General features: G+C 71.2%; 55 protein-coding genes and 1 riboswitch (2 of these 56 running past the window's edge). Of the genes, 36 read left to right on the top strand and 19 right to left on the bottom strand.

The features are described from left to right. A protein-coding gene (locus tag ACTMTI_RS15675) for an MMPL family transporter (RefSeq protein WP_441121047.1) crosses the window boundary here: on the top strand, positions 1–1,807 show its 3' portion. 398 nt of this gene lie to the left of the window's left edge; the window shows 1,807 of its 2,205 coding nt (coding positions 399–2,205); its start codon lies beyond the left edge, outside the window; the stop codon is at positions 1,805–1,807. Here the strand turns inward: ACTMTI_RS15675 and ACTMTI_RS15670 are convergent. Beyond that, the gene (locus ACTMTI_RS15670) at positions 1,776–2,684 is read right to left on the bottom strand and encodes a bifunctional helix-turn-helix transcriptional regulator/GNAT family N-acetyltransferase (RefSeq protein WP_441121046.1); all 909 of its coding nucleotides are present in this window, start codon (positions 2,682–2,684) and stop codon (positions 1,776–1,778) included. The genes ACTMTI_RS15675 and ACTMTI_RS15670 overlap by 32 nt on opposite strands. Positions 2,685–2,715: 31 nt before the next feature. Here ACTMTI_RS15670 and ACTMTI_RS15665 point away from each other — a divergent pair, with 31 nt between their 5' ends. Further along, entirely contained in the window at positions 2,716–3,618 is a 903-nt protein-coding gene (locus tag ACTMTI_RS15665) for a lactonase family protein (RefSeq protein ID WP_441121045.1), read from the top strand. Positions 3,619–3,746: 128 nt separating this feature from the next. Here ACTMTI_RS15665 and glpK read toward each other — a convergent pair whose 3' ends face one another. Continuing rightward, positions 3,747–5,216, bottom strand: coding sequence for a glycerol kinase GlpK (glpK, locus tag ACTMTI_RS15660; protein WP_441121044.1), 1,470 nt, complete (start codon positions 5,214–5,216; stop codon positions 3,747–3,749). A 159-nt stretch (positions 5,217–5,375) separates the two neighbouring features. Here glpK and ACTMTI_RS15655 point away from each other — a divergent pair, with 159 nt between their 5' ends. Next, positions 5,376–6,401, top strand: a complete 1,026-nt coding sequence (locus ACTMTI_RS15655; RefSeq protein ID WP_441121043.1) for a 6-phosphofructokinase — start codon at positions 5,376–5,378, stop codon at positions 6,399–6,401. A gap of 134 nt (positions 6,402–6,535) precedes the next feature. On the opposite strand, the gene ACTMTI_RS15650 is transcribed toward ACTMTI_RS15655, so the two are convergent. Together ACTMTI_RS15650 and ACTMTI_RS15645 are read right to left on the bottom strand one after the other, a co-directional pair. Then, on the bottom strand, positions 6,536–7,276 hold the full coding sequence (locus ACTMTI_RS15650) for an MHYT domain-containing protein (protein WP_441121042.1): 741 nt from the start codon (positions 7,274–7,276) through the stop codon (positions 6,536–6,538). Between the two features lie 138 nt (positions 7,277–7,414). Further along, positions 7,415–8,266, bottom strand: a complete 852-nt coding sequence (locus tag ACTMTI_RS15645; RefSeq protein WP_441121041.1) for an MHYT domain-containing protein — start codon at positions 8,264–8,266, stop codon at positions 7,415–7,417. A 265-nt stretch (positions 8,267–8,531) separates the two neighbouring features. Here ACTMTI_RS15645 and thiI point away from each other — a divergent pair, with 265 nt between their 5' ends. The 6 genes from thiI to ACTMTI_RS15615 all read left to right on the top strand — a co-directional run bounded on the left by thiI (position 8,532) and on the right by ACTMTI_RS15615 (position 14,439). After that, the gene (gene thiI, locus ACTMTI_RS15640) at positions 8,532–9,728 is read left to right on the top strand and encodes a tRNA uracil 4-sulfurtransferase ThiI (RefSeq protein WP_441121040.1); all 1,197 of its coding nucleotides are present in this window, start codon (positions 8,532–8,534) and stop codon (positions 9,726–9,728) included. A 244-nt stretch (positions 9,729–9,972) separates the two neighbouring features. After that, positions 9,973–10,569 (top strand): molybdopterin-dependent oxidoreductase, encoded by a 597-nt coding sequence (locus ACTMTI_RS15635; RefSeq protein ID WP_441121039.1) that lies wholly within the window; start codon positions 9,973–9,975, stop codon positions 10,567–10,569. A gap of 57 nt (positions 10,570–10,626) precedes the next feature. Further along, positions 10,627–11,766, top strand: a complete 1,140-nt coding sequence (locus ACTMTI_RS15630; RefSeq protein WP_441121038.1) for a sensor histidine kinase — start codon at positions 10,627–10,629, stop codon at positions 11,764–11,766. 67 nt (positions 11,767–11,833) lie between these two features. Continuing rightward, a complete protein-coding gene (locus tag ACTMTI_RS15625) occupies positions 11,834–12,574 on the top strand; it encodes a LytR/AlgR family response regulator transcription factor (protein WP_441121036.1) in 741 nt (246 codons plus the stop codon). Positions 12,575–12,626: 52 nt separating this feature from the next. Next, on the top strand, positions 12,627–12,917 hold the full coding sequence (locus tag ACTMTI_RS15620) for a hypothetical protein (RefSeq protein ID WP_441121035.1): 291 nt from the start codon (positions 12,627–12,629) through the stop codon (positions 12,915–12,917). Positions 12,918–12,945: 28 nt separating this feature from the next. Next, positions 12,946–14,439: a sodium:solute symporter family transporter gene (locus ACTMTI_RS15615; RefSeq protein WP_441121034.1), complete on the top strand. Its 1,494-nt coding sequence runs from the start codon at positions 12,946–12,948 to the stop codon at positions 14,437–14,439. 355 nt (positions 14,440–14,794) lie between these two features. On the opposite strand, the gene ACTMTI_RS15610 is transcribed toward ACTMTI_RS15615, so the two are convergent. Further along, positions 14,795–15,634 (bottom strand): deoxyribonuclease IV, encoded by an 840-nt coding sequence (locus ACTMTI_RS15610; protein WP_441121033.1) that lies wholly within the window; start codon positions 15,632–15,634, stop codon positions 14,795–14,797. A 182-nt stretch (positions 15,635–15,816) separates the two neighbouring features. On the opposite strand from ACTMTI_RS15610, the gene uraD reads away from it, so the two are divergent. From uraD to alc, 10 genes are all read left to right on the top strand, one after another. Next, the gene (gene uraD, locus ACTMTI_RS15605) at positions 15,817–16,326 is read left to right on the top strand and encodes a 2-oxo-4-hydroxy-4-carboxy-5-ureidoimidazoline decarboxylase (RefSeq protein WP_441121032.1); all 510 of its coding nucleotides are present in this window, start codon (positions 15,817–15,819) and stop codon (positions 16,324–16,326) included. Further along, entirely contained in the window at positions 16,323–16,622 is a 300-nt protein-coding gene (gene uraH, locus ACTMTI_RS15600) for a hydroxyisourate hydrolase (RefSeq protein ID WP_441121031.1), read from the top strand. Before uraD ends, uraH begins: the two co-directional genes overlap by 4 nt. Further along, complete coding sequence (pucL, locus tag ACTMTI_RS15595) at positions 16,623–17,483, top strand: factor-independent urate hydroxylase (protein ID WP_441121030.1); 861 nt, start codon at positions 16,623–16,625, stop codon at positions 17,481–17,483. Positions 17,484–17,487: 4 nt separating this feature from the next. Beyond that, entirely contained in the window at positions 17,488–18,348 is an 861-nt protein-coding gene (locus ACTMTI_RS15590; protein WP_441121029.1) for an FAD binding domain-containing protein, read from the top strand. Next, positions 18,348–18,821 (top strand): (2Fe-2S)-binding protein, encoded by a 474-nt coding sequence (locus ACTMTI_RS15585; RefSeq protein ID WP_441121028.1) that lies wholly within the window; start codon positions 18,348–18,350, stop codon positions 18,819–18,821. The genes ACTMTI_RS15590 and ACTMTI_RS15585 overlap by 1 nt, the downstream gene beginning before the upstream one ends. Beyond that, the gene (locus tag ACTMTI_RS15580) at positions 18,818–20,206 is read left to right on the top strand and encodes an 8-oxoguanine deaminase (RefSeq protein ID WP_441121026.1); all 1,389 of its coding nucleotides are present in this window, start codon (positions 18,818–18,820) and stop codon (positions 20,204–20,206) included. Before ACTMTI_RS15585 ends, ACTMTI_RS15580 begins: the two co-directional genes overlap by 4 nt. Before the next feature lie 119 nt (positions 20,207–20,325). Next, positions 20,326–20,538: an EF-hand domain-containing protein gene (locus ACTMTI_RS15575; RefSeq protein ID WP_441121024.1), complete on the top strand. Its 213-nt coding sequence runs from the start codon at positions 20,326–20,328 to the stop codon at positions 20,536–20,538. Between the two features lie 304 nt (positions 20,539–20,842). Next, on the top strand, positions 20,843–22,000 hold the full coding sequence (locus ACTMTI_RS15570; RefSeq protein ID WP_441121023.1) for a glycerate kinase: 1,158 nt from the start codon (positions 20,843–20,845) through the stop codon (positions 21,998–22,000). Next, positions 21,997–23,307, top strand: coding sequence for an allantoinase AllB (allB, locus tag ACTMTI_RS15565; RefSeq protein ID WP_441121021.1), 1,311 nt, complete (start codon positions 21,997–21,999; stop codon positions 23,305–23,307). The genes ACTMTI_RS15570 and allB overlap by 4 nt, the downstream gene beginning before the upstream one ends. Next, a complete protein-coding gene (alc, locus tag ACTMTI_RS15560; protein ID WP_441121020.1) occupies positions 23,308–24,252 on the top strand; it encodes an allantoicase in 945 nt (314 codons plus the stop codon). 206 nt (positions 24,253–24,458) lie between these two features. Here the strand turns inward: alc and pknB are convergent, their stop codons facing one another. From pknB to ACTMTI_RS15540, 4 genes are all read right to left on the bottom strand, one after another. Beyond that, on the bottom strand, positions 24,459–26,372 hold the full coding sequence (gene pknB, locus ACTMTI_RS15555) for a Stk1 family PASTA domain-containing Ser/Thr kinase (protein WP_441121019.1): 1,914 nt from the start codon (positions 26,370–26,372) through the stop codon (positions 24,459–24,461). A gap of 165 nt (positions 26,373–26,537) precedes the next feature. Further along, positions 26,538–27,293, bottom strand: a complete 756-nt coding sequence (locus ACTMTI_RS15550; protein ID WP_441121018.1) for a thiazole synthase — start codon at positions 27,291–27,293, stop codon at positions 26,538–26,540. Beyond that, entirely contained in the window at positions 27,286–27,486 is a 201-nt protein-coding gene (gene thiS, locus ACTMTI_RS15545) for a sulfur carrier protein ThiS (protein ID WP_441121017.1), read from the bottom strand. The genes ACTMTI_RS15550 and thiS overlap by 8 nt, the downstream gene beginning before the upstream one ends. Continuing rightward, positions 27,483–28,748 carry an FAD-dependent oxidoreductase gene (locus ACTMTI_RS15540; RefSeq protein WP_441121016.1) on the bottom strand — a complete coding sequence of 422 codons (1,266 nt, stop codon included), beginning with the start codon at positions 28,746–28,748 and terminating at the stop codon, positions 27,483–27,485. The genes thiS and ACTMTI_RS15540 overlap by 4 nt, the downstream gene beginning before the upstream one ends. Beyond that, a riboswitch (TPP riboswitch) is annotated at positions 28,738–28,854 on the bottom strand. Its footprint overlaps the gene before it by 11 nt. A gap of 57 nt (positions 28,855–28,911) precedes the next feature. On the opposite strand from ACTMTI_RS15540, the gene ACTMTI_RS15535 reads away from it, so the two are divergent. The 3 genes from ACTMTI_RS15535 to thiE are packed head-to-tail and all read left to right on the top strand — an operon-like array spanning position 28,912 to position 31,102. Next, positions 28,912–30,075: an NAD(P)/FAD-dependent oxidoreductase gene (locus ACTMTI_RS15535; protein WP_441121015.1), complete on the top strand. Its 1,164-nt coding sequence runs from the start codon at positions 28,912–28,914 to the stop codon at positions 30,073–30,075. Positions 30,076–30,105: 30 nt separating this feature from the next. Next, entirely contained in the window at positions 30,106–30,480 is a 375-nt protein-coding gene (locus ACTMTI_RS15530; protein WP_441121014.1) for an Rv2175c family DNA-binding protein, read from the top strand. Then, on the top strand, positions 30,458–31,102 hold the full coding sequence (gene thiE, locus ACTMTI_RS15525) for a thiamine phosphate synthase (RefSeq protein WP_441121013.1): 645 nt from the start codon (positions 30,458–30,460) through the stop codon (positions 31,100–31,102). The genes ACTMTI_RS15530 and thiE overlap by 23 nt, the downstream gene beginning before the upstream one ends. A 176-nt stretch (positions 31,103–31,278) precedes the next feature. Here thiE and ACTMTI_RS15520 read toward each other — a convergent pair whose 3' ends face one another. Beyond that, positions 31,279–32,346 carry a polyprenyl synthetase family protein gene (locus ACTMTI_RS15520; RefSeq protein WP_441121012.1) on the bottom strand — a complete coding sequence of 356 codons (1,068 nt, stop codon included), beginning with the start codon at positions 32,344–32,346 and terminating at the stop codon, positions 31,279–31,281. A 145-nt stretch (positions 32,347–32,491) separates the two neighbouring features. On the opposite strand from ACTMTI_RS15520, the gene metF reads away from it, so the two are divergent. Beyond that, entirely contained in the window at positions 32,492–33,355 is an 864-nt protein-coding gene (metF, locus tag ACTMTI_RS15515; protein WP_441121011.1) for a methylenetetrahydrofolate reductase [NAD(P)H], read from the top strand. 312 nt (positions 33,356–33,667) lie between these two features. On the opposite strand, the gene ACTMTI_RS15510 is transcribed toward metF, so the two are convergent. Next, positions 33,668–34,240, bottom strand: a complete 573-nt coding sequence (locus ACTMTI_RS15510) for a GNAT family N-acetyltransferase (RefSeq protein ID WP_441121010.1) — start codon at positions 34,238–34,240, stop codon at positions 33,668–33,670. A 10-nt stretch (positions 34,241–34,250) separates the two neighbouring features. Then, on the bottom strand, positions 34,251–34,727 hold the full coding sequence (locus ACTMTI_RS15505; protein WP_441121009.1) for a YbaK/EbsC family protein: 477 nt from the start codon (positions 34,725–34,727) through the stop codon (positions 34,251–34,253). Between the two features lie 207 nt (positions 34,728–34,934). Here ACTMTI_RS15505 and ACTMTI_RS15500 point away from each other — a divergent pair, with 207 nt between their 5' ends. Then, positions 34,935–35,651, top strand: coding sequence for a L,D-transpeptidase family protein (locus ACTMTI_RS15500; RefSeq protein ID WP_441121008.1), 717 nt, complete (start codon positions 34,935–34,937; stop codon positions 35,649–35,651). Between the two features lie 119 nt (positions 35,652–35,770). Beyond that, positions 35,771–37,426 (top strand): hypothetical protein, encoded by a 1,656-nt coding sequence (locus tag ACTMTI_RS15495; protein WP_441121007.1) that lies wholly within the window; start codon positions 35,771–35,773, stop codon positions 37,424–37,426. 3 nt (positions 37,427–37,429) lie between these two features. Here the strand turns inward: ACTMTI_RS15495 and ACTMTI_RS15490 are convergent, their stop codons facing one another. Both ACTMTI_RS15490 and ACTMTI_RS15485 read right to left on the bottom strand, forming a co-directional pair. Beyond that, a complete protein-coding gene (locus ACTMTI_RS15490) occupies positions 37,430–37,972 on the bottom strand; it encodes a hypothetical protein (RefSeq protein WP_441121006.1) in 543 nt (180 codons plus the stop codon). Positions 37,973–38,025: 53 nt separating this feature from the next. Continuing rightward, positions 38,026–38,631 (bottom strand): TetR/AcrR family transcriptional regulator, encoded by a 606-nt coding sequence (locus ACTMTI_RS15485; protein ID WP_441121005.1) that lies wholly within the window; start codon positions 38,629–38,631, stop codon positions 38,026–38,028. Between the two features lie 97 nt (positions 38,632–38,728). On the opposite strand from ACTMTI_RS15485, the gene ACTMTI_RS15480 reads away from it, so the two are divergent. The 3 genes from ACTMTI_RS15480 (at position 38,729) to ACTMTI_RS15470 (ending at position 41,187) form a co-directional block, all read left to right on the top strand. Beyond that, positions 38,729–39,916, top strand: coding sequence for a cytochrome P450 (locus tag ACTMTI_RS15480; RefSeq protein WP_441121004.1), 1,188 nt, complete (start codon positions 38,729–38,731; stop codon positions 39,914–39,916). A gap of 7 nt (positions 39,917–39,923) precedes the next feature. Beyond that, positions 39,924–40,115: a ferredoxin gene (locus ACTMTI_RS15475; RefSeq protein WP_441121003.1), complete on the top strand. Its 192-nt coding sequence runs from the start codon at positions 39,924–39,926 to the stop codon at positions 40,113–40,115. Between the two features lie 685 nt (positions 40,116–40,800). Further along, entirely contained in the window at positions 40,801–41,187 is a 387-nt protein-coding gene (locus ACTMTI_RS15470) for an SAV_6107 family HEPN domain-containing protein (RefSeq protein ID WP_441121002.1), read from the top strand. A 667-nt stretch (positions 41,188–41,854) separates the two neighbouring features. Here the strand turns inward: ACTMTI_RS15470 and bldD are convergent. From bldD to ACTMTI_RS15445, 5 genes are all read right to left on the bottom strand, one after another. Beyond that, entirely contained in the window at positions 41,855–42,349 is a 495-nt protein-coding gene (bldD, locus tag ACTMTI_RS15465; RefSeq protein WP_026214021.1) for a transcriptional regulator BldD, read from the bottom strand. 300 nt (positions 42,350–42,649) lie between these two features. Then, positions 42,650–43,516 carry a universal stress protein gene (locus ACTMTI_RS15460; RefSeq protein ID WP_441121001.1) on the bottom strand — a complete coding sequence of 289 codons (867 nt, stop codon included), beginning with the start codon at positions 43,514–43,516 and terminating at the stop codon, positions 42,650–42,652. After that, positions 43,517–44,938 (bottom strand): amino acid permease, encoded by a 1,422-nt coding sequence (locus ACTMTI_RS15455; protein ID WP_441120999.1) that lies wholly within the window; start codon positions 44,936–44,938, stop codon positions 43,517–43,519. It lies immediately after the preceding gene. Between the two features lie 9 nt (positions 44,939–44,947). After that, positions 44,948–45,883: a carbamate kinase gene (gene arcC, locus ACTMTI_RS15450; protein WP_441120998.1), complete on the bottom strand. Its 936-nt coding sequence runs from the start codon at positions 45,881–45,883 to the stop codon at positions 44,948–44,950. A gap of 1 nt (position 45,884) precedes the next feature. Beyond that, positions 45,885–47,129, bottom strand: a complete 1,245-nt coding sequence (locus ACTMTI_RS15445; RefSeq protein WP_441120997.1) for an arginine deiminase — start codon at positions 47,127–47,129, stop codon at positions 45,885–45,887. Between the two features lie 188 nt (positions 47,130–47,317). On the opposite strand from ACTMTI_RS15445, the gene pyrR reads away from it, so the two are divergent. From pyrR to pyrF, 8 genes are all read left to right on the top strand, one after another. Next, on the top strand, positions 47,318–47,863 hold the full coding sequence (pyrR, locus tag ACTMTI_RS15440) for a bifunctional pyr operon transcriptional regulator/uracil phosphoribosyltransferase PyrR (protein ID WP_441120996.1): 546 nt from the start codon (positions 47,318–47,320) through the stop codon (positions 47,861–47,863). Further along, a complete protein-coding gene (locus ACTMTI_RS15435; protein WP_441120995.1) occupies positions 47,860–48,777 on the top strand; it encodes an aspartate carbamoyltransferase catalytic subunit in 918 nt (305 codons plus the stop codon). The genes pyrR and ACTMTI_RS15435 overlap by 4 nt, the downstream gene beginning before the upstream one ends. Beyond that, positions 48,774–50,099, top strand: a complete 1,326-nt coding sequence (locus ACTMTI_RS15430; protein ID WP_441120994.1) for a dihydroorotase — start codon at positions 48,774–48,776, stop codon at positions 50,097–50,099. Before ACTMTI_RS15435 ends, ACTMTI_RS15430 begins: the two co-directional genes overlap by 4 nt. After that, positions 50,096–51,211: a glutamine-hydrolyzing carbamoyl-phosphate synthase small subunit gene (gene carA, locus ACTMTI_RS15425; protein ID WP_441120993.1), complete on the top strand. Its 1,116-nt coding sequence runs from the start codon at positions 50,096–50,098 to the stop codon at positions 51,209–51,211. The genes ACTMTI_RS15430 and carA overlap by 4 nt, the downstream gene beginning before the upstream one ends. Beyond that, positions 51,198–54,485 carry a carbamoyl-phosphate synthase large subunit gene (gene carB / locus ACTMTI_RS15420; protein ID WP_441120992.1) on the top strand — a complete coding sequence of 1,096 codons (3,288 nt, stop codon included), beginning with the start codon at positions 51,198–51,200 and terminating at the stop codon, positions 54,483–54,485. Before carA ends, carB begins: the two co-directional genes overlap by 14 nt. A gap of 24 nt (positions 54,486–54,509) precedes the next feature. Next, entirely contained in the window at positions 54,510–55,376 is an 867-nt protein-coding gene (locus tag ACTMTI_RS15415) for a dihydroorotate dehydrogenase electron transfer subunit (RefSeq protein ID WP_441121204.1), read from the top strand. Next, positions 55,366–56,343: a dihydroorotate dehydrogenase gene (locus ACTMTI_RS15410; protein ID WP_441120991.1), complete on the top strand. Its 978-nt coding sequence runs from the start codon at positions 55,366–55,368 to the stop codon at positions 56,341–56,343. The genes ACTMTI_RS15415 and ACTMTI_RS15410 overlap by 11 nt, the downstream gene beginning before the upstream one ends. Positions 56,344–56,482: 139 nt before the next feature. Then, positions 56,483–56,871: the 5' portion of an orotidine-5'-phosphate decarboxylase gene (gene pyrF, locus ACTMTI_RS15405; RefSeq protein ID WP_441120990.1), read on the top strand. The gene runs 304 nt beyond the window's last position; only the first 389 of its 693 coding nucleotides appear in the window; its start codon is at positions 56,483–56,485; its stop codon lies beyond the right edge, outside the window.

The raw sequence follows: 56,871 nt of genomic DNA, 5'->3' as shown, positions 1-56,871 counted from the left end.
GCGCAGCCAGGACGCCAGGCACGCCCTGATCGTGGTGCGCATCCCGGGGGACGCCGGCCACGTACGGGCACGGGTGCTGCCCAGGCTGGTCCCCGAGATCACCAAGGGCACGGACCTGCTCCAGGTGCGGGCCGGGGGAGGGGAGGAGGTCTTCCGGGAGACCGTGCCGCTGGCCAGGCAGGACTTCGTGCGGGCCGAACTGGTCATCTTCCCGCTGGCGTTCGTGCTGCTCTGGCTCTACCAGCGGCGCGCCATGGCGGCCCTGGTGCCGATCCTGGCCGGGGTGTTCGCGATGGTGATCGGGCTGGCGCTGCTGAGCGGCGTCCTGATATTCGCTGAAATTTCGACGTTCGCCCTGAATCTCACTCTCGCCATGGGGCTCGGCCTCGGCATCGACTACTGCCTGTTCGTGATCCAGCGCTTCCGCGAGGAGACGCAGGCAGGCAAGGACCGGGCGGCGGCCGTCGCCGGGGCGGTGGAGCACGCGGGCCGGACCGTGCTGTTCAGCGGCCTGACCGTGGCCACGTCCCTCGCCGTGCTGTTCGTGCTGCCGTTCGGCTTCCTGCGTTCCTTCGCGTACGCGGGCATCGCCGTCGTCGCCGGCGGCCTGGTCGCGGCGGTGCTGGTGCTGCCTGCCGTGCTCGCCTCGATCGGCGGCACGATGCTGCCCAAGCGGGTGCGGCCCGAGCGCGCGGCGGGTTTCTGGCACGCGCTGGCCACCGGCGTGATGCGCCGGCCGTTGGTGTCCGGCGGACTGGCCGCCGCGCTGCTGCTGGCGCTCGCCTCGCCGTTCCTGGGCCTGCGCTTCGGCGTGACCGACGACCGCATCCTGCCCCCGGAGGCGTCCTCGCGGCAGACCCAGGAGGTCATCCGCCAGTCGTTCCCCGCCGAGGAGACCGACGCCATCCAGCTGATCTCGAAGGATCCGGTGCGGGCCGACGTCGCGCCGTACGCCGCCAGTCTGTCCAGGCTGGCCGGCGTCGCCCAGGTCGATTCGGCGGCCGGCTCGTTCGCGGGCGGGCAGCGGGTCGGCGACGCCGATCCGGCCAGGTTCCAGGGGCAGGGCGCCTGGCTGTCGGTGGTCCCGTCCGCCGCGGCGCTGGCGGACGACCCGGTACGGCTCGTGGAGTCCGTACGCTCCGTCGAGCCGCCCTTCGAGGTCCTGGTCGGCGGCTACCCGGCCGAGCTGGCCGACTACCGCGCCTCCGTGGTGGACCGGCTGCCGCTGGTGCTCGCGCTCATGCTGGGGGTGACGTTCCTGGTCCTGTTCCTCATGACCAGGAGCCTGATCATCCCCCTCAAGGCGACCCTGCTGAACGTCCTCAGCCTCGGCGTCATGTTCGGCGCCATCGTCTGGATCTTCCAGGACGGCAACCTGTCCGGCCTGCTCGGCTTCACCCCGACCGGCACGCTCGACCCGAGCATCCCGATCCTCATGCTCTGCGTGGCCTACGGCCTGTCGATGGACTACGAGGTGTTCCTGCTGTCGCGCATCAGGGAGGAGTACGACAGGACCGGCGACACCGAGCAGGCCGTTGCCGCCGGGCTGCAGCGGGGCGCGCCGCTGATCACGGCGGCGGGCGGCATCCTGGCGCTCACGTTCGCCGCGTACGCCACCGCGCGGGTGACGTTCGTGCAGATGCTGGGCGTCGGCATGGCGGTGGCCGTGCTGGTGGACGCGACGGTGATCAGAGCGGTGCTGGTGCCGAGCTTGATGCGCCTGGCGGGCCCGCTCAACTGGTGGCCCGCCGGCCGCCGGAACGCGAAGGCCGCCATCAGAGATCGCGCGACCACCACTGCTCGGTGAGCTCGATCCCGTTCTCCGTCCCCTTCTCCTCGGACACCAGCTCGAACCCGGCTGCCTGGTAGATGCGCCGCGCGCTCACCAGGCAGCCGCGCGTCCACAGCGTGATCCGCGTGCAGCCGTCCGCTTTGGCGTGCCGCAGGCACTCCTCGACCAGCCGCCGCCCGATGCCGAGCCCGCGCGCGGCCGGCTCGACCAGCAGCATCCGCAACTTGGCGGTCGTGTCGTCCTGGCGCACGTAGAACACGCACCCGGCGCGCTCCCCATCGACCTCGGCGATCCATCCGGCGTCCTTGGTGAAGTCGAGGTCGCCGACGATCTTGGCGACGGTCCGCTCGAAGTCGGTGCCCCACCCGTACTCCTGGCTGTAGAGCGCGCCGTGCCGGTAGACGACCCAGCCGAGGTCGCCGGTGCGCGGTGGCCTGATCAGGTGCTGCCGCCGGGGCTCCGCGCCGAGCAGCCTCCTGATCGCCGCCATGCTCGCGACCAGCCGCTCCTGACCCTCGTCCGGCAGGGCGGACAGCAGCCGCTCGATCTCCTCGGCCGAGCGCCTGTCGAGGCCGGCGAAGGTGCGCTCGCCGGCGGGCGTGAGGCGTACGAGCTGTTTGCGCCCGTCGGAGGCGGAACGCTCGCGTCCGACCAGCCCGTCGCTCTCGAAGCGGGCCAGGACCCTGCTGAGGTAACCCGCGTCCAGGTCGAGCAGGGTGCGCAGCTCGCCGGTCTCCATCCGCCCGGCGTGCGCCAGCTCGAACAGCACCCGCACCTCGGTCAGCGAGTACGGCGAGTCCAGCATCCCCGCCTGGAGGACGCCGATGACCTTCGTATAGAACCGGTTGAAGGCTCTGACCTCAGCAACCTTTGCTTCTGTCAACGAACTCATTGCCATAGTCAACCATGAGAGGATCGCCACTGTGAAGTCCCTGCGTATCGGGGGATACGGCCCCGGCATCGTCACCATCGGCGGTGACCTCACCCGGGTCGCGGCGCCGTCGTTCCTGGCCGCGCACCCCGCACTGCCAGTGCTCTACGCGGTGGGCGAGCTCGAACGCGGCTGGCTCACCGCCTTCGACACGCGAGACGGGCTCGCGCCGCTGGACGAGCGGCCGAGCGAGGGCAGCCTCCCCTGCCACGTGGCCGTGGACCCTGCCGGGACCCTGCTCGCGGTGGCCAACTACGGCGACGGCACGGCGATCCTCCAGCGGCTCGACGCCCGCGGCGCGTTCGAGGGCGAGCCGATCGTGCTGCGCCACCAGGGCTCGGGGCCGAACCGCGAGCGCCAGGAGGGCCCCCACGCCCACCAGGTCGTCTTCCACGACGACATCCTGCACGTCTCCGACCTCGGCACCGACGAGATCCGCCGTTACCGCTACGACGGCACGCCGCTGGAGCCCATCAGGCTGCCCCCCGGCACGGGCCCGCGCCACTTCGCCTTCTCCGGCTCACGCCTGTACGTGGCGGGCGAGCTCGACGGCGCCGTCACCCTCATCGACGGCGAGCGGCGCACGACCGTCCCCGCCTCCCGCCGGGAAGGCCTCAACTACCCGTCCCACCTGCAGCTCGAGGGCGAGTTCGTCTATGTGGCCAACCGCGGCCCCGACACGATCACGGTGCTGCTGGCCGACGACCTGTCGCCGGTCGCCGAGGTGCCGTCCGGCGGCGCCTGGCCCCGGCACTTCGCCATCGACGGCGACCGCCTGTACGTGGCCGACCAGGAGTCCGCGGGCGTGGCCGTCTTCGCGCTGGTGGACGGCGTCCCCGAGCCCACCGGCGAGGTGTACGGGGTGGAGAGCCCGGCCTGCGTGCTGATCATGTGAGCGGCCGTGGAGGCAGCGCGGCAGGCGCTCGGTGCCGACGCCCCGAGCGCCACCACGGTCCTGGCCGTCGGCGCTCGCCGGGCTCGCCGGGCGTCACGGCCCCGGGCGCGTGCCGGGCTCGCCGGGCGTCACGGCGCCGGCGTGGGCCGGGACGCCAGTGCCACGGCCGCCCGCCAGCGCTCGTAGGCCGCGTCATCCCGTTCGCCCGGCTCGAAGCGCCGCTCCAGATGCCAGGTCTTGCGCAGTTCGGCTCGCGACCCCCACACCCCCGAACCCAGCCCCGCCAGGAACGCCGCCCCCAGCGCCGTCGTCTCCTGGATCACCGGCCGCTCCACGGCCGTGCCGAGCTGGTCGGCCTGGACCTGCATGAGCAGGTCGTTCGCGCTGGCCCCGCCGTCGGCCTTGAGCACCGGAGGCGAGCCCCCGGTCATCGCCTCGACCACGTCCCGCACCTCGAACGCGATCGCCTCCAGCGTGGCCCTGACCAGGTGCGCCCGCGTCGTGCCACGCGTGATGCCGGTGATCAGCCCACGCGCCTGCGGATCCCAGTACGGCGCCCCCAGCCCCGTCAACGCGGGTACGAAGACCACGCCCCCGCTGTCGGGCACGGTACGCGCCACGGCCTCCGACTCCGGCGCCGTGCCGATCAGCCCCAGCCCGTCGCGCAGCCACTGCACGGCCGCGCCGGTCACGAAGATCGACCCCTCCAGCGCGAACGTCCGCGCGCCTGAGGGCTCCTGCCAGGCCACCGTGGTCAGCAGCCCGGAGCCGGACCGCGCGATCTCGCCGCCGGTGTTGGTCAGCACGAAGGAGCCCGTGCCGTAGGTGCACTTCACGTCGCCCACGTCGAAGCACGTCTGCCCGAACAGCGCCGCCTGCTGGTCGCCCGCCACGCCGCTGATCGGCAGCTCCAGCCCCAGGAACGCCGCCGGGTCAGTGGTGCCCAAAGGCCCGTAGTTGGGCACGATCTCCGGCAACGCCTCCTCCGGCACGCCGAACAGTTCGCACAGCTCCGGTTCCCAGGAGCCGGAGTGCAGGCCGTACAGCAGGGTGCGCGAGGCGTTGGACGGGTCGGTCACGTGGCGCGCGCCCGCGGTGAGCCTGGCGATGAGGTAGGCGTCCACCGTCCCCACGGCCACGTTTCCGGACTCGACGCCCGCCCACGTACCCGGGTCGTGCTCGGCCAGCCACGTCAGCTTGGTCGCGGTGAAGTACGGGTCCAGGCGCAGGCCGGTCAGCTCCGCGACGCGTGGCTCGTGCCCGGCCGCACGCAGCCGCTCGCAGATCCCCGCGGTGCGGCGGTCCTGCCAGACGATGGCCCTGCGCGGCGCGGCCAGCGTGCGCCGGTCCCACAGCACCGCGGTCTCGCGCTGGTTGGTGATGCCCACGCAGGACGGCGTGGCGCCGGCCCCGCGCAGCGCCGCGGCGCAGGCGGACAGCGTGGCCTGCCAGATGTCCTCGGGATTGTGTTCGACCCAGCCGGGCTCGGGGAAATGCTGCGCGAACTCCCCATAACCCTTCGCAATGATCTGCCCGGTTTCTGTAACGACGAGAGCCGTGACCCCGGTCGTCCCGGCGTCGATGGCCAACACACTCACGAAATTCCCCTCATTTCCCTGGTAGAACGGGTTTAGGACACGGAGTCTGGCGTTTGGTCTAGACCACTGCCCGCCGTGACGGGCAGAATGCGAATCTGAATACTGAGGTCTTAACACTGAGGGTTCAGGCTCGTGAACCCCATCGTGGAGGAACCCGCCATGCGTATTGGAGTGCTCACCGGAGGCGGCGACTGCCCCGGTCTCAACGCCGTCATCAGGGCAGCGGTCCGTAAGGGGGTGAGCGTCTACGGCCACGAGTTCGTCGGCTTCCGCGATGGCTGGCGCGGCCCCCTCGAAGGCGACACGATGCCGCTCGACATCCAGGCCGTGCGCGGCATCCTGCCGCGCGGCGGCACCATACTCGGCTCCTCCCGCACGAACCCGATGAAGATCGAGGGCGGGGTCGACCGCATCAAGGACAACCTCGCGGCCACCGGCGTGGACGCGCTGATCGCCATCGGCGGCGAGGACACCCTCGGCGTCGCCAAGCAGCTCTACGACCGCGGCGTCAACGTCGTGGGCGTCCCCAAGACCATCGACAACGACCTGTCGGGCACCGACTACACCTTCGGCTTCGACACCGCCGTCAACATCGCGATGGAGGCCATCGACCGCCTCCACACCACCGCCGAGTCGCACCACCGGGCCCTCATCTGCGAGGTCATGGGGCGTCACGCCGGCTGGATCGCGCTGCACGCGGGCATGGCGGGCGGCGCCAACGTCATCCTCATCCCGGAGAAGCCCTTCGACATCGACCGGGTCTGCGAATACGTCGAGTCCCGCTTCCGCACCCGCTACTCGCCGATCATCGTGGTCGCCGAGGGCGCGCATCCGATCGAGGGCCAGATGGAGCTGCAGGCGGGCGAGCTCGACGCCTTCGGCCACGTCCGGCTCGGCGGCATCGGCGAGATGCTGGCCAAGGAGATCGAGAAGCGCACCGGCAAGGAGGCGCGCACCACGGTGCTCGGCCACATCCAGCGCGGCGGCACCCCGACCGCCTATGACCGGGTGCTGGCCACCAGGTTCGGCCTGCAGGCCATCGACGCGGCCCATGAGGGCGACTACGGCAAGATGGTCGCGCTGCGCGGCACCGACATCGTCCGCGTCGGCCTCGACGAGGCCACGGCCGAGCTGAAGACCGTGCCGGTGGAGCGCTACTCCGAGGCCGAGGTGTTCTTCGGTTAGTTGAAAGTGGGTTGCAAGCGGCGTCCGTACCTTTGAGTCAGCGGGGTTACCGCTACAACCCCCTCAAAGGTACGGCTTGCGCCGCAGCGAGTTGGCGGCCCACTACGCGGCGCAAGCCGTACCTTCGCCATAGCTCAGTGCCGGGGCGTGCCGAAGAGATCCACTTCTGGCGCGCCCTCGTCGCGCTCCCGCAGCCGCTGCCTGAACTCGGCCTCTCTGCGCAACTCCTTCTCCGACGGCGAGAGCACGACGGTGAGCAGCAGCCCCATGGTGATCACGCTGATGCCGACGATCAGCGGCAGCAGGAAGTCGATGGCCTTGGCGCCGGATGGCGGGACCATGTGGGTGTGCGTCTGCACCGACATCGAGGCCATCCCCGTGTAGTGCATGCCGGTGACCGCCACGCCCATGAGCAGCGCCGCGCCGCCGATCTTGAACGCACCCTTGACCCGCAGCGTGAACCACAGCGCCACCGTCGCCGCCGCGATCGCGATCAGGACGGAGAGCGAGACGATCACGGGATCGTAACTGACGTGGCCGGACATGTTCATCGCGGACATGCCGAGATAGTGCATGCTCGCGACCCCGCACCCGGTCAGGACGCCGCCTCCGAGCAGGAACGCCAGGCGCTCGCCGCCGTAGGAGGCCAGGAACAGCCCCATTCCCACGACGACGACCGCGATGAGCGCGGAGACGGCCGTGAGAGGCACGTCGTAGCGGATGATCGTGCCGCTCACCGAGAAGCCCAGCATGGCGATGAAGTGCATCGTCCAGATGCCCGTGCCGCCGATCGCGAACGCCGCGCCGATCAGCCAGAATCTGCCCTCCCGCCCGCCGGCCAAGCGGGCCCTGGAGGTCAGCAGGAGGCCCAGCATGGACCCCACGCTGGACATGACATATGCAAGTACGGGCGTTAAAAGCCCAAAAGAAAAATGGTCAATCGGCGACATTTCCCCCACCATCCCCCTACGCACCGATAAGGGAGTATGGACAGTGCGTCGCCGTTCGCGCAACTACCTTCGGCGAGCCTGCATCTGCCGCTGGCGCGGCATTGGCGCGGGATAAGTGAATTGTTGCTGCTGAGCGGTACGCCGGCGCAATTCGAGTTTGGCCACGAGTTCCGCGTCCTCGTGCAGTTCCTCTTCCGACGGCGACAGGATCACCATGAGCAGCATGGTCAGCGTGATCAGGCTGATCACGGTCATGAGCGGCACGAGGAAGTCCAGCGCGTCGGCCCCCGCCACCACGCCGGGCTCGGGGTCGACCGTGACGTGCATCGCGAACATGCCGGTGTAGTGCATGCCGGCGACCGCCACACCCATGACGAGCGCGGCGGCGGTGATCCAGATGGGCTTCTTGACACGGAGCGTGAACCAGAGCGCCACCGTCGCGGCGACGACGGCGATGCCCACGGAGGTGGCCACGACGACGCGGTCGTAGGAGACGTGGGCGGACATGTTCATCGCGTACATGCCCAAGTAGTGCATGGAGGCCACGCCGAGTCCCGTGAGGAGGCCGCCGCCGAGGAGCGCGGGGAGCCGGCCGCGGCCGTAGGAGACCAGGAACAGGCCGGTGCCCACGACGACGATCGCCACCACCGCCGAGGCCGCCGTGAGCGGCACGTCGTACTTGATCTGGGTGCCCTCTACGTCGAAGCCCATCATGGCGATGAAGTGCATGACCCAGATGCCCGTACCGCCGATGGACACGGCCGCGCCGAGCAGCCAGCGCGCCCGGGTGCCGCCACGGGAGGCGTGGGCCTGGGCGGTCAGCCGCAAGCCGAGCATCGAGCCCATGCACGACATCACGTAGGCGAGCACCGGCGTGAGCAGCCCATGGGTGAAGTGATTCACAGCGGAGGTCATAGAGGGAAGCTTCCTTGAAATTGGGGGTTACCGGATTGTGCCATCTGGCGTGTCCCTTTCGACATGGATACCCCAACTATCGGTCAACTCGCGAGTCGGAAACATGAGAGGGCCTCATGGACGTGCGGGGCGAGGGGGCGGTCGGAGGGCCGGGGCGGGCGGGCTGCGCGAGGGCGCCGTGGGGGACGGCGGGCGGACTAAACTCGATGGCGCGCGGCGTTGCCATCTAGGCGTGCCGCTTCCCCGTCTTCCCGGAGGTTCCACCATGACGATGTCGGCCCTGGGCGAGCCGTGCGTTCTGCTCAAGCTGGGCGAGATCGTCCTCAAGGGCAAGAACCGCGAGCTGTTCGAGCGCCGCCTGATCGCCAACATCCGCGACGCGCTCCAGAGCCTCGACATCCAGGTCGACGTGCGCAAGAGGCACGGCGTCATCGCGATCTTCCTGCCCGGCGGCGCGACCGCCGAACAGGCCGACGCCGTGGCCCAGCGGGTCGCCGACGTGCCGGGGCTGGTGTGGATCCACCGGGCCTGGCGGGTCGCCAAGGACCCCGACGCCGTGCTCAAGGCCGGCCTGGAGCTGGTCGGCGAGAGCGCGGAGGCCAAGCGCGGCGCGCGTTTCGCCGTCCGCTCGCGCCGCCGCGACAAGCGCTTCCCGCTGCGCTCCAACGAGCTCGACCGGCTCGTGGGCGGCGCGATCAACGACGAGTACGGCCTGCCCGTCGATCTGAAGAACCCGGAGCTGACCGTGTTCATCGAGGTCGACAGGGACGAGGTGTTCGTCTTCACCGGCGGCATCCCGGGTCAGGGCGGCCTGCCGGTCGGCAGCAGCGGCCGGGCCCTGGTGCTCATGTCGGGCGGCATCGACTCGCCGGTGGCGGCTTACCGCATGATGCGGCGCGGCCTGCACGTCGACTTCCTGCACTTCTCCGGCATCCCGTTCACCACGTCGGAGTCGATCTACAAGGCGTACGCGCTGGTCAAGAAGCTCGACAGGTTCCAGGGCAAGTCGCGGCTGTGGGTGGTGCCGTTCGGCAAGGCGCAGCAGTCGATCCGCACCTCCGGCCAGGACCGGCTGGCCGTGATCGCCCAGCGGCGGCTCATGCTCAAGACGGCCGAGGAGGTCGCCCACCGCATCCGCGCCGCCGCCCTGATCACCGGCGACGCGCTCGGGCAGGTCTCCTCGCAGACCCTGACCAACATCACCGCCCAGGACAACGCGGTGGACATGCCGATCCTGCGGCCGCTGGTGGGCTGGGACAAGACCGAGATCATGGCCGAGGCGCGGCGCATCGGCACGCTGGAGATCTCGGAGCTGCCCGACGAGGACTGCTGCACCCTGCTGGCGCCCAAGCGCGCCGAGACCCGGGCCAAGATCGAGGACCTCAAGCAGATCGAGAAGCGCCTCGACGCCGAGGAGCTGTGCGTCCAGCTCGCCGACTCGATCCAGGAATACACGCTCTAGGCGGTCTCGCGGCCGCCCCCGTCGGCGCGCACGGCCCCGCGATCAACGTCACAGTGCCGGAGCCGATGGGCACCGCCCATGCCGGAAGTGGCCTCCGGGGCCCATCACGATCACCAGGTCAACTTCTCCTTCGTCCGGAAACGCACGAAGGCCCCGGGTCCTGCGCGCATGACACCCGGCCGCGAGGCGACCGCGGGCCGATGGCAGGATGGCCCAAGACGCGAGACCGGTGAGGGGAGTGATCGTGGAGGAGTCGCGCCTGCCTCCAGGCCAGTACGTCCCGCGCGGCCGACCCGTGATCCACTACGGCAGGGTGCCGCAGTTCAAGCCGGAGAGCTGGGACTTCCGCGTCTTCGGCGCCACCGCGTCGGGGGAGGAGCACCAGTTCTCCTGGGAGGAGTTCGAGCAGCTGCCCCGCACGACGCGCATCGCCGACTTCCACTGCGTCACGAAGTTCTCGCTCATGGCCAACGAATGGCGCGGCGTCTCCCCGGAGACGATCATGAAGGCCGCCCCGCCCGACGCCGGCGTGCGCCACGTGATGATCTGGGCCGAATACGGCTACAGCGCCAACCTGCGGATGTCCGACTTCGCGGCGCCCGACACGCTGTTCGCCATGGAGCTGGACGAGAAGCCGCTGAGCCCCGACCGCGGCCACCCGCTGCGGATCGTGGTCCCGCACCTGTACGCGTGGAAGAGCGTCAAATGGGTGCGCGGCATCGAATACCTCCTCGAAGACCGCAGAGGCTTCTGGGAGGAGCGCGGCTACCACAACATCGCCGACCCCTGGCGCGAGCAGCGCTACTCCTACCAGGAGGACCCCGGCGAGGGACCCCCATGAACGGTTCACGCGCTGTTTCCGCCCGGACGCGGAGCGTACTTGGCTACGGTGGCCCGCATGCTGACCACCGCGTGCGTGGCGCTGTCCTGCCTGGCCTTCCTCGCCGGCTACGCCGTCGCCCGGGCCGGGTGGCGCCGCGAGGCGCTGCCTGAGGGCACGCGCGAGGCGACGTTCACCACGCTGCACATCGCCGGGATGGCGGCCCCGGCCCTGCGCGCGGGGCTCGACCGCGACTCCGCGCGCAAGGCCGTACGCCATCTGCGCGCGCTGCTCGGCACCCACGCCGTCGCCATCACCTCCACCGAGACCGTGCTGGCCTGGGACGGGCCGTGCGCCGACGACGTGCTCGGCTACGCCCGCGCCGCGCTGTCCGGAGGGCGGGCGCAGGTGTTCGCGGCCGAGCCGCACGGGGCCGTCGTGGTGCCGCTGACCGTGGACGGCACGGTCGTGGGGACGCTGGCGGCTTTCGACCACGAGATCAGCGCCGCGCTCGTGCGCACCATGACCGAGGTCGGCCGCTGGGTGTCCGGACAGCTCGAACTGGCCGGCCTCGACGCCGCCCGGCAGCGCGCGCTCCAGGCCGAGATGTGGGCGCTGCAGGCCCAGATCTCGCCGCACTTCGTCTACAACGCGCTCACGACGATCGCCTCGTTCGTCCGTACGAACCCCAAACGCGCCCGCGAGCTCCTCCTCGACTTCGCCGACTTCGCCCGGTACGCGCTGCGCAGGGCGCACGACTTCACCACCCTGGCCGACGAGCTGACCTGCGTCGACCGCTACCTGCTGCTGGAGCGCGCCCGCTTCGGCGACAAGCTGCGCTTCAGCATGCAGGTGGCGCCGGAGGTGCTGCCGGTGCCGGTGCCGTTCCTGTGCCTGCAGCCGCTGGTCGAGAACGCCATCAAGCACGGCATGCGGGACCGCGGCGGCGCCGGTGAGGTGCGGGTCGTGGTCTGCGACGCCGGCCCAGAGGCGCACATCACGGTCGAGGACGACGGCGCCGGCATGGACCCCGAGTGCGCCCGGCGGCTGCTGGACGAGGACCCGGCCCGCGAGGGCAGCGGCATCGGGCTGGCCAACGTGGACCTGCGGATGCGCCAGATCTACGGCGACGGCTACGGGCTCGTCGTGGAGACGGCGCTGGGCGCGGGGACCAAGGTGCGGTTGCGGGTGCCCAAGACGCAGCTTAGCTCATTGTAGTCAGCTCTTTACGCTATGCTAGCGAGCTGCTTGTGACCTTTCGCTTTCTAACGGCAGCGTGGTGAGCATGCTGAGAGTTCTGGCAGTCGACGACGAGGTGCCTGCTCTGGAGGAGCTCGCCTATCTGCTGCGCCAGGACGACAGGATCGAGCACGTCACGACCGCGGCCGACGGCGTCACGGCGCTGCAGGACATGGTGCAGATGATCGGCGGAGGCGAGCGGCTCGACGGGGTGTTCCTGGACATCCGGATGCCCGGGCTCGACGGGCTCGACCTCGCCAGGCTGGTCGGCGGCTTCCCCAGCCCACCCAGGCTGGTGTTCGTCACGGCGCACGAGGAGTGCGCGGTGCAGGCGTTCGAGCTGGAGGCGGTCGACTATCTGCTCAAGCCGGTCAGGGCCGAGCGCCTGTCCGAGGCCGTACGCAGGCTGGAGGCCGCCACCGCCCCCGCCCCCGAGCCGGGGCAGGACGAGGTGATCCCGGTCGAGCTCGGCGGGCGCACCAGGTTCGTGCCGCAGCAGGCGGTCTGGTACGCCGAGGCCAAGGGCGACTACGTGCGCCTGCACACCGTGGACGGCAGCTACCTGGTGCGCATGTCGCTGGCGGCGCTGGAGCGGCGCTGGTCCGAGGCCGGCTTCCTGCGCATCCACCGCAGCACGCTGGTCTCGGCGCGGCACGTCAGCGAGCTGCGCTTCGAGGGCGGGCGGGTGACGCTCACCGTCGGCACCGAGACGCTGCAGGTCAGCAGGCGGCACAGCCGCCAGGTGCGCGAGCAGCTCGTACGCCAGCACCGAGGCGTGATCTCGTGACCCCGGCCCTCGATCGCCGCCCCCGTACGGGCTCGCCCGGAGGAGGGGGTCGGTGACCGAGCGCCGGGTGGTCGTGTCACGCAGACCCGTCGCGCTGGGGCGCGCCCGGGACCGGCACGGGCCCGGCGAAGGAGCGCCGGACGTGCCCGCGATCGTGGGGCGGCAGTTACGGCAGGCGCTGCTGACCGTGGGCGCCGTCGCCGCACTGCTGGTGGGCGCCCCGGTGGCCGCCCTGTGGCTGCCCGCCCCCGGCGCCTGGGTGGCGCTGTCGCTGGCCGTGCAAGGAGCCTGGGTGGGTCTGGCGGTGTTCCAGCTGAGGCGGGCCGAGCGGCTGGAGCGATGAACATGCTGCGGCTGAGGCGGTAGTAGACATGACCGTCGCGGTGCTGACCGGGATCGCCTTCGTGCTGGTTCTGGGCGTCATGGTGGGCGCCGCGCGACCGCGCCGCAGCGGCGGCGGGTCCGGCCTCCGCGTCGCTGCCTGGGCCGTTCCCCCTTGGTGGAACGGCGCCGCGATCACCTCGGAGTTCACCTCGGCCGCGGCCTGCCTGGGCATCGCCGGGCTCATCGCCACCCGCGGCGGGCCGATGTTGTGGTATCCGGTGGGCGCCGCCGCCGGCTTCGTCGTCATGCTCGCCCTCGTCGTGGCACCGCTGCGCCGCTCCGGCGCGTACACGCTGGCCGACTTCGCGGAATGGCGGCTCAGATCGGCCGCGCTGCGCCGCCTCAGCACCTGCTTGATCCTCGTCATCGGGCTGACGCTCGTGGTCGCGCAGCTCCACGCGGCCGGGGTCGTGGTGCGCCTGCTGACCGGGCTGCCGCCGTGGCTGGGCTGGGCGGGCGTCGCCGCGGCGGCGCTGGGGGTGGCGTTCGCGGGCGGGCTGGGGAGCGTGACGAGCGTCCAGGCCTCGCAGTTCTGGCTGAAGCTGGTCGTCTTTCTCGGGGTCGGGGCGGTCTGCTGGGGGATGTCCGGCACGCGGCCGGTCGTCTCGTTCGAGGGCGCCTACCGGGCCGCCGAGCCCGGGCTGGCGGGGGCCGGCGATCCGTCGCTGTCCGGGGTGCTGGCGGTGCTGCTGGCGGGTGCGCTGGGCACCATGGGGCTGCCGCACGTGAGCGTCCGCCTCTACACCAGCAAGGATGGGCGGGGGGCCCGCAGGTCCATCGTCGCGGCGCAGGCGATGCTGGCCGCGTTCTGCCTCGTGCCGCCGCTGTACGGCGTTCTGGGGCACGCGCACGCGCCCGGCGCCGCGGCTGACGAGATCGTGCTGCTGCTGCCCGCCAGGATGCTTCCTGGGGCTTTGGGCGAGGTGCTGACCGGGTTGCTGGCCGCGGGGGCGTTCGCGGCCTTCCTGGCCACCACGGGCGGAGTGCTGGCGGCCGTCGGGGGCGCGGTGCCGGGCTGCCTGGCGCGGGCCGGCACGGTCTCCTTCCGCGCCACCGTGGGCGCGGTCCTGCTGGCCGCCCTCGCTCTGACGGCGGTCACCGGCCCGGGCGCCTCGGTGCCGCTCGTGCTGCTCGGCTTCAGCCTCTCCGCCGCGACGTTCTGCCCGCTGCTGGTGCTCGGCACCTGGTGGCGGCGGCTGACGGACGTGGGCGCGGCGGCCGGGTTGGCGCTGGGCGGGGGCGTGACGGCGGCGCTGGTGATCTGCGAGCAGGTGGGCGTGAAAATGAGCGTGCCCGCCGCCCACCCCGCACCGGTCGCCGTGCCCCTCGCCTTTGCCGCGATGATAGTGATGTCCCTGGTCACGCCGCGTCGGGTGCCGCGCGGAGTGGGGCCGATGATGGCCAGGATGCACGTGCCCGAGCACCTCGCGAGCCCCAGAACCTACCGCTCGTCGACTCCAGACGACCGTTCATCGTCGTAGCACTCTCCGTATAACGATGACTACGGACCGTTCAACGAGCTACCGGTGAACAGGGTTTCGCCCGCAAGATCGCGACCGTAGTGTTTCGGCATCGGAAAGCCACCCCGGCGCATTGGGGGGAACGAGCCGGAAGGCTCACTTCAGGTCTGATGCGCCGGCTTCACCGGCGATCGCGCAGGTCGCCGCGGCTGTCGGGCCCTTGACCGGGGGGTAGGGCCCGCCACGCCGGTCCGTGAAGGGGCGCCCGCTGAGGCCGTGACCTCCGGCCCCGCGATCCGGCCACTGGGGGGCGGTCGGATAGCGCGAGCGGGCGTCCCTGTCACGGCTGCGCCCCGCTCAGGGCGTTATCCGGTGCTCAGCTGTCGCGCAGCTTCTTCAGCAGGGCGATGTCCTCGGCGTTCTTGGGCGCCTTGCCCGGAGTCTCGATGCAGATCGGGACGCCCGCCACCGCCGGATGCCGCATCAGGTCGGCGAACGGCTGGGCGCCGATGTAGCCGGCCCCGATGTTCTCGTGCCGGTCCTTCTTGGCCCCGCACACGTCCTTCGAGTCGTTGGCGTGGATCAGCTTGAGCCGCCCGGGCGCGATCCGGTGCAGGGCGTCGAACGTCTCCGCGACCCCGCCCTCGGCGGTCAGGTCGTGACCGGCGGCGAAGGCGTGACAGGTGTCGAGGCACACGCCGGCCCGCGGATGCCACTCCAGCGCCGCCAGGTAGGGCTCCAGGTCCTGGACGGTGGCGCACAGCATGGCACCCTGGCCGGCCATCGGCTCCAGCAGCAGATCGGGCCCGCCGTCGGGGATCTCGTCCAGCAGCGGCAGCAGGTTCTCCCGCAACTGGCGCAGCGCGTCGTCGCGCGACTGCGTCACCGCCGACCCGGTGTGCACCACGACGCCCTTGGCGCCGGTCTCCACGCCGCGCCGCAGGGTGTGGCGGACGATCGCGATCGAGTTGGCGAGCGTCTCCGGGCTGGGCGAGCCGAAGTTGACCAGATAGGGCACGTGGATGAAGGCGTCGACGCCCGACTCGGCCAGCTTGGCGTCCTCATCGGGTTTGCCTTCGGTGAGCGCCCAGCCGCGCGGGTTGGTCACGAACACCTGGATCATCTCGGCGCCGATCTCGGCCATGTATTTGAGGCCGCCCGTCGCCAGGCCGCCCGTCACGGACACGTGTCCGCCGATCAGGGATGTTGGGGTCATGATGGCCCCAAGTGTAGGCGCACCGTCCGGCCCCGCGACTGGGCCGTGGCCGGGGACTCGTGCCTTCCCCCTGTGGCGCCGTACAAGTTGGAGCATGACACGAAAAGTTCTGCGCGCCGGGCCCGGTAGTTCGGAGTTCTTGCGGATGGACCGGGCACCAAGCGCATGTGTGTACTTCTGACATGCCCGACACGCTGACCGCCCTCGACGCCTTCAACGCCCGTTCGCCCGCCGAAGCCGAGCAGGAGCTGCTCGCCTGCTGCGCCTCCCGAGCCTTCGCCGCGGCCATGGCCGCCCGGCGTCCCTTCCCTGCCCTCGACCGGCTCGTCGCGGCCGCCGAGGAGACCGCCAGGGGACTGGAGTGGGCGGACGCGCTGGAGGCGCTCGACGCCCACCCGCGCATCGGGGACCGGGCGAGCGGGGGCGGCAGGGAGGCGGCGTGGTCGCGGCAGGAGCAGTCCGGGGTAGAGGACGAGGTGCGGGCCGCGCTCGCCGAGGGGAACCGGGCCTACGAGGAGCGCTTCGGGCACGTCTACCTGATCTGCGCCACCGGGCTCACCGGGGCCCAGATGCTCGCCAGGCTGCGCGAGCGGCTGGGCAACGACGAGGAGAGCGAGCGGGCGGTCGTGCGGGAGGAACTGGCGAAGATCACCCGGCTGCGGCTGGTCAAGCTCATGGAGGGGGAGCGGTGAGTTTCTCCACGCACGTGCTCGATTCGGTCACCGGCCGCCCGGCCGCCGGAATCCGCGTACGGCTGGAGCACGAGGGCGAGGTCGTCGCCGAAGGACGCACCGACGACGACGGCCGCATCAAGGGCTGGAACCCGGGAGCCGGGGTGCACCGGGTCGTCTTCGACACCGGGGCGTACCTGGCGGAGACGTTCTACCCCGAGGTCGTCATCACCTTCACCGTCACCGACCCCGCGCAGCACTACCACGTGCCGCTCCTGCTCAGTCCGTATGCGTACGCCACCTATCGAGGGAGCTAGATGTCCGTCAAGCTCGGCCCGAACCGCTACGGCAAGGCGGAGACCAGGCTCGTCCACGTGGTCAGGGACGGGCCCGTCCACCACATCAAGGACATCAACGTCAGCACCGCGCTCTCCGGTGACATGGAGGCCGCGCACCTGACCGGCGACAACGCCGCCGTCCTGCCGACCGACACGCAGAAGAACACCGCCTACGCGTTCGCCAAGGAGCACGGCGTCGGCCAGATCGAGGAGTTCGCGCTCCTGCTGGCCCGGCACTTCGTCGCCACGCAGCCGACGATCCACCACGCCAGGGTCGAGATCGAGGAGTACGCCTGGGACCGCGGCGGGCCGCACTCGTTCGTGCGCGCCGCAGGCGAGGTACGCACCTGCGTCGTCCACCATGACCGCGACGGCCGCACCACCGTGGTGTCCGGGCTCAAGGACCTCGTGCTGCTGAACTCGACCGGGTCGGAGTTCCACGGCTACATCGTCGATCCGTACACGACGCTGCGACCCACCACCGACCGCGTCCTGGCCACCGCCGTCACCGCCCGGTGGCGGCACGCGGGGGACACCTCCTCCTACGGCAAGTCGTACGAGGAGGTGCGCCGCGGCCTGCTGGAGGCGTTCGCGGACACGCACAGCCTCTCGCTCCAGCAGACCCTGTACGCCATGGGCGAGCGCGCGCTCACCGCCTGCGCCGACATCTGCGAGATCAGGCTCGCGCTGCCGAACAAGCACCACTTCCTCGTGGACCTGTCGCCGTTCGGACTGGACAACGACAACGAGGTCTTCTACGCCGCCGACCGCCCCTACGGCCTGATCGAGGGCAGCGTGCTGCGCGAGGAAGCACCCGACGCCGGATTCGCCTGGGAGTAGGCAGATGGATTTCTTGCGGCCCACGACGTGGGAAGAGGCGCTGGCGGCCAAGGCGGACCAGCCGGATGCGGTGCCCATCCAGGGCGGCACCGACGTGATGGTCGAGATCAACTTCGACGTGCGCAGGCCGCCGGCGCTGCTCGACCTCAACCGGGTGGCCGAGCTGCGGGAATGGGCCATGGTCGACGGGGTCTGCCGGGTCGGGGCCGCGGTGCCGTACACCGCGATCATCGAGGAGCTCGGCGGGCCGCTGCCCGGGCTCGCGCAGGCCGCGCGCACGGTCGGCTCGCCGCAGATCCGCAACCGCGGCTCCGTCGGCGGGAACCTTGGGGCGGCCTCGCCCGCGGGCGACAGCCATCCGCCGCTGCTGGCCGCCGACGCGGTGATCGAGGTGGAGTCGCGCGACGGGGGAGTCAGGATGATTCCCGCCGCCGGGTTCTACCTCGGGGTCAAGCACAGCGCGCTGCGACCGGACGAGCTGATCAGGGCCGTGCACGTCAAGCCCGCGACGGGAGCCCAATACTTCTCGAAAGTCGGCACCCGCAACGCGATGGTGATCGCGGTGTGCTCGTTCGCCGTCGCGCTGCACCCGGGCGAGCGGCGGGTCGGCACGGGGATCGGCTCGGCGGCGCCCACCCCGCGCCGCGCTCTGGAGGCGGAAGAGCTGCTGGCCGGGGAGCTCGACTGGACCGCGCCGCTCGATCCCCTGCTGCTCAAGCGCTTCGGCGAGCTGTGCGCGGGCGCCGCCGCGCCGATCGACGACGTGCGCGGCACCGCGGAATACCGGCTGCACGCCATCAGCGTGCTGGCGCGGCGCACGCTGACCTGGGCCTGGAACGATCACTTGGGAAAGAGGGCCGCCTGATGCGCGTCACGTTCACCGTCAACGGTCGCGAGCAGAGCGCGGACGGCGTCTGGGAGGGCGAGAGCCTCCTGTACGTCTTGCGCGAACGCCTGGGCACGCCCGGCTCCAAGAACGCCTGTGAGCAGGGCGAGTGCGGCTCGTGCACGGTATACCTCGATGGGGTCCCGGTCTGCTCGTGCCTGGTCGCCGCCGGGCAGGCCGAGGGGCGGCAGGTGCGTACCGTCGAGGGGCTGGCCGACGGGGACCGGCTCGATCCGGTGCAGGAGGCGTTCGTGGAGTGCGGGGCCGTCCAGTGCGGCTTCTGCACACCGGGGCTCGTGGTGCAGGCGCACGACCTGCTGGAACGGGTGGCGCGGCCGTCGGACGCCGAGATCAGGGAGGCGCTGGCGGGCAACCTGTGCCGGTGCACGGGATACGAGAAGATCATGGACGCGGTACGGCTCGCCGCGGCCCGGAAGGCGGCGGCCGAGTGACCCATCTCCTGATCGAGAACGTGCACGTCGCGCCGGTCGCCGGGCCGGAGATCGAGTCCGGATATATCAGGATCGTGGGGGATCGGATCGCCGAGCTGGGCCCTGGACCCGCACCCGACGCGCCCGGCGCGACGCGGATCGACGGGACCGGATGCCTGGCCACCCCCGGCCTGGTCAACACCCACCACCACCTCTACCAGTGGGCCTCGCAAGGGCTCGCGCAGGACGCGACGCTGTTCGAGTGGCTGGTGGCGCTCTATCAGGTGTGGGCCGCCATGGACGCCGACGTGGTCAAAGGCGCGGCCGAAGCCGGGCTGGGCTGGCTGGCGCTGTCGGGCTGCACCACCTCCAGCGACCACCACTACATCTTCCCCAAGGGCAGGGGCGACCTGTTCGCGGCCGGCATCCAGGCCGCCCGCGACGTGGGCATCCGCTTCCATCCCGCGCGCGGCTCCATGGACAGGGGCCAGTCGCACGGCGGGCTGCCGCCGGACTCCGTGGTCGAGAAGCTCGACGACATCCTGGCCGCCACGGCCGAGGCCGTGGACGCCTACCACGACCCGTCGTTCTCCTCGATGCTGCGGGTCGTCGTCGCGCCGTGCTCGCCGTTCTCGTCCAGCGCCGAGCTGATGACCGAGTCCGCCGCCCTGGCCAGGGCCAAGGGCGTACGCCTGCACACGCACCTGGCCGAGACGCTCGACGAGGACGAGCACTGCCTGGCGCAGTTCGGGCTGCGGCCGGTGGACTACATGGAGAAGCTGGGCTGGCTGGGCCCCGACGTGTGGTTCGCGCACGCGGTGCATTTGAGCGACGCCGACATCGGCAAGCTCGCCGCCGCCGGCACCGGCGCCGCGCACTGCCCCTCGTCGAACGGGCGGCTCGGCGCGGGCATCGCCCGCGTGTCCGAGATGCTGCGCCGCGGCGCGAACGTGGGGCTCGGCGTGGACGGCAGCGCCTCATCCGAGCTCACCCCGCTGGCCGGGGAGATGCGGCAGGCGCTGCTGTTCCAGCGCGCCCGGTACGGCCCCGCCGCACTCACCGCCAGGCAGGCGCTCGAGATCGCCACGCTGGGCGGGGCGCGCAACCTGGGCCGCGAGGACGAGCTCGGCTCGCTGGAGGCCGGCAAGCTGGCCGACATCGCCCTGTGGCGGATCGACGGCCCCTTCACCGCGGCCGTCGCCGACCCGGTCTGCGCGCTGGTCTTCGGGCCGCCGCCGCCGCTGGCCCGGGTGCTGGTCGGCGGCCGTACCGTGGTCGAGGACGGCGAGCTCAAGACCGTCTCCCAGGACGCGGCCGGGCGCGCGGGGGCCGAAGCAGGGCGGCGGCTGCTACGGCTGGCGGAGAAGCGCGGGATCAGCGCCGCCAAGGAGGTTCACCAGGCGTGAGCCGGAGCTCGTAGCGGCTCACGAGCGTGTACCGGGTCCACGTCCATCGTCATGGGTTCATGATGTCGCGCCCATTAGGGTGTCCATGTCCAGAAATGAGCACGTGAAAGGCGGCCCCCGTGGCGGCGGAACTCCCAGATGAGCGGCTGGCGCAGCTCAAGAACACCTTTGCGGCGATCGACACCGACGGCGACGGCTACATCAGCGAGAGCGAGCTGAAGAAGCACTTCCCCGACCTCCCCGCCGAGGCGCTGGGGGCGATGAGCCAGGCCGCCGACTCCGACCAGGACGGCCGTTACTCGCTGGAGGAGTTCATCCGCACGGTGTCCTGACAACCTTCGTTCTAAAAGCATGCTTTCCGCTGCTGTGAGCGAAGCTGGAGGATCGCACACCTGGCGGCGGGTGGAGCAGGCGGTGGTTGATGGGCACGTGCATAGGTTTACGCGCGGCCGCATCGTTCACTAGAGGCACCCCTGACTGCACCGGCAGCATCAGGGTGATCGTCCCGAACCTCGTCTTCAACCACCTGCGCAGGCGTTGAACCGGGGATGTGATGATGAGTCACGCCCTCCTGCCCGCTCGCACCGGGCAGGAAGGCGTCTCCGGCCATTGTTCATCATCGTGTGGGAGTTCGTAGTGGTTCAGCATGTTCTGGTGGCCCCCGACAAGTTCAAGGGGTCGCTGACGGCGGCCGAGGTGGCCCGGCGGGTGTCGGCGGGGCTCGGTGTGCCCACCGTTGAGCTGCCGGTGGCCGACGGGGGCGACGGCACCGTCGACGCCGCCGTGGCCTGCGGCTTCGACCGGGTCACGATCGAGGTGACCGGGCCCACGGGGGAACGGATCCCGGCCTCGTACGCCTGGCAGCCGGCGGCCGGCACGGCCGTCGTCGAGCTCGCCGAGGCGTCCGGGCTGCGCCGGCTGCCCGGTGACCACGAGCCGCTGACCGCCACCAGCTACGGCACGGGCGAGCTGGTGGCCGACGCCGTGCGCCGCGGGGCCAAGCGGGTCGTCCTCGGCCTGGGCGGCAGCGCGTGCACCGATGGGGGAGCGGGGATGGCGCAGGCCCTCGGCGCCCGGCTGCTGGACGCCGAGGGCAACGAGCTCCCGAGGGGCGGGGCCGCGCTGAAGGCTCTCGATCATATTGACATGTCGGGTTTTGTGGATATTTCAGGCGTTGAGTTCGTGGTGGCGAGCGACGTGGACAACCCGCTCCTCGGCTCGCACGGCGCCGCCGCCGTCTACGGGCCTCAGAAGGGTGCCACTCCGGAGGATGTCAGGACGCTGGAGTCTGCTCTGTCCCGCCTGGCCGCGGTGGCGACGCAGACGCATGGCCTGCTGGGAGCAGTGGAGCACGATGACAGGCCGCGGCCCATGGGTGTCGCGGGGGCGCCGGGGGCGGGGGCGGCCGGCGGGGTGGGGTTCGCGGCGCTGGCGTTCCTGCACGCCGACCTCCGGCCCGGCATCGACTACCTGCTCGGCCTGCTCGGGTTCGACGCGCTGGCCGTGGACGCACGCCTGGTGATCACGGGCGAGGGGTCGCTGGACGAGCAGTCGCTGCGCGGCAAGGCCCCGATCGGCGTGGCGCAGGCGGCGGCCAGGGCGGGCGTGCCCGTGGTGGCCGTCTGCGGCCGGCGTACGCTCGCCGACGCCGAGCTGAAGGCCGCCGGCATCGAGGCCGCCTACGCGCTGACCGACCTGGAGCCTGACCCGGAGCGCTGCATGGCGGAGGCCGGGCCGCTGCTCGAACGCCTCGCGGCCAGGATCGCCACCGACCGTCTCGGAGGAAATAGATGAGCGAACTCGACCTCGTGGTACGGTCCCGCCGCACCGTCACGCCGGAGGGGGAGCGGGCGGCCGCGGTGGCCGTACGGGATGGGAAGATCGCCGGGCTGTACGCCTATGACGTGCCGCTCTCCGCCGCCGAGGACATCGACCTGCGCGACCTGGCGCTGCTTCCCGGCCTGGTCGACACGCACGTCCACGTCAACGAGCCGGGGCGTACGCACTGGGAGGGCTTCGACTCGGCCACCAGGGCGGCGGCGGCCGGGGGCGTCACGACCATCGTGGACATGCCGCTCAACTCGCTGCCGCCCACCGTCTCCGTGGAGGCCTTGGAGGTCAAGCTGCGCGCCGCGGAGGGGCAGTGCCACGTGGACGTCGGGTTCTGGGGCGGGGCCGTGCCGGGGAACGTCAAGGAGCTCGCGCCGCTGCACGAGCGTGGCGTGTACGGCTTCAAGTGCTTCATGTCGCCGTCCGGCGTGGAGGAGTTCCCGCCGCTGGAGACGGATGAGCTGCGGTCGGCGCTGGAGGAGATCGCCGGGTTCGGGGGCCTGATGGTGGTGCACGCCGAGGATCCGGCGCTGCTACGGGAGCCGTTCGGGCCGACATATCCGGAATTTCTGGACTCGCGGCCGGGGGCTTCGGAGCGGAGCGCCGTCCAGCGGGTCGTCGAGCTGGCCAGGGAGACCGGCGCGCGGGTGCACATCCTGCACGTCTCCAGCGCCGAGTGCCTGGACGTGCTGGCGGCGGCCCAGGCGGACGGCGTGGCGGTCACGGCGGAGACCTGCCCCCACTACCTGACGCTGGCGGCCGAGCAGGTGCCCGAGGGCGCGACCGCGTACAAGTGCTGCCCGCCCATCCGTTCCGAGGCCAACCGCGACCTGCTGTGGGACGGGCTGGCCAGGGGCGTGCTGAGCTGCGTCGTGTCGGACCACTCGCCGTCCACGGCCGACCTCAAGGTGCCCGACTTCGCCGCGGCCTGGGGCGGCATCGCCTCGCTCCAGCTCGGGCTGCCGGCCATCTGGACGGAGGCGTCGCGGAGAGGGCATGGGCTGGGGGACGTGGTCCGCTGGATGTCCGCCAATCCGGCTAAGCTGGCGGAAATTTCCGGAAAAGGGGGTATAAAACAGGGCAATGATGCTGATTTGGTTGCCTTTGACCCCGCTGCCGACAACCCGGTGGACGCCTCGCTGCTCCACCACAAGAACCCGGTGACCCCCTACCACGGCCGCGTGCTCAAGGGCGCCGTGCTGACCACCTGGCTGCGCGGCCGGCCCGTCGACGGCGCACCGCACGGACGATTCCTATTGGGAGAGCAGTAGATGCCGCGCTTCACCACCCTGCCCGATCTCGCCCTGCGCACGCTGGGCGGCTCCGTCGTGGCGGCCAGCGACGAGTCGTTCGCTGATAAGGAGTGCCTGATCAGGCCGGGGCGGCCCGGTTTCCAGGCGGAGACGTTCGGCAGCAAGGGGCAGGTGTACGACGGCTGGGAGACCAGGCGCCGCCGCGAGCCCGGCCACGACTGGGCGCTGGTACGGCTCGGCATCCCCGGGGCGATCCGCGGCGTGGTGATCGACACGGCCTGGTTCAAGGGCAACTACCCGCCGCACGCCTCCGTCGAGGCCGCGGCCGTCGAGGGCTATCCGTCACCCGCCGAGCTGCAGACCGCCGAGTGGGTGGAGATCGTCCCCCGCGTGGAGCTCAAGGGGGACGCCGAGCACCACTTCGACGTCGCCGACGACCGCCGCTACACCCACGTGCGGCTCAACATCCACCCTGACGGGGGCGTGGCCCGCCTGCGGGTGCACGGCGAGCCCCGGCCCGACCTGTCGGTGTACGAGGGGCTCGGCTTCGACCTGGCCGCGCTCCAGAACGGCGGCCTCGTCACCGCCTGCTCGAACGAGTTCTACTCCAGCCCCAACAACGCCATCGCGCCCGGACTGGCCCGGCATCAGGCGGAGGGGTGGGAGACCGCCCGGCGCCGGGAGGAGGGCAACGAGTGGATCGTGATTCGCCTGGCCGGGCGCGGGCTGATCAGGCTGGCCGAGATCGACACCACGAACCTGCTGTTCAACGCGCCGGGGGCGGTCTCGCTGACCGGGCTCGACGGGGAGCGTGAGGTCGAGCTGCTGCCCAGGACGAGGCTCCAGCCGGACACCCCGCACCGCTTCCGGCTGGATCACCCGGATCCGGTCACGCATGTGCGGGTCGACATCTACCCGGACGGCGGCCTGGCCAGAGTCCGGCTCCACGGCCACCTCACCTGACCCGCCACCCGGGCCCGGTCCTATGAGCCGGCCTGTACGGTCGGCTCGCCTGCACGGCCACTTGCCTATGCGGCACTGGCGTTCACATGGACGGCTCGCCTACGCGGCCGGGTCCCCGCCGCTTGGGCCGGCAGCCTGGATCGACGTCCTCGTGTCCCGCAGCGGGGCGGCGGGGAGCACCGGTCGTCCAAGGAGGCCGGCGGGTGTCAGTGCCACAGGAACACGGTGGTGCCCGTCGGCCGCTCGCTGTTGGGCAGCGGCCGCTGGAACTGCACCACACCCCGGTTCCCGAGCCGTTGCACCCGCACCTGGAACCCCATCGCCTCCAACTCGGCCTTGGCGTCCTTGATGTCTTTGCCGATCACCCCAGGCACCACGCCGAACTGCTGGTCGTCACGAGCCTCGTTGTCTCCCCGGAACCAGTCCAGGAAGTCGCCCCCGCACCGCGCGACCGTCACCATGACCTGCGCGCCCCGGTCCACCTCGGACTTGGCCTTCGGCGCCTGCGCGATCACCGTGCACGGCTCGGCGTCGTCGTCCACCTCGTTGACCTGCACCTGGAAGCCCTGCCCGCCCAGGTAGCCGGCGGCCTCGTCCTTCGGCATGCCCATGACGTCGGGCATGACCATCCCGGCACTGACAAAGATGGAGATCTTCGCGGCTTCCTTCACCTTCTCGCCGACCTGCGGCGAGGTACGGATCACCTTGTCGCGTTCGACCTCGGTGTTGGCCAGGCGCTTGACCGACCCGACGGTCAGCCCGGCCTGGGCGATCGCGGCGCGGGCGTCGTTTTCCGTCATGCCCTCGACATTGGGCACGACCACGCGCTTGGGACCGAGCGAGGGCACCAGCGTGATCGTGGTGCCCTTCTCCACCTCGGTCGCGGCGACCGGGTCGGTGCTGATGACCACGCCCTCGGCCACGTCCTCGTTGTATTGCCCCTCGGCCTTCTTGACCTGGAAGCCGTTGTTGATGGCGTTCTTCTCGGCCACCGTCACGTTCTTGCCGACCAGGTTGGGCACGGCGATGAGCTCGGGCTGGGCGAAGAACCACCCCGTCAGCCCCACCGCGACCACCATCACGGCGGCCAGCGTCACCAGGAACCAGTTGGGCCGGAACCCGCGCCGCTGCCGCGGCACCTCCACCTTGGGCTGGATCAGCGTGTGGGCGGGCGCGGCCTGGGGCACCGACGCGGCGGCGAAGACCGCCGTCCTGGCGTGCGGCTGGGAGTGCGCGTCGGGCTGGGAGTGCGACATCGGCGGGTTGGTCATCCGCGGCAGCATCCGGTGCGCGTCCACAGACGCCACCAGCATGGCGGTCGCGTCCGCCGGCCGGTCCTGCGGCTCGCGCGCGGTCGCGTGCGCCACGAGCGTGTCGACCAGCGGTGGCACGTCGGGGATCACCGACGACGGCGCCGGCACGGTGTCGTGGACATGCCGGTACGCCACCGACATCGGCGTCTCGCCGTCATACGGCTGCTGGCCCGTCACCAGCTCGAACAGCATGATGCCGGCCGCGTAGACGTCGCTGCGCACGTCGGCGGCGCCGGTCATGACCTGCTCGGGCGCCATGTAGCCGATCGTGCCGATCATCACGCCGGTACGCGTCTGGTTCGTCGCCTCGATCGCCCTGGCCAGACCGAAGTCGACGACCTTGACCCGGCCGTCGTCGGTCATCAGGACGTTCTCGGGCTTCACATCCCGGTGGACCATCCCGGCCTGGTGGGCCGCGCCCAGTGCGGCGAGCACCGGGATCATGATCTCGAGCGCCTCGCGGGCGGGCAGCCTGCCGCGCTCGCGCAGGATGTCACGCAGCGTCCGGCCCGGCACGTACTCCATCGACAGGTAGACGACGTCGTTGTCCGTGCCCTGGTCGAAGACGTGCACCACGTTGGGGTGGGAGAGACTGGCGACCGACTTCGCCTCGCCGATGAACCTCCTGACGAACGCCGGGTCCTCGGCCAGCGAGCGGTGCATGACCTTCAGCGCCACCGTCCGGTCGAGCCGGACGTCCAGCGCCAGGTAGACGGTCGCCATACCGCCCCGTGCGATCCGGCTCTCGATGCGATAGCGCCCATCGAGGAGCCGCCCGACCAGGGGGTCCGCAGTCGTCGTGTCCACCCCGCTGAGTTTACGGGCGTTTTGGCCCCGGCAGGGCCCCGCCGCCCGAAACTGATGCGGAGACGTGCCAATGGAACGTGCCCACGCCCCGGCGAAGTGGACATTGGCTCATCCCCGTCACGGCGGCCCGGCCGGGCGTGGCGCCGTGCCCCTCCAGGTGACGCGTCATGGGGTCATCGGGGAGGACGCCTCGGCGTAGCGCCGGCGCGGGATGCGGCCCGCCTGCCGGGCCTGCCGCCCCGCGACCACGGCCGACTTCATGGCCGCCGCCATGAGATCGGGCCGCTGCGCCCGGGTGACCGCCGTGGCCAGCAGTACGGCGTCGCAGCCCAGCTCCATCGCCAGCGCCGCGTCGCTGGCCGTGCCGATGCCCGCGTCGAGGATCACCGGGACCGCGGCGGCCTCCACGATCAGCTCGATGTTGTGCGGGTTGCGGATGCCCAAGCCCGAGCCGATCGGCGCGCCCAGGGGCATCACCGCCGCGCACCCGGCCTGCTCCAGCCGCCGCGCGAGCGCTGGATCGTCGCCGATGTACGGCAGCACCACGAACCCGTCCGCCACCAGCCGCTCGGCCGCGTCGAACGTCTCGATCGGGTCGGGCAGCAGCGTCCGCTCGTCGGCGATGACCTCGAGCTTGACCCAGTTCGTCCCGAGCGCCTCCCTGGCCAGGCGCGCCGTCAGCACCGCCTCGCCCGCCGTGAAGCAACCGGCCGTGTTGGGCAGCACCTTGATGTCCCGCTTGCGCAGCACGTCCAGCACGGAGCCGCGGGCGCCCGGGTCGAGCCGCCGCATGGCCACCGTGGTCAGCTCGGTCCCCGAGGCCGCCAGCGCCTGATCGAGCACCTCCAGCGAGGGCGCGCCGCCGGTTCCCATGATGAGCCGGGAGGAGAACTTCTCCCCGGCGATGATCAGATCATCCACCTTGCACCGCCGTCAGCACCTCCACGCGATCACTGTCCCGGAGCGCCGTCGTCTCCCAGGCGCTCCGGGTGACCACCTCGTCGTTCACGGCCACGGCCACCCCTGTGGTGGCCTGCGTCAATGTGTGTACGGCCTGCGCCACGGTCATGCCGTCGGCGACCTCGTGCGCGGCCCCGTTGATCAGCACAATCATGAAATTTCCTCAAACCTCCCCGGCGAGCACAACGCCGCCAGCTCGCCTTCCTCGCCCGGCTCCCCTGCGACGAGGGCCGCCGTGAGCGGCGCCAGCAGCACGCCGCCCCGGTAATGCCCGGTGGCCAGCGTGAGCCCCGGCGTACCGCTCGGGCCGATGATGGGCAGGTTGTCCGGCGTGCCCGGGCGCAATCCCGCCACCACGTCGGCGACCTCCAGCTCGGTCACGCCCGGCACCAGCTCCCTGGCGTCGCGCAGCAGCTCGTAGAGCCCGCCGGCCGTCACCCTCGTGTCGAACCCGAGCTCCTCCTGCGTGGCCCCGACCACCAGCTCACCATCGCCTCTGGGGACGAGGTAGACGGGCGTGCCGTGCACGGTGCCGCGTACGCACCTGCTGAGCAGCGGCTGGGCCGAACGCAACCGCATGATCTGCCCCTTGATGGGCCGCACCGGCAGCTCGGCCAGCTCGGTGCTCCAGGCTCCGGCGGCCAGGATGACCCGTTCCGCCCGGATCTCGGACGGCGCGGGGGTGCCGGCGGTCGAGCCGATCGGCGGTGCCAGGCGTACTCCGACGACTCTGCCGCCGTCGCGCAGGAGGCCGGTGGCGCGTGCCCGTACCAAGGGGGCGTGGAGCCGGTCCAGGGCGGCGAGCAGGGCCGTCGTGACGCGGCGCGGGTCCACCCAGGCGTCGCCCGGCGCCAGCAGCCCGCCGCGCACGGAAGGGGCCAGCATGGGCTCGAGACGGCGGCACTCGCGCCCGGTCAGCCGCTCGACCGGCAGCCCGAGCTTCTCCATGAACGTCGCCAGCTCGTCGAGCGCCGCGAGGTCGTCTGCCCCGAACGCCACGTCGAGCGTCCCATCCGTACGAAGATCCAGCCCGCGCCGGGCCGCCTCACCGGCACCCTCGCCGCCCCCGAACGCACCGAAGACGTGGCCGGAGGAGGCGTCGCCCGGCGTAAGCCCGGTGTCCGCGGCGGGCAGCCCGGCGTTCGTGGCGGGCAGTCCGGTGTCGCCCGCCGGCAGCCCGGCGTCCGCGGCCAGTTCGGCGGCGAAGGACGGCCAGCGGCGCAGCGAGGCCAGCCCCAGCCGGAGCAGCGGCGCCTCCGTGTACGTGACCTCGCTGACCGGGGCCAGCATGCCCGCCGCCGCGTGCGAGGCCCCCGAGGCCGGAGCCGGGTCCACCACGGTGACCGGCCGCCCTGCGCGGGCCAGCCGCCAGGCGATGGACAGTCCGACGACCCCGCCGCCTACGATCACATCCACATGCGCTCCCTTCGCCGGCATGATCCGGATCAGGTGTCTTGCGGTCGAAGGCCCGGTGCAGCCTTCCTCTCAGCCCGGTAACGGCCGGACTCCCGCGCGTCTTACCTCCTCAGCCTACGGCCTCGGTGCCACGCCCGGACACGCTCCCGTTATGGTCTTGAACGTGAATCATGTCGTGGTGGTGGGAGCGGGCCTGGCCGGAGTGCGCACCGTGGAGGCGCTGCGCGGACGGGGATTCGACGGCAGGATCACCCTGATAGGCCAGGAACGGCATCGTCCCTACGATCGCCCGCCCCTGTCCAAGAGCGTGCTCCTCGGCGACGCCGACACCAGCTACGTCGACACCGACCTGGCCGCCATCGACGTCGACTTCCGGCCCGGCGTCGCCGCCAAGGCCCTGCGCGAGGGCGTCGTGGAGACGACCGAGGGCGAGGTCGGCTACGACGGCCTGGTCATCGCCACCGGAGCGGAGCCGATCATGCTGCCCGGCGACGGCCCTCAGCACGTGCTGCGCACCCTCGACGACGCCCACGAGCTCAGGGCCAGGCTCGTGCCCGGCGCCCGGGTCGCGATCATCGGCGCCGGGTGGATCGGCGCCGAGGTGGCCACCGCCGCCCGCCGCGCCGGATGCGCCGTGACGGTGATCGAGGCGGCCTCCACTCCGCTCGCGACCGCCGTGGGCACGGAGCTCGGCGCCCGCACCGAGCCCTGGTACGAGGGCATCGACCTGCGGCTCGACACCATGGTCGGCTCCGTGGACGAGGGCGGCGTACGGCTGCTCGACGGCGAGTTCGTCGAAGCCCACGTGGTCGTCACCGGCATCGGCGTGCGCCCCGCGATCGAATGGCTCGCCGACGCCGACATCGACCTGCACAACGGCGTCGTCGTCGACGAGCACCTGCGTGCCTCGCTGCCGAACACGGTCGCCGTCGGCGACTGCGCCGCCTGGTGGTCCCGCCGATTCCAGACCAGGCTCAGGGTCGAGCACTGGGACACCGCGCTCAACGCCCCCGAGGTCGCCGCGGCGACCTTGCTGGGCGAGGACGCGGTGTACGACCCGGTGCCGTACTTCTGGTCGGAGCAGTTCGGGCACATGGTCCAGTACGCTGGGCACCACCCCGCGGGGGAGCGTCTCCTCTACCGGGGTGATCCGGACGGCAAGTGGTCGGCCGTCTGGCTCACCGCCGGCGGAACCCTCGCGGCGGTGCTCGCCGTGGACCGTCCGCGCGATCTCGTACAGGGTCGCCGGATCATCGACGCGGGTCACCTTATGGACGCGGAACTCCTGGTAGATCCACAAGTCCCCCTACGGGATTGTGTTGTTTGAGCAAGGACGGCATGTGGTAGTTGTGGTTTCGTGACGCTTTCTGTTGCACAGATCGACCGGGAGACCGACCAGCTCGTCGACGAGTGGCTCACTCTCCCCGAAGTGGCCTCGCGCCTCGACCTTTCGATCGGGCGGGCCAAGCAACTCCTCAAGGACCACAAGCTCCTCGGCGTGCGCCGCGGGAGCGGGGGCCCGCAGGTTCCTGCGGTGTTCCTGGACGGGAAGGAAGTGATGAAGGGCCTGCCCAGCACGCTGACCGTGTTGCAGGACGCCGGCTACGACGACGTCGAAGCGCTGCGTTGGCTCTTCACCCCCGACGAGTCGCTGCCGGGATCGCCCATCGATGCGATCAAGGCCGGCCGTCATACCGAGGTCAAGCGGCGTGCCCAAGCCCTCGCTTTCTGAGGCCCGCCTCTATCTCTGCACAGACGGCCGCCGCGACCGCGGCGACCTGGCGGAGTTCCTCGATTCGGTGCTGGCCGGCGGCGTGGACATCATCCAGCTGCGGGAGAAGGGCCTGGAGGCTCGCGAAGAACTCGCGCTCCTCGAAGTCTTCCGCGACGCCTGCGACCGGCACGGCAAACTACTAGCGGTCAACGACCGGGCGGACATCGCCTACGCCGCCCGGCCCGACGTGCTCCACCTGGGGCAGGACGACCTTCCCGTGATGGTCGCGCGAGAGATACTCGGCGACGACATCGTCATCGGACGGTCCACTCACTCCGCCGCCGAGGCGTCCGCCGCGGCGGTGGAGGAGGGCGTCGACTACTTCTGCTGCGGCCCCATCTGGCCCACCCCGACCAAGCCCGGCCGCCCCGCTCCCGGCCCGCCGCTGCTGCGGCACGCGGCATCGCTGGGGACCTCGCGGCCGTGGTTCGGGATCGGCGGCATCGAGCTCGGCAACCTGGACGAGGTCATGTCGTACGGGGTCAGGCGGGTCGTGGTGGTACGCGCCATCACGGACGCCGAGGATCCGGGGGCGGCCGCGGCGGAATTCGCCAAGCGCCTGTCAACCGGCGCGCGCTGAGCCGGGGCGCGCCGGTCGCGGATGCCCGCGGCCGGTGCGGGTGCGGTGCCGCCGAGCGGCGCTTCCCCCTGCCGAGCGCTGGCCCCGGGCGACCTTGAGGCCGGCCTTGCGGCAGCCGGCTGCGTGGGAGCCGGTGACCGCGCCTCTGCGGCACGTGGGGCCGGCGGCCGGGACGGTCAGGTCTTGCGGGACGTGGCGGCGATGGCGAGCTCCTTCAGGGCGACGCGCGCCTCGGCGGTGACAGGAGCCTCGTCCAGCGCGGCCAGCGCCTCGCCCAGGTAGTCGCCGATCAGGTCCTCGCACTCCTGCAGCGCTCCCGTGTCCTCGATGATGCCGCGGAGCGTCCGCACCCCCTGCTCGTCCAGCGCCGGGTCGCCGAGCAGCCGCCGCACCGTCTCCGCCGCGCCGGGGGAGGCGGCCGCCAGCGTGCGGGCCACGAGCATCGTCCGCTTGCCCTCCCGCAGGTCGTCCCCGGCGGGCTTGCCGGTCTGCGCCGGGTCGCCGAACACCCCGAGGATGTCGTCCCGGAGTTGGAAGGCGATCCCGACCCGCGTGCCGTACCCCGTGCACAGGTCGTCCATCCACGGCAGGCGCTCCTGGGCGGCGAGCACCAGGCCGAGCCGGAGCGGCTGCTCCACCGAGTATTTGCCGCTCTTGAACAGCGCCACCCGCAGGGCCGAGTCGAACGTGTTCTCCCCGTTCGCCTGCTCCAGCAGGTCGAGGTATTGCCCGCACATCAGCTCCGTGCGCATGTGGTCGTGCACGGGCTGGGCCGCTTCCAGGGACTCGGGCGGCAGGCCGCTGGTGCGCCACATCTCGCCCGACCAGATCAGCAGCAGGTTGCCCAGCAGGATCGCCGCGCCCTCGCCGAACTGCTCCGCCGAGCCGTGCCAGCCGGCCTTCTCGTGCATCGTCTGGAAGCGGCGGTGCGCCGCCGGCATGCCCCTGCGCAGGTCGCTCTTGTCCATCACGTCGTCGTGCACGAGCGCGCTGGCCTGCAGCAGCTCCAGCGAGGCCGCCGCGGTGAAGATCTCGGGCACGTCGGTGCCGCCCGCGCCGCGCCAGCCCCAGTAGCAGAACGCGGGACGCAGCCGCTTGCCACCGGCCAGCAGCTCGCCGGCGGCCGTGCGCAGCGGCTCCAGGTCGGGGTCGCCGGGGGCGGGCAGCTGCCGTTCGACGAACGCGCCCAGGGCCCGCTCCACCTGCGTGCGCAAGACGTCCATGCTCGCGGCGTCAGTGGTCATGTCTTGAGACTAGTGGTCGGGCGAACACACTCCGATCCGGGCTCACGTCTGCTCCCTCTGATCATGACGGGCTACCTGTAACCTTGGGGCCATGGCGCTTGGTCGACCCTCAATCCTGCCCGATCGTGTTCCCACCGTTCGCGACATGCTCGCCTCCGGTGGCCGGTCGTTCTCCTTCGAGTTCTTCCCCCCGAAGACCGACGAGGGCGAGCGGCAGCTCTGGCGGGCGATCAGGGAGCTGGAGTCGCTGCGGCCGACGTTCGTGTCGGTGACGTACGGCGCCGGCGGTTCCACCCGCGACCGCACGGTCGACATCGTCGAGCGGATCGCCCACGACACCACGCTCACCCCCGTGGCGCACTTCACCGCCGTCAACCACTCCGTCCGCGAGCTACGCCACCTGGTGGGCCGCTTCGCCGACGCGGGGGTGCGCAACATCCTGGCCGTCCGGGGCGACCCTCCCGGCGATCCCTCCGGCGAGTGGGTGCAGCACCCCGACGGCGTCCTCTACGCCGAGGAGCTGGTGCGGCTGATCAGGCAGGCGGGCGACTTCTGCGTCGGCGTGGCCGCCTTCCCCTACAAGCACCCGCGCTCGCCGTCCATCGAGGCCGACACCGAATACTTCGTGCGGAAGTGCCGCGCCGGGGCGGACTACGCGATCACGCAGATGTTCTTCCAGGCCGAGGACTACCTGCGGCTGCGCGACCGGGTGGCGGCCAGGGGCTGCGACACGCCGATCATCCCGTGCATCATGCCGGTGACGCAGATGAGCACGATCGCGCGCTCCGAGCAGCTGTCGGGGGCGCCGTTCCCGGCGGACCTGGCGGCCCGCTTCGAGGCCGTCAAGGACGATCCCGCCGCGGTGCGGCGCCTCGGGATCGATCACGGAGCCGAGATGTGCCAGCGGCTGCTGGACGAGGGCGCGCCGGGGATCCACTTCATCACCTTCAACCGCTCCAGCGCCTCGCGCGAGGTGTTCCAGCGTCTGAGCGTCGCCCTCACCGCCTGATCAAAACCCCATATTTTACGGCGGAGCCAACATCACCCAACCGCCGACCAGGGCTGAGGGCCTCCAGGGAGACGGTTTCTGACCCCGCACGGGGCCGGGCGCCGTCACGCCGCATCGCGGGCGGGAAAGTGGTGCAAAAGCGTTGACCACGACAGCGCGGAACCTTGGGGGCCCGCCACCCGCCCGCAGGGGGACCGGGCGGGTGACGGGCAGGGGACGGTAGGCGGTCCGTAAATGATCCGTCACTTTCTGTCATTGATGGTGCCCGTGGTCATGCGCCGGCAAACCCACGAGATTCGGCTTCACCAGTCGTTATGGCAGGGGGAGCGGGCGGCCCGCGATCGCGTACTCCTCGTAACCGCCCGGGAAGACGAACCTCGTCAGCAGGTCCCTGAAGCCGAGGCCGGCGTAGAGGTGGCGGGCGGCAGTGGGCTGGTCGTGGGTGGACAGGACGGCCGTGCGCTCGTGGCGGCCCGCGCACAGCGTTCTGATCATGGCCCGGCCGATGCCCTTGCCCTGGTAGTGGGGGTGGACGTGGATCTCGGCCAGCTCGAAGGCGTGCCCCAGCCAGGCGGCCGCGACCTCCCGACCCGACTGCTCCGTCAGCGCTCTGAGCACCACGTCGTGCCACCACTGCCCGGGCGCGCCGCGGAAGCCGTACGCGAAGCCGACGGTCCTGGGGGCCTCGCCCGCCCCAGTGGGGGATTGATCCCGCCATTCTGCGAAATAACACTGAAAATGGGGATATGTCGCATGATTTCGCATAATGGTCTTACGGCCGGTGATCTGGTCCTCGGGCGGGTTCATCGCGGCCGTGTAAATGCCGATCACCGTCTCCAGCCGCTCGGTGAACTCGGCCGGCCCCGCCCCGCGAAACTCGATCACCCGTCGCACACTACTCGACGTCCACCGGGGTGCCCTCGGTGATCCGCACCAACTCGTCAAAGGTCGTCGGGAACACCGTCAGCGGATGCCCCCCGGCCGCCCACACCACCTCGTGCTTGCTCAGCCAGTTGTCCACCAGAGTGCGCACCGGCGCCGGGTGCCCGACCGGGGCGACGCCGCCGATGGGCTGGCCCGTGGCGGCCCTGACGAACTCGGGAGTCGCCCGGCGCACTCGCTGGGCGCCCGCGGTGCGGGCGATCAGCTCCACGTCCACGCGGTGCGCCCCGCTCGTCAGCACCAGCAGCGGCTCGCCGTCGGCTTCGAAGATCAGGCTGTTGGCGATGGCCCCGACCTCGCACCCGAGCTGAGCGGCGGCGCTCGCCGCCGTGGGCGCCTTCTCCGGCAGGACGACGATCTCGCCGGTCGCCCCTAGCTCGCGCAGCGCGGATTCCACCAGAACGGCATTCGCCGGCAACTTCTGAGACATGGAGACACTCTAAACAGATTGACGCGTCATTACCTCTTCATGGTGATTGGTGTAGGGTCCACTGATCTGTTCGTAAGATGGCATGAGAGGTGGTACGGAGTGGGGGTTCGACGGCTGCCCGGAGTGGCTGCTCTTCTGACGGCTGGTGCCGTCGCACTCTCGGGCTGCGGGACGCAGGCGGCGCCACGTGCGCAGGCGGCCCCGGTCATGACCAACGTGGTCCCCACCGTCACGCCCACCGCCGCAGGCGGCCAGTCGGGCCCGGCCGCCGCGGTCACCGCGCCGCGCAAGACCCTCAAGCTGGGTGCCAAGGGCAAGACCGTCACCTGGCTGCAGAAGCGCCTCACCGAACTCGGCTACCGCCCCGGCAAGGCCGACGGACAGTACGGCGGCACGACGCTGACCGCCGTGTGGGCGTTCCAGAAGGTCAACGGCATCAGGCCGACCAGCACGGTCGCCAAGCGGACCTGGGAGGCGCTGGAGAGCCCGAAGGCTCCCAAGGTCCTGGTCAAGAACGGCAAGCCGACCCGCGCCGAGGTCGACCTCACCAAGCAGATCATGGTCCTGTACGTCGGCGGCGAGGCCGAGCTGATCACCCACGTGTCCTCCGGCAGCGGGATCCCGTACTGCGAGACCACCGCCTGGCAGGGCAAGGAGCAGCGGTTCTGCGGCTCGGCCCGCACGCCGACCGGCGACTACAAGACGACGTGGCGCAAGAGCGGCTGGCACAAGTCCTACCTCGGGGAGCTCTACAACCCGATCTTCTTCAATGGCGGCATCGCCTTCCACGGCGCGCTGTCGGTGCCGCTCGCGCCGGCCTCGCACGGCTGCGTGCGCATGCCGATGAACGTGGCCGAGGTCCTGCCCGGCATGCTCGGCAGGGGCGTCCCGGTCCACGTCCGCGGCGCGTTCAAGCGTCCCTGAGCGATCGCCCCGGCGTAACGCCCGCATAACCAGAGTGGGTGACGGGCGCGTTATGGATCTTTTGTTGGACTCCCTCCTGACTTCTGGGGGGTTTCATGACAACGGCGTCCATAGCCCGAATGCCGGGGATCGCACCGGCAGAGCGTGGGAAGGGCCGGTCGTGGCCATGGTGGCTGCTGCCGGCGGTGGGGTGGGCCGCGCACGTGGCGCTGCGGCTGTGGCTGTACCGGTATCACGCGGGGCCTGTCGCGAACCCGGACGAGACCGGCTATCTCCTCGCCGCCCGCCGGCTGGCCTGCGGTCCCGGCGCCGATCTGACCGGCTCGACGTTCTACCAGGGCGGCTACGCGGTGCTGCTCGTCCCCGTCTTCTGGCTGACGTCCGATCCGGTGCTCGCCTACCGGCTGGTGGCCGGGGTGGGATCGATGGCGGCGGCGGCCGCGTACCCGCTGGCGTACCTGCTGCTGCGGCGGCTCGGCAGCAGCCGGCGGGCGGCGCACATCGTGGCGTTCGTGGCGGCGCTGTCGCCCGCGCTGCTGGTGTTCTCCGGGCTGGCGCTGGCCGATGCGATCCTGCCCACCCTCGTGCTGGCCTGGCTGCTCGCGGTGCACGACCTGGCCGCGTACGGCTCGGTCAGGGCGGGGGCGGCGGCGGGGGCGCTGGCCGGGTACGCGACGGCGGTGCACCTGCGGGGGATGGTCCTGCTGGCGGTGTGCGTCCTGGTCGTGGCGGTGCTGGCCCGGCGGGTGCCGCGCGGGGCCGTCGCGGCGGCGCTGGCGGGTGCGGGCCTGACGACGCTGGCGGGACAGGCGCTCAACGGGGCGTTATCGGCCGCGCTGTACCCGGGCGGGGCGCGCGACCTCTCCGGCCTGCTGGCCTCCAGGCTCACGAGCCTCGAAGGGCAGGCCTGGGCGCTGTCGGGGGCGGCAGGGCAGCTCTGGTACCTGATCGCCGGCACCTGGGGACTGGCGGGCGTCGGCCTGGCGGGCGCGGCCGCCCTGCTCGTAAGCCGATCCGCGCCGGTCCCGCGGCGCGTGCTGGCGGGCGCGCTGCTGGCCGTGACCGTGGGCATCGCCTACGCCTCCTCCGCCGCGCTGCCGGACGAGCACCGGGTCGGCAACTACGCCTATGGGCGCTACCTGGCCTGCGTCGCCGTCGCCTGGACGCTCGCCGGGCTGATCGTGCTCATCAAGGGCGGGCGGCTGCCGGTGGCCCGGCACGCGCTGGCCGCCGCGGGGCTGATGGCCGTGATGGGCGGGGTGGCCGCCTGGTACGCGGGGGACCGGCTGGAGCGCTACGCCTTCATCGCGTTCGACTTCCCCGAGGTGATCTTCCTGAGCGGGGTGCACGACTCACTCGATCTGGCCGCCGCCTCCACCTCCGCCCTGATCCTGCTGGGCTGCCTGGCCGGCGCGGCACTCCTCACCGCTCGCCGGGCCAGGCTGCTGGTCGTGGGCGTGCTGGCGCTGATCAACCTCGCGTTCACCGCGGACCTGGCGCCCGCGAGCCCGCCGGCCTCCGGCCGGGACTGGCTGCCCGCGCCGCCGCCGGGGCCGGTGGCGGTGGACCGGCGGGTGAAGTGGAACCTCTGGGTGCCGTTGGCCTACCGCGTGTGGTGGACCGAACTCGACTTCTACGACCGCACGCCGCCGCGGGGCGCCTGCACCGCCGTCGTGCCGTCCGACGCGGGCGCACCGCCGGCGGGCTGGACCGCGACCGGCGAGGGCGGCGCCCGCCAGGGCTGGACGAGCTGGTCGAACCCGCACTGCCGATAGCGCTCACCCCTCGCCCGGGTGGGCGGCGTCCCGGCGCTCGCGGGCCTCCCGCCGGCCTGATCGGGCCGCCAGCGACAGCCCGATCGCCTGCGCCACCCCGGCGGCCAGCAACAGGAAAGCCGTGGCCGGCTGCCAGGAGGGGATGCCGGCCACGAAGTCGGGAGCGTCGTAGAGCCCGGCGAACACATGTAAGGGAACGAGGAAGGCGGCGAGGAAGCCGAGCGCGTACGGCACGATGAGGACGCCCGACAGGACGAGGAGCAGCGCGCGCCCCCTGCGGTGCCGCCGCAGGAGCACGCCGATGGCGGCGAACGCCACGGCCACCACGCCCACCACCAGCGCGGTCCACCAGATCAGCTGCCAGGTGTCCACACCCAGCGCCGTCATCCCGTCGGCGTCGACCGGGCCGCCGCCCTCCCACTCGGGCCCGTTGATCTGCGCTTCCGTGGCCGCCTCGATGGCCACGCGGTTGGCGGCCGCGTACGCTGCCGTCAGGGCCGGTCCCAGTGCGAGGAGGACGAGACTGATCCGACCGCTTCGCGCCATCCGCTCACCTCTCGGGCATCCGGTCTTAATGACCTTCAAACCATACTGCGGCGCTAATCGATGGACCGCAGACCGGACAGCGCGATCTCGGCCGCCCTCCGCGCCGTGTCCCAGATGTCCTCGAGAGAGCGGTCGTTGTCCAGGTTGGCCATCACAGCCAGCTTGACGGCGCCGATCAGCGCCCCCACCGCCGCGCTCGCCTGGACCGCGTCCAGCCGGTCGGGGAACGCCTCCTGCAGCGCCTTGGCCAGCTTGAGCTGACTGTCGAACAGCAGGAACAGCGCCCGCGCCTGCAGCGCCGGCTGTGTCATGACGAGCCGTACGCGCAGCCGGGCATCCTCGAACGTGAGGTCCTCGTACTCGGTCGCCCAGATGAAGCTGTCGTTGACGTATCTGAGCAGCAGGCCGGTAGGAGACTCGCCGGGTCCCCTGTTCGCCAGCAACGCCAGAGCCCGCTCGAGCCGGTCCTGACCGTCGTGGAAGATCACGTCTTCCTTGCTGGCGAAGTAGCTGAAGAACGTCCGCGTCGACACCTCGGCCTCGGCCGCGATCTCCGCGAGCGTGGTCTCGTCGTAGCCCTTCTCCTCGAACAGCCGGAGCGCCGCGTCGATCAGCGCCCGGCGCGTGCGCTCTTTCTTGCGCTCCCGCAGACCCGCCATGTGGGAACTGTACTGCATTCCTTTACGTTTTTCATCCATTGAAGTTTTGCACCGGTTGATGTTTTCTGGAGGGACAGGACTCGAAAGGAGCCATGGCATGTCAGATCTGACCCTTTCCATCGCCCGCCAGCGCCCGCTGGACCCGCCCGACGAGATCACGAAGCTGCGGCAGCAGGCGACGATGCACCGCATGACGTACGCCGACGGCCACCGAGGCTGGCTGGTGACCGGCTACGCGGCGGCGCGGGCGGTGCTGGCCGACCCGCGCTTCAGCAACCGGCCCGAGAAGATGCACCCGCCGATCCCGCAGAGGGTGGGCTTCCAGAGAAAGGACTTCCGGGTCCCACCAGGGTTCTTCCTACGTACCGACCCGCCCGAGCACACCCGCTACCGCAGGCTGCTCACCGGGCAGTTCACCGTACGCAGGATGAAGCTGCTGGAGCCCAGGATCGCGGAGATCACCAACGCCTGCCTCGACGACATGGAGGCCGCCGGCGGGCCCGTGGACCTGGTCCAGGCCTTCGCCCTGCCGATCCCGTCGCTGGTGATCTGCGAGCTGCTCGGAGTTCCGTACGAGGACCGCGCGCGCTTCCACGAGGACGCCAAGGTGATCGTCAACCTCGAGAGCAAGCCCGAGGAGGCGCTGGAGGCGCTGGGCAGGACCATGGCCTACCTGCACGGGCTGATCCAGCGCAAGCGCAAGGAGCCGGACGACGACCTGCTCAGCGGGCTCATCGAGGGCGGGGAACTCGGCGACGACGAGCTCACCGGGGTCGGGTTCCTGCTGCTGGTGGCGGGGCACGAGACCACCGCCAACATGCTGGGGCTCGGGACGTACGCGCTGCTCACCAACCCTGACCAGCTCGCCGCCATGCGGGACGACCCGTCGGTGGTGGACAACGGCGTCGAGGAGCTGCTGCGCTACCTCACGATCATCCACCTCGGCCCGTTCCGGGTCGCGCTGGAGGACCTCGAGATCGAGGGCAACCTCATCAAGGCGGGCGAGACGGTCGCCCTTCACCTGCCCACGGTCAACCGCGACCCCTCCCGCTTCCCCGGCGGCGACACGCTCGACGTCACCAGGCCCGCGAGCGGGCACGTCACCTTCGGCCACGGCATCCACCAGTGCCTGGGTCAGCAGCTCGCGCGCGAGGAGATGCGCATCGCCTTCCCCGCGCTGCTGCGGCGCTTCCCTGGCCTACGCTTGGCCGTAACACCGGAGGAGGTGCCGATGCGCTCGGACATGAGCATCTATGGAGTGCACCGCCTCCCAGTCACTTGGTAGGTCATCAATGGAAATCAAGGCAGACACCACGGTGTGCATCGGTGCGGGCATGTGCGCGCTGACGGTGGCGGAGGTGTTCGATCAGAGCGAGGACGACGGCACCGTGGTGGTGCTGCAGAGCCCGGTGCCGGAGAAGCTGGAGGAGGCCGTCCGCCGCGCCGTGACGCTGTGCCCCTCGGGCGCCATCTCCGCCACCTGACGTCCGCCGCCTGACACCCCTGAACCACCCGCCGTCGCCGCAACCCGACCCTGCGGCGACGGCTCTTTGTCGTCCGGCGCCTTGCCGCCGTTGCCCCGGCTCGGCCGTTCATGTCCCGGGAGTCCTCAAGCCGGGCTGAGGGCCCATCGCCCGCGTCCTCGGGCGCCCAGCGGCCGATGTCCGGCCGGCTGCGCGACCTGGCGCCCGGGGATGCCGGAAGCGCGGAACGACGTGACGGCCCCCGAACGGCGAGGACGCAACGCAGACCCATGGGCACCCGGATGGCCCGTTCGGTTCATGGTCATCGAACCCATGTTCGTGGAACAGGTTGACACCGAGCGTGATCGAAATTATGTTCGATCTAGTGACGGTGAGGCTCGCGGCTCAACGTCACCAGGACCTGGTCGCGGGTCTCGCTTTCGCAAGCGAGGCCCGCGACCAGGCTCCACGGGCGAAGGACATGTCCTCGTCGTCGGCGGAGACGAGTGGGCGTGTCCTGGCCGGACGGGGAGAGGGGAAGCTCCTCGTCCGGCCGGCCCGGCGGAAATGTCAGTGGGGTCTGCAAGTCTGGGCTCCAGCGGCGGAGACGCCGGCAGCCGCCCACGACTCCAAGGAGGCGCGCAAGATGGCACCACGGCCTAGAGACACGCCCGGGCCCCGGCTGTCGCCTGCGGTTCGGGCACACTTGACCGATGCACGTTCCTGCCTGGCGGAGGCGACCGGCGCTCGCACCCCGGCATCCCGATATGTGGCCGCTCACCTGGCGGCCCTTCGAGCGGCGGCGGCGATCCTGGCCGCCCGTCCCCGTCCCGCGGAGGGCCGCAGGCGCCGGCTGCGCAGCGCATGGGAGCTCCTGCCGGAGGCCGAGCCGCACCTGGCCGAGTGGGCCGCCTACTTCGCGGTGAGCGCCGCCAAGCGCGCCGCCGCGGAGGCGGGCATGGTCAGCCGGGTCAGCGCGGCCGACGCCGACGAGATCCTGGCCGAGGCGGAGACCTTCGTCTGCACGGTCGAAGACCTCCTCGGCGTCCCGTCCCAGCCACAACTCCCCGTGGACGTCCCGTTGGCCGGCTGACCTCTGACCCCGGGCGCCACGTCCGCCTCCGGGGACACTCCTCACCCAGGGCGCCATGTCCGGCCCCGGGCGCTACGCCGTCCCGGCGCGTTGCGTACGGCTCCGGGGTGCTCGTCGTCCCGCCGCGTTGCGTACGTCCCTGGGTGCCACGGCGGCCCGTGCGCGCTTTGAAGGTGCCCGTCGCCCGTGTGCGCTCTGAAGATGCCCGCCGCCCGCGCCTCCTCCGAGTGCGGGCCGCCTCCCAAACGCCTCCGGGACGTCATGGGACCGCCGGATGAGTTCGGCGTCGTCGGCCTCGACCCGTTCCTCCGGTTGCGTGCTCGTCATGCCTGCTGTTTCCCGATCGTTCCCGCCTCGCGAACCCGCGACAAGAGACAGCTCTTCGGCCCAGGCAGGCCCCGGAAGCGTCGTCCGCGGACGACAGCGCCACGTGGCAGGCGGTCCCGGCGACGCGCACGGCCGGGTGAGGGGAAAGCGACCCGCGTCCCGTCGCGTGTGATGGCGAGCAGCGCGCGAGGGCCACGTTGACCGAGACGGCGGGCCGCGCCCACGCCGCCGGCTGATTCAACGGGAGGCGGCCCCCCGGGGGGCCTGACGCCCGGGGGGCCGCTGGAAGCGCCATGAGGGCGCGCCGTGCGGACACGGCGCGCCCTCATGCGGTCCGGCCTCAGAACGACTCGACGGCCCTGCGAGCCTCGGCGTCGAGGACGCCCCAGCTGATGAGCTCCTCGGTCAGTTCGCTCGGCGACTTGTCGTAGATCACGGCCAGGGAGCGCAAGTCCTCCTGGCGGATCGACAGGACCTTGCCGTTGTAGTCCCCACGCTGGCTCTGGATCGTGGCGGCGTAGCGGGCCAGGGCGCCCGCCTTCTCCTTCGGCAGTGTCGCCAGCCGCTCCAGGTCGATCACAAGCTTGGGCGTCGGGCCGAGCGGGCTGGGGGCGGCGCCGCCCGGCAGCAGCTCGGATACGGGCACCCCGTAGAAGTCGGCAAGCTCGGCAAGCTTCTGCACCGTGACCGCGCGGTCGCCACGCTCGTAGGAACCCACGACCACGGCTTTCCACCTGCCACGCGACTTCTCTTCGACTCCATGCAGGGACAGGCCCTGCTGGGTGCGGATGGCGCGGAGTCGTGCACCCAGCGACTTTGCGTACTCAGACGGCATCGTGTGGCCCCCCGGCTCTCGTATGTATCGCTCTCAGTAGATTGTGCTCCCTAGCGGCGAATGCCCTAGCCACCGGGGGGTCTGGTGCCAGGCTTGGCACCATCGGTAGCCATGGCCCCGGGTTTACCCCAGAACGCCGCGAGGTGTGGTTACGCACCGTGACGGTAAAGGGGTGGACGCCCGAGGTCAAGCTGATTGGAAAAAAGATGCCGAATCCGGTCCGGCCGGAAACGCCGCAATCGCCCCTCCTGTCCCTCTGATAACAGTACTTCGTCAGAGTTTGCCGAGGGAGGCGCTTTGTCAGGTCTGCCGGGTGAGAATCATGACAGGGCAGGTCGAGGCCCGTACGATCTTGAGCGAGGTGTCGCCGAGGAACACCCGTCTGAGTGGCCCGGCACCGCTCGAAGCGCATATGATCATCTCGCCGGGGAGCCACGAGGTCGTGCCGAGCGCCTGGCCGACGTTGCGGCCCTCCAGCACCTCGACCTCCACGCGCAGCCGCCGCGCGTGGCCCCGCGCAGCCGCGCGCAGGTCGGCCGCGGCCCGGTCGCGCAGGCGTACGAGCATCTCTTCCTCGACCCTGGCTCGCCGGCCGCTGCTGACCACCAGCGTCACCAGCCGCAGCGGGACGTCGAGCGCCGCGGCCGTCCTGGCCGCGTCCTTGACCGCCGTGTCGCAGCCGGGGCTGCGCCGGTAGGCCACGGTGAGGCGGTCGACGGCGGCCGGCGGCCGATCGCCGTAGCCACGCGGGGCGAGCAGGACCGGAACGGGGGAGGAGTGCAGGAGCTGGTCGGCGGTGCTGCCGACGGTGATGCGGCCGCCGCCCCCGCGCGGCGCGGAGCCGATCACCACGACGTCGGCGCCGCGCCGGCGCGCCAGCTCCACCAGCCCGCGCCCGCTGCCCCTGCTGGTGTGGGTCACGTAGTCGGCGTCCTCGCCGGCCAGCTCCCTGGCCTGGGCGAGCGTCGCGGCGGCCTGCTCGCTGACGTACTGCCGCCACGCGCTCTCCTCGGCCCTGGCGGGCCCGGGCGTGGACCAGACGGGCGGCTGCACGGTCGCCACCGTCAGTCGCGCGTGCGCCTGCTCGCTGAGCAGCGCGGCCAGCGACAGTCCGTCCCTGCCGCGCGATCCGGTGACGTAGCCGGCGAGTACGTGGTCGAGCTTCACTCAGCGCACCTCGGCGTTCAGCCGCGAATGGCCATAGCCGTACAGGAAATAGCAGACCAGGCCCGCCAGCATCCACAACGCGAACGCCAGCCAGGTCACCCCCGCCAGCCCCGCCATCACGATGACGCAGAAGATCGTGCCCAGCACCGGCGTGGCCGGGAAGAGCGGCACGCGGAAGCTGCGCGGCAGGCCGGGGCTGCGGTGGCGCAGGACGAGCACGCCGACGTTGACGATGGCGAAGGCGAACAGCGTGCCGATGCTGGTCGCCTCCGCGAGCTGCCCCAGCGGCACCAGCCCGGCCAGGACCGAGATGAACGTGGCGACGATGAGCGTGTTGGCGACCGGCACCTGGCGGCGCGGGTGGACCCGCTGGAAGACCCGGGGGATCAGGCCGTCACGGGACATCGCGAACAGGATGCGGGTCTGGCCGTAGATGACCGTGAGGACGACGCTGGCGATGGCGATGACCGCGCCGAACGAGACGATCAGGCCGGGCCAGGTCGAGGCCATGGCCAGGTCCGCGATGTACGACAGGCTCGCCTCGGTGCTCCGCGGGTCGAACTCCGTCCACGGCATCGCCCCGACGGCGGCCACCGCCACGAGCACGTAGACGACGGTCACGATGGCCAGCGACAGGATGATCGCCAGCGGCAGGTCGCGCCTGGGGTTCCTGGCCTCCTCGCCGGCGGTGGAGGCGGCGTCGAAGCCGATGTAGGAGAAGAACACCTGCGAGGCCGCCGCCGTGATCCCGGCCACCCCCATGGGCGCGAAGGGCACGAGGTTCCCCGACCGGAACGCGGTGAACGCCACCACGCAGAAGAACAGCAGCACCGCGACCTTGACCAGCACGAACACCGCGTTGGCCGTGGCGCTCTCCGACGCCCCGTACAGCAGCAGCCACGTGGCCAGCAGCACGATGACGATCGCCGTGACGTTGACCGCGCCGCCCTCCTGGCCGGGGGAGCGGGTGATCGCCGCCGGCAGCGTGAAGCCGAACAGCGACCGCAGGAACGCGTTGAGGTATTCGCCCCACCCCACGGCCACCGCCGCCACGGACACGGCGTACTCCAGCATCAGGCACCAGCCGCAGACCCACGCCACGAGCTCGCCCAGCGTCGCGTACGCGTAGGAGTAGGACGAGCCGGACACCGGGATCGTCCCGGCCAGCTCGGCGTACGACAGGGCCGAGAACAGCGCGGTGATCGCGGCCAGCACGAACGCCAGCACCACCGCGGGGCCCGCCTTCGGCACCGCCTGCCCGAGGATCACGAAGATGCCGGTGCCGAGCGTGGCGCCCACGCTGAACAACGTGAGCTGCCACAGCGACATCGTCCGCCGCAGATCGCCGCCCTCGCCATGGCCGCCCTCCGCCACGATCCGCTCGGTGGGTTTGGTGCGGAAGAGCCGTCGCGCCAGTGTCATCCGGCATCCCTAGAGCGTGCTCGTCAGCGGCCACCTGCCATTCGGTGTCACGATCGTGCCCGCTGCGCCCTCGAGTATGCGCTCGGCCTCGTCCAGCTTCCCGATGGCCGCCATGTCGCCGGTGGTCTCCACGAACCGGCAGGCAGCCTCCACCTTCGGACCCATCGACCCGGCGGGGAAGTCCAACGCCCGCAGCTCGTGCGGAGTGGTGTGGGCGATCTCCGTCTGGTGGGGCGTGCCGAAGCCGCGCAGCACCCGCGGCACGTCGGTCAGGCTGAGGAACGCGTCGCACTCCAGCGCCTCGGCCAGCACCGCCGCGGTCAGGTCCTTGTCCACGACCGCCTCGACGCCGGCCAGCCGGCCGCGCTCGTCGCGGACCACGGGGATGCCGCCGCCGCCCGCGCAGATCACGATCACGCCCTCCCTGATCAGCTTGTGGATCAGCCGGGTCTCGACGATGCGCCGCGGGGCCGGGGAGGGGACCACGCGCCGCCAGTGCGGGCCGTCCTGCTCGACAGTCCAGCCGTACTCGGCGGCCAGCTTCTCCGCCTGCTCCCGCTCGTAGACCTGGCCGACGAACTTGGCCGGCGCGTCGAAGGCCGGATCCACCGCCGTCACCAGCGTCTGCGTCACCATGGCGATGACCTGCCGGCCCGGCAGGGCGTTCTGCAGGGCCTGCTGCATCCAGTAGCCGATCATGCCCTGCGTCTGGGCGCCGAGCGTGTCGAAGGGGTAGGGCCTGGTCAGGCCGGGGTCGGCGGCGCTCTGCAGCGCCAGCAGGCCGACCTGCGGGCCGTTCCCGTGGGTGATGACCAGCTCGTGCCGGTGCGCCAGCCGGGCGAGCGTCCTGGCCGCCGCCCGGACGTTGCCGATCTGCACGTCGGCGTCCGGCTGCTGGCCGCGCCTGAGCACTGCGTTGCCGCCCAGCGCCACGATGACCCGCATGTCAGATCCCGTCGCGCTCGAGCGGGCAGCTCATGCAGCGGGGACCGCCGCGGCCCCTGCCGAGCTCGCTGCCCCTGATCGTGATCACCTCGATGCCGTTGTCGCGCAGGAAGTTGTTGGTCGTGGTGTTGCGCTCGTAGGCGACCACCACGCCGGGCTCCAGCGCCAGCCCGTTGCAGCCGTCGTCCCACTGCTCCCGCGCGGCCGCGCGGACGTCCTGGGTCGGGGTCAGGACCGTGATGTCCGGCAGGTCCAGGGCGTGCGCGATGGCCCGGTGCATGTCCTGCGGCGGGTGGTCGGTGACCGCGAGCTCCTTGTGCGTGCCGCCGGGCTCGATGGTGTACGACGGCAGCATGCCCAGGCCCGCGTACTTGCTGAACACCCCCACGTCCAGCATCGTCATCACGGTGTCGAGATGCATGAACGCCCGCGCCTTCGGCATGTCGAGCGCCACGATCTTCCGGGCGGAACCGGCGCGGAACAGCCGCTGCGCGAGCATCTCCACCGCCTGCGGCTGGGTGCGCTCGCTCATCCCCACCAGCACCGCGCCGCGCCCGATGACGAGCACGTCGCCGCCCTCGATGGTGGCCGGCGCCATCGGCTGGCCGGGCATCCAGCAGTGGTATCCGCCCTGTCCCGGCCGGTTGAACCCGCCGGCGAACGTCGGGTGATACATGTAGACGGCCTCCATGTTGACCGTCTCCCGCATGCGGGCCTTCTTCTTCATCGCGTTGATCGACACGCCGTCGTACACCCAGCAGGAGGTGTCGCGGGTGAACAGGTGGTTGGGCAGCGGCGGCAGGATGAAGTCGTCGTCGGCCATGGCGTGGTAGGTCACCGACTTGGGCTCGCAGCCCATCTCGACCAGCTCCCGCTTGGTGATGCCGCCGGTCAGGTAGACCTGCAGCGTCGCCGGGTCCATGCCGTCGAGCGTGTTGCGGATGTCGTCGATCGCCGCCGGCCCGAGCCAGCGCTCGTCGATGACCGCGTCGAGGATGTGCTTGCGCGCCTCCGGGATGTCGACCGTCTCCCTGAGCAGGTCGGCCAGCAGGTGGACGGCGATGCCGCGGTCGCGCAGCACCTGCTGGAACTCCTCGTGCTCCTCCATCGCGCGCTGGACCCACAGCACGTCGTCGAACAGGAACGCGTCCTTGTTGGCCGGAGTCAGCCGCTTGAGCGCCAGGTCGGGCTTGTGCAGGAGCACCTGGCGCAGCCGCCCGACCTCGGAATCGACATGGAATGTCATCCTTGCGATATCCCCCAAGATGAGGGACGTCACCCCGGTACGCGATTCCGCCGCGGAAGGCGTCGACGTGGTGCCGCGCGCCGTGGGAGGGCACTCGCGTTGTACCTGGTAGGCCCTGGTACTGTGTGTCCCGACCAACACCCTTTTAAGACCCGTCCCGTGAGGCGGGAAAGGTGGTGAGCTTCGTCATGTCCGATCCCAGGGCGGTGCTGGAAGCCCCGGACGTGCACCGGGCGCTGACCCGGATCGCGCACGAGATCCTCGAACGCACCAAAGGCGCCGGCGACGTCGTCCTCCTCGGCATCCCGACCCGCGGCGCCACCCTCGCCCGCCGGCTCGGCGACCGCATCCAGCAGTTCGAAGGCGTCAAGATCCCCGTCGGCTCGATCGACATCACGATGTACCGCGACGACCTGCGGCTCAAGCCGGCCCGGCCGCTCGGCCGCACCGAGCTGCCGCCCGACGGCATCGACGGCAAGATCGTCGTCCTCGTCGACGACGTCCTCTACTCCGGCCGCACCGTACGCGCCGCGCTCGACGCGCTCAACGACCTCGGCCGCCCCACCGCGGTGCAGCTCGCCACGCTGGTCGACCGCGGCCACCGCGAGCTTCCCATCCGCGCCGACTACGTCGGAAAGAACCTCCCCACGGCCAAGAGCGAGAAGGTCAGGGTCTACGTGGAGGAGATCGACGGACGCGACGCCGTGCTCCTCATGAAGGGGGACGCCCTGTGAACCGGCACCTGATCTCGGCGGGCGACCTCGCCAAGGACGACGCGCTGCTCATCCTCGACACCGCCGAGGAGCTGGCGCGGGTCTCGGAACGATCTATCAAGAAGCTGCCCACGCTGCGCGGGCGCACCGTGGTCAACCTGTTCTTCGAGGACTCCACGCGGACCCGGATCTCGTTCGAGGCGGCGGCCAAGCGGCTGTCCGCCGACGTGATCAACTTCTCGGCCAAGGGGTCGAGCGTGTCCAAGGGCGAGTCGCTCAAGGACACCGCGCTCACCCTCGAGGCCATGGGCGCCGACGCGGTCGTCATCCGCCACAGCGCCTCCGGCGCGCCGCACCGCCTGGCCACCTGGGTGCGCGGCAGCGTCGTCAACGCCGGCGACGGCACCCACGAGCACCCCACGCAGGCGCTGCTCGACGCCTTCTCCATGCGCCGCCGCCTGGGCAGCCTCGAAGGGCGCAAGGTCACGATCGTCGGCGACGTGCTGCACAGCCGCGTCGCCCGCTCCAACGTGCTCCTGCTCGGCACGCTCGGCGCCGACGTCACGCTGGTCGCGCCGCCCACGCTGCTGCCCGTCTCGGTCGGCACCTGGCCGTGCGAGGTGTCGTACGACCTGGACGCGGTGCTGCCCAAGTCGGACGTGGTGATGATGCTGCGGGTGCAGAAGGAGCGGATGAACGCCGCATACTTCCCGAGCGAGCGCGAATACTCCCGCCGGTACGGGCTCGACCGGGACCGGTTCGCCAAGATGCCCGATGACGCGATCGTGATGCATCCCGGGCCGATGAACCGGGGGATGGAGATCGCCGCCGAGGTGGCCGACTCGGCGCGGTCCACGATCGTGGAGCAGGTCGCCAACGGTGTGACCATCCGCATGGCCGTCCTGTACCTGCTGCTCGGGGGAGAGACCGCATGATCATACGTAATGTCAGGATTCTCGGCGGGGAGCTTGCCGACATCCAGGTCTCGGGCGGGGTGATCGCCGCGATCATCCCAGCCGGCCCCGAAGCGGGCCCGGTCAGCGGTGGCGCCGGTGGCGACGGGGACGATCTGGTGGTTGACGGTGGGGGCGCGATCGCGTTGCCCGGGCTGGTCGACCTGCACACGCACCTGCGCGAGCCCGGCCGGGAGGACGCCGAGACCGTGCAGACCGGCACGCAGTCGGCGGCCCGCGGCGGATACACCGCCGTGCACGCCATGGCCAACACCTCGCCCGTCGCCGACACCGCCGGCGTGGTCGAGCAGGTGTGGCGGCTGGGTCGCGAGTTCGGGCACTGCGACGTGCATCCGGTCGGCGCCGTCACCTCGGGCCTGGCGGGCAAGCAGCTCGCCGAGCTCGGCGCGATGGCCGACTCGGCCGCCCGCGTGCGCGTCTTCTCCGACGACGGCAAGTGCGTGGACGACGCGGTGCTGATGCGCCGCGCCCTGGAGTACGTCAAGGCGTTCGACGGCGTCGTCGCCCAGCACGCCCAGGAGCCCAGGCTGACCGAGGGCGCCCAGATGAACGAGGGCGTCATCTCCGGCCGGCTCGGCCTGACCGGCTGGCCGGCGGTCGCCGAAGAGGCGATCATCGCCCGCGACTGCCTGCTGGCCGCCCACGTCGGCTCCAGGCTGCACGTGTGCCACGTCTCGACGGCCGGCTCCGTGGAGATCATCCGCTGGGCCAAGTCCAAGGGCTGGAACGTCACCGCCGAAGTCACCCCGCATCACCTGCTCCTCACCGACGACCTGGTCGAGGAGTCGCCGGTGGGCGCGTACAACCCGATCTACAAGGTCAACCCGCCGCTGCGCACCCGCGCGGACGTCGAGGCGCTGCGGGCCGCGCTGGCCGACGGCACGATCGACATCGTCGCCACCGACCACGCGCCCCACCCGGTCGAGGACAAGGAGACCGAGTGGTCGGCCGCGGCCATGGGCATGGTCGGCCTGGAGACGGCGCTCAGCGTCGTCCAGGAGGCCATGGTGGAGACCGGGCTGCTCGACTGGGCGGGGATCGCCCAGCGCATGTCCGTCGCGCCCGCGCGTATCGGCCGCCTGGCCGGGCAGGGGCAGCCGCTGGAGGTCGGCGCCCCGGCCAACATCACGCTCTACGACCCGGCCGTCCGCACCGAAGTCAACCCCACCGCCTTCGCGTCGAAGAGCAGGAACACCCCCTACGAGGGGATGACGCTGCCTGGCAGAGTAGTGGCCACGTTCCTGCGCGGCAGGCCGACCGTTCTGGAAGGGAAGCTGGTTTGAACACCGCCCTGCTCGTCCTGGAAGATGGCCGCGTCTTCCAGGGATTCCCCTATGGCGCCGAAGGTGAGACCTTCGGCGAGATGGTCTTCAACACCGGCATGACCGGCTACCAGGAGACCCTCACGGACCCGTCGTACCACCGGCAGATCGTCGCCATGACGGCTCCGCACATCGGCAACACCGGAGTCAACGACGAAGACCCCGAGTCGGGCCGCGTCTGGGTGGCCGGCTACGTCGTGCGCGAGCCGTCCAGGATCGTCTCCAACTGGCGGGCCAACCGCTCGCTGGAGGACTACCTCAAAGAACAGGGCGTCGTCGGGATCGCCATCTCCGGCACCCGCGCGCTCACCCGCCACCTGCGCGAGCGCGGCGCCATGCGCGCCGGGATCTTCACCGCTCCTGACGCCCCGGTCGAGGAGCTCGTCGAGCGCGTACGCCGCTCGCCCGGCATGGAGGGCGCCGACCTGGCCGCCGAGGTGGCCACGGCCGAGCCCTATGTGGTGCCGGCGATCGGCAGGGGAGGTGGGCGGGGGTTCAGGGTCGCGGCCGTGGACCTCGGCATCAAGGGCATGACCCCGCATCGGATGGCCGAGCGCGGCTGCGAGGTGCACGTGCTGCCGGCGACGGCCACGTACGAGCAGATCATGGCCGTCCGGCCGGACGGCGTGTTCTTCTCCAACGGCCCCGGCGACCCGGCCACGGCGGACGTGTCGGCGCTGCGGCAGGTTCTGGAGTCCAAAGTCCCATTTTTCGGGATCTGCTTTGGCAACCAACTCTTCGGCCGCGCTCTGGGCCTGTCCACCTACAAGCTGCGGTACGGCCACCGCGGCGTCAACCAGCCCGTCCAGGACGTGCGCACCGGCAAGGTCGAGATCTCGGCCCACAACCACGGGTTCGCGGTCGAGGCGCCGCTCGACGGCCCGTTCGACACCCCCTACGGGCGGGCCGAGGTCAGCCACGTCAACCTCAACGACCGCTGCGTCGAAGGCCTGCGCCTGCTCGACGGGCCGGCCTTCAGCGTCCAATACCACCCTGAGGCCGCCGCGGGGCCGCATGACGCCGCTTACCTTTTCGACGAGTTCTGTGAGGTCATGAGCCGTGCCCAAGCGTGAGGACATCAGGTCGGTCCTGGTGATCGGCTCCGGGCCGATCGTGATCGGCCAGGCGTGCGAGTTCGACTACTCGGGCACCCAGGCGTGCCGGGTGCTGCGGGCCGAGGGCTTCCGCGTCATCCTGGTCAACAGCAACCCGGCGACGATCATGACGGACCCCGAGTTCGCCGACGCCACGTACGTCGAGCCGATCACCCCCGAATTCGTCGAGAAGATCATCGCCAAGGAGCGGCCCGACGCGCTGCTGCCCACGCTGGGCGGCCAGACCGCGCTCAACACGGCGGTCGCGCTGCACGAGTCGGGCGCGCTGGAGAAGTACAAGGTCGAGCTGATCGGCGCCGACTTCGACGCGATCCAGGCGGGGGAGAACCGCGAGCGGTTCAAGGAGATCGTCGCCAAGGTCGCCCGTGAGCACGGGCTCAACGCCGAGTCGGCCAGGTCGGCCATCTGCCACACGATGGACGAGTGCCTGGCCGCCGCGCGCGAGCTGGGCTATCCGGTCGTGGTCCGGCCGTCGTTCACGATGGGCGGCGCCGGGTCCGGGTTCGCCTATGACGAGTCCGACCTGCGGCGCATCGCCGGCGCCGGGCTCGACGCCTCGCCGACCACCGAGGTGCTCCTGGAGGAGTCGATCCTCGGCTGGAAGGAGTACGAGCTCGAGGTCATGCGCGACAAGCACGACAACGTCGTCATCGTCTGCTCCATCGAGAACATCGACCCGATGGGCGTCCACACCGGCGACAGCGTCACCGTCGCGCCCGCGCTGACCCTGACCGACCGCGAATACCAGAACATGCGCGACGTCGCCATCGCGGTCATCCGCGAGGTCGGCGTCGACACCGGCGGCTGCAACATCCAGTTCGCGGTCGACCCGCGCACCGGGCGCATGATCGTCATCGAGATGAACCCGCGCGTGTCCCGGTCCTCCGCGCTGGCCTCCAAGGCCACCGGCTTCCCGATCGCGAAGATCGCGGCGAAGCTGGCGATCGGCTACACGCTCGACGAGATCCCCAACGACATCACCAAGGAGACCCCGGCCTCCTTCGAGCCGACGCTCGACTACATCGTGGTCAAGGTGCCGCGGTTCGCGTTCGAGAAGTTCAGGGGTGCCGACCAGACGCTCACCACGCACATGAAGTCCGTGGGCGAGGCCATGGCCATCGGCCGCTCCTTCCCCGAGGCGCTGCAGAAGGCGCTGCGGTCGATGGAGAAGAAGGACTCCTCCTTCACCTGGGCGGGGGACGTTCCCGACAAGTCGGAATTGCTGGACTCGTGCCGCACCCCGCACGACGGGCGGCTGCGGACGATGCAGCAGGCCATCCGCGCCGGCGCCACGCCCGAGGAGCTCTTCGAGGCGACGAACGTCGACCCGTGGTTCATCGACCAGCTCTTCCTCCTCGAAGAGGAGGCGCAGGCGATCGCCGCGGCGCCCGAGCTGACCGCCGAGGTGCTCCAGCGGGCCAAGCACCACGGGTTCAGCGACGTGCAGATCGGCGAGATCCGCGGCATCGACGAGGCGCGGGTGCGCGACCTGCGGCACGCCCTCGGGCTGCGGCCGGTCTACAACACCGTGGACACCTGCGCCGCCGAGTTCGCCGCCAAGACGCCCTACCTCTACTCGACCTACGACGAGGAGAACGAGGTCCCCTCCGGTGAGCGGCCGAAGGTCATCATCCTCGGCTCCGGGCCCAACCGCATCGGACAGGGCATCGAGTTCGACTACGCGTGCGTGCACGCCTCATTCGAGCTGTCCAGGGCCGGGTTCGAGACCGTCATGGTCAACTGCAACCCCGAGACGGTCTCCACCGACTACGACACCTCCGACCGGCTCTACTTCGAGCCGCTCACCCTGGAGGACGTGCTGGAGGTCGTGCACGCCGAGCAGCAGACCGGGCCCATCGCGGGCGTGATCGTGCAGCTCGGCGGCCAGACGCCGCTGGGCCTGGCGCAGGCGCTGAAGGACGCGGGCGTGCCCGTGGTCGGCACCCCGCCGGAGTCCATCCACCTGGCCGAGGAGCGCGGCGCGTTCGGGCGGGTGCTGGCCGAGGCGGGCCTGCCCGCCCCCAAGCACGGCACCGCTCTCACCGTCGCCGAAGCGCGGGAGATCGCCGAGGAGATCGGCTACCCCGTCCTCGTACGCCCGTCGTACGTGCTCGGCGGGGCCGGCATGGCCATCGTCTACGACGAGGAGACGCTCTCCACCTATATGGCGGCCCAGGAGGGCGGCCACCCGGTGCTGGTGGACAAGTTCCTCGACGAGGCCATCGAGATCGACGTGGACGCCCTCTACGACGGCGAGGAGCTCTACCTGGGCGGCGTCATGGAGCACATCGAGGAGGCCGGGATCCACTCCGGCGACTCGGCGTGCGCGCTGCCGCCCATCACGCTCGGCAGCCACGACATCAAGCGCATCCGCGCCGCCACCGAGGCCATCGCGCGCGGTGTGGGGGTGCGGGGGTTGCTGAACGTCCAGTACGCCATGTCGGCCGGCGTCCTCTACGTCCTGGAGGCCAACCCGCGCGCCTCCCGTACCGTGCCGTTCGTGTCCAAGGCCACGGCGGTGCCGCTGGCCAAGGCGGCGGCCCGGGTGATGCTCGGCGCCACCGTCGCCGCGCTGCGGAAGGAGGGCATGCTGCCGGCCACCGGCGACGGCGGCACGCTGCCGATGGAGGCGTCCATCGCGGTCAAGGAGGCGGTGCTGCCGTTCAACCGGTTCCGCGGCGTGGACATCGTGCTGGGGCCCGAGATGCGCTCGACGGGCGAGGTCATGGGCATCGACGAGTTCTTCGGGATCGCCTACGCCAAGTCGCAGGCCGGCGCCTACGGCGAACTGCCGACCAAGGGACGCGCGTTCGTATCCGTGGCCAACAGGGACAAGCGTGCGATGATCTTCCCTGTGAAGGCGCTGGCGGATCTCGGATTCGAGATCCTGGCCACCGAGGGCACCGCCGAGGTGCTGCGCCGCAACGGCGTCCATGCCAAGATCGTGCGAAAGCACAGCGAAGGACCTGGTCCCGGAGGTGAGCCCACGAGCGTGCAGGCCATTCTCGACGGCGAGGTCGACCTGATCATCAACACGCCCTTCGGCAGCCCGGGACAGTCGGGGCCGCGGCTCGACGGCTACGACATCCGCACCGCCGCGGTGCTGCGCGGCGTCCCGTGCATCACCACGGTGGCGGGACTCGCCGCGGCGGCCGCGGGCATTCAGGCGATCGTACGCGGCGACGTCGGCGTACGGTCACTCCAGGAGCACGCACAGGCACTCCGGGGCTGAACCCCGCGCGGGAGGTGAAGACGACTGGCCGGCACTCCGGTGCAGGTGACGGGCACGGTGCTGACGACGCGCCGGGTCGACGCCTACCATGCGCTGACGGTGGTGGCGCCCGGCATAGCCGAGCGCTTCCGCCCCGGTCACTTCGTCTCCGTGGCCGTCGGAGGGGCTCACACGTCGATGGTGACGCGCCGCGCGTTCTCCATCCACGACGTCAAGCCGGACTACGGCGGCACGGTCGAGCTCGTCTTCACCACCGGCGGCCCCGGCACGGCCTGGCTGGCCGAGCGGCGCGCCCGCGACACGCTCGACCTGGTCGGGCCGCTCGGCCGGCCCTTCCCGCTGCCCCGCGACCCGGTGCACTGCGTGCTGGTCGGCGCCGAATACGGCTCCGCCGTGCTGTTCCCGCTGGCCGACGCGCTGCTGGCGCGGGGCTGCCGGGTGGACTTCGTGCTGGGCGGCGCCGGGGCCGAGCGGGTCTTCGGCGCGATGCGGGCCCGCAGGATCGCCGAGACCACCACGCTCACGACCGAGGACGGCTCGCTCGGACTACGCGGTAAGGTCACCGACGCGCTACCCTCGGTGATCGCCGACACCCGGGCCGACGCCGTCTACGCCTGCGCGCCCATGGAGACGCTGCGGGCCGTGACGGCGGTGGCGATGGAGTTCGACATCCCGGTGCAGGTGGCGGTCGAGGAGCAGATGGCCTGCGGCATCGGGGTGTGCATGACCTGCGTGATACCGGTCATCGGGGACGACGGGGCGACCAGGATGGTCCGGGCGTGCGCTGAGGGGCCGGTGTTCCGGGGGGAGCGGGTGCGGTTCGAGGACGTGGGGACGATCCCGTTCGACGCGCTCGGCGCCCCCGGGGGCGGTGCGCGACATGTCAGTTGATATGCGGACATTTTTGGCGCATGTGGAGCTGGCGAACCCGATCACCACGGCCGCCGGCTGCGCCTCCTCGGGGCGGGAGCTGGCCCAGTTCTTCGACCTGCACCGGCTCGGCGCCCTCACCACCCGCTCGATCACCATGGCGCCGCGCGCGGGCCGGCCCACGCCCCGCATGGCCGAGACGCCCTCGGGCATGCTCAACGCCGTGGGGCTGCAGGGGCCGGGCATCGAGGCTTTCCTGGAGCGCGAGCTCCCCTGGCTGGCGCAACGGAACATCAAGACCATCGTCTCCATCGGCGGCGGCACCGTCGCCGAATACTCCGAGCTGGCCCGCAGGCTCGCCGACGCGCCCGGAGTGACCGCGCTGGAGGTCAACCTCTCCTGCCCCAACATGGAGGACCGCGGACGGGTCTTCGCCCGCGAGGGCAGCGCGGCCGCCGAGGTGATCGCCTCCGTGCGCTCCATCATGCGCTACGACGTGCCGGTCGTCGCCAAGCTCGCGCCCGACGTGGCCGACATCGTGGCCGTCGCGCGAGCCTGCGTGGACGCCGGGGCCGACGCGCTGTCCATGATCAACAATCCGCTGGGCATGGCCATCGACACCGAGTCGCTGCGGCCCTCGCTCGCCGCCGTGACGGGCGGGCTGTCGGGGCCCGCCATCCTGCCGCTGGCCGTACGATGCGTCTGGCAGGTCCACGCGGCCCTGCCCGGAGTGCCGCTGATCGGCATGGGCGGCGTGATGACCGGCAGGGACGCCTTCCAGCTCGTCCTGGCGGGCGCCTGCGTGGTCGGCGTGGGCACCGCGCTGTTCCACGACCCGTACGCGTGCCTGCGCATCGAACGCGAGCTTGAAGACCTCCTGAGGGCCCGCGGCTTCCAGCGGCTCGCCGACGCCGTCGGCCTCGCGCACCGCCCGCCCGGCAGCGCCCCCCGCCACCTGCTCGTCGACGCCGAGGAGAGCGCGCAGTGAGTCCTCACCTGCGGTCTCGCCCGCCGCGGGAGCTCCCCTCGGCTCCGGCCTGTCACGGGAGCACCTGTCGACTCACCGCGGAGAGCCCGGCTCATCGAGGACAGCACCTCTTGACGTTCGATCCCGAGGAGAGCACCACTTGACTCACGCACCCATCGCCGTTGCCCTTGACGCCCCCGACCTGGAGACCGCCGCCCGGTGGGCGGCCCTGGTGACACCTCACGTCAGCACGGTCAAGATCGGTCTGGAGCTCTATCTCCGCTACGGCCCCGACGTGATCGCCTCCGTACGGGGGGCCAGCGGCGTGCAGGTGTTCCTCGACCTCAAGCTGCACGACATCCCGAACACCGTCGCCGGCGCCGCCCGCGCCGTCGCCCGGCTGCGCCCGGCGATCCTCACGGTGCACGCGGCCGGCGGGCCCGCCATGATCAGGGCCGCCGTGGAGTCCGCGCCCAACACCAAGATCGCCGCGGTGACGATCCTGACCTCGCTGACGGAGTCCGACCTGGGCCGCATCGGGCTCATCGG

The organism is Nonomuraea sp. H19, from assembly GCF_052068215.1.
GTDB lineage: Bacteria > Actinomycetota > Actinomycetes > Streptosporangiales > Streptosporangiaceae > Nonomuraea.
This window is presented reverse-complemented; position numbering and strand designations above follow the sequence as displayed.

Bases quoted from the DNA above. Each gene is read 5' to 3' on its own strand.
- ACTMTI_RS15670 (WP_441121046.1), bottom strand. From the start codon at position 2,684: ATGAGTTCGTTGACAGAAGCAAAGGTTGCTGAGGTCAGAGCCTTCAAC.
- ACTMTI_RS15655 (WP_441121043.1), top strand. From the start codon at position 5,376: ATGCGTATTGGAGTGCTCACCGGAGGCGGCGACTGCCCCGGTCTCAAC.
- ACTMTI_RS15650 (WP_441121042.1), bottom strand. From the start codon at position 7,276: ATGCTGGGCCTCCTGCTGACCTCCAGGGCCCGCTTGGCCGGCGGGCGG.
- ACTMTI_RS15645 (WP_441121041.1), bottom strand. From the start codon at position 8,266: ATGACCTCCGCTGTGAATCACTTCACCCATGGGCTGCTCACGCCGGTG.
- thiI (WP_441121040.1), top strand. From the start codon at position 8,532: ATGACGATGTCGGCCCTGGGCGAGCCGTGCGTTCTGCTCAAGCTGGGC.
- ACTMTI_RS15630 (WP_441121038.1), top strand. From the start codon at position 10,627: ATGCTGACCACCGCGTGCGTGGCGCTGTCCTGCCTGGCCTTCCTCGCC.
- ACTMTI_RS15625 (WP_441121036.1), top strand. From the start codon at position 11,834: ATGCTGAGAGTTCTGGCAGTCGACGACGAGGTGCCTGCTCTGGAGGAG.
- ACTMTI_RS15615 (WP_441121034.1), top strand. From the start codon at position 12,946: ATGACCGTCGCGGTGCTGACCGGGATCGCCTTCGTGCTGGTTCTGGGC.
- ACTMTI_RS15610 (WP_441121033.1), bottom strand. From the start codon at position 15,634: ATGACCCCAACATCCCTGATCGGCGGACACGTGTCCGTGACGGGCGGC.
- uraD (WP_441121032.1), top strand. From the start codon at position 15,817: ATGCCCGACACGCTGACCGCCCTCGACGCCTTCAACGCCCGTTCGCCC.
- pucL (WP_441121030.1), top strand. From the start codon at position 16,623: ATGTCCGTCAAGCTCGGCCCGAACCGCTACGGCAAGGCGGAGACCAGG.
- ACTMTI_RS15590 (WP_441121029.1), top strand. From the start codon at position 17,488: ATGGATTTCTTGCGGCCCACGACGTGGGAAGAGGCGCTGGCGGCCAAG.
- ACTMTI_RS15585 (WP_441121028.1), top strand. From the start codon at position 18,348: ATGCGCGTCACGTTCACCGTCAACGGTCGCGAGCAGAGCGCGGACGGC.
- allB (WP_441121021.1), top strand. From the start codon at position 21,997: ATGAGCGAACTCGACCTCGTGGTACGGTCCCGCCGCACCGTCACGCCG.
- alc (WP_441121020.1), top strand. From the start codon at position 23,308: ATGCCGCGCTTCACCACCCTGCCCGATCTCGCCCTGCGCACGCTGGGC.
- thiS (WP_441121017.1), bottom strand. From the start codon at position 27,486: ATGATTGTGCTGATCAACGGGGCCGCGCACGAGGTCGCCGACGGCATG.
- ACTMTI_RS15520 (WP_441121012.1), bottom strand. From the start codon at position 32,346: ATGACCACTGACGCCGCGAGCATGGACGTCTTGCGCACGCAGGTGGAG.
- metF (WP_441121011.1), top strand. From the start codon at position 32,492: ATGCTCGCCTCCGGTGGCCGGTCGTTCTCCTTCGAGTTCTTCCCCCCG.
- ACTMTI_RS15505 (WP_441121009.1), bottom strand. From the start codon at position 34,727: ATGTCTCAGAAGTTGCCGGCGAATGCCGTTCTGGTGGAATCCGCGCTG.
- ACTMTI_RS15500 (WP_441121008.1), top strand. From the start codon at position 34,935: ATGACCAACGTGGTCCCCACCGTCACGCCCACCGCCGCAGGCGGCCAG.
- ACTMTI_RS15495 (WP_441121007.1), top strand. From the start codon at position 35,771: ATGCCGGGGATCGCACCGGCAGAGCGTGGGAAGGGCCGGTCGTGGCCA.
- ACTMTI_RS15490 (WP_441121006.1), bottom strand. From the start codon at position 37,972: ATGGCGCGAAGCGGTCGGATCAGTCTCGTCCTCCTCGCACTGGGACCG.
- ACTMTI_RS15485 (WP_441121005.1), bottom strand. From the start codon at position 38,631: ATGGCGGGTCTGCGGGAGCGCAAGAAAGAGCGCACGCGCCGGGCGCTG.
- ACTMTI_RS15480 (WP_441121004.1), top strand. From the start codon at position 38,729: ATGTCAGATCTGACCCTTTCCATCGCCCGCCAGCGCCCGCTGGACCCG.
- ACTMTI_RS15475 (WP_441121003.1), top strand. From the start codon at position 39,924: ATGGAAATCAAGGCAGACACCACGGTGTGCATCGGTGCGGGCATGTGC.
- bldD (WP_026214021.1), bottom strand. From the start codon at position 42,349: ATGCCGTCTGAGTACGCAAAGTCGCTGGGTGCACGACTCCGCGCCATC.
- ACTMTI_RS15455 (WP_441120999.1), bottom strand. From the start codon at position 44,938: ATGACACTGGCGCGACGGCTCTTCCGCACCAAACCCACCGAGCGGATC.
- arcC (WP_441120998.1), bottom strand. From the start codon at position 45,883: ATGCGGGTCATCGTGGCGCTGGGCGGCAACGCAGTGCTCAGGCGCGGC.
- ACTMTI_RS15445 (WP_441120997.1), bottom strand. From the start codon at position 47,129: ATGACATTCCATGTCGATTCCGAGGTCGGGCGGCTGCGCCAGGTGCTC.
- pyrR (WP_441120996.1), top strand. From the start codon at position 47,318: ATGTCCGATCCCAGGGCGGTGCTGGAAGCCCCGGACGTGCACCGGGCG.
- ACTMTI_RS15430 (WP_441120994.1), top strand. From the start codon at position 48,774: ATGATCATACGTAATGTCAGGATTCTCGGCGGGGAGCTTGCCGACATC.
- ACTMTI_RS15410 (WP_441120991.1), top strand. From the start codon at position 55,366: ATGTCAGTTGATATGCGGACATTTTTGGCGCATGTGGAGCTGGCGAAC.